The following is a 57449-nucleotide window of genomic DNA, read 5'->3' as shown; positions in this document are numbered from 1 at the left end:
ATTGCGCGTGCCATCGTCACCCGCCCCGCCCTGCTGGTCGCGGACGAGGCGGTGTCGGCGCTGGATGTGTCGGTGCAGGCGCAGATCCTGAACCTGCTGATGGACCTTCAGGACGATCTGGGGCTGGGCATCCTGTTCATCAGCCACGATCTGGCTGTCGTCGCGTCGATCTGCGACCAGATACTGGTCATGCAGCACGGCAAACCGCTGGAATCCGGCCCCGCCGCGCAGGTCTTGCGCAGTCCGGCCCATGCTTATACCCAAACATTGCTGAAGGCCGCAGGAGTTTCCACATGACACGTTTCGTTCACCTGACAGACATCCACGTATCCCACCCCGACGCGGGCGATCCGTCGGCCAATGTGGCCGGAAACGCTGCGATGCTGGAACAGGTGGTTGGGATCATCAACGCCATGGACCGCCAGCCCGATTTCGTCGTGGCCAGCGGCGATCTGACCAACATGGGCGATTCGGCCAGCTATGCGCTGATCCGCGACATCCTGACCCCGCTGGCCGCGCCGCTGGTGCTGGCGCTGGGAAACCATGACAAGCGCGAGGGGTTTCATCAGGTGTTTGAAAACGCCACCTCCGATGCGCCCTATTTCCACGATGCCGTGCACGCGGGCCTGCATGTGATCACGCTGGACACCATGGTGCCGGGCCACGTGGCGGGCACCATTTGCGACGCACAGTTCGACTATCTGGCACAGGCGCTGACCCGTCACGCAGAGCTGCCCAAGGTGATCGTCATGCACCACCCGCCGCGCATCGACGCCGACGGGTTGCCATGGGGCAGCATCGACATGGACAGCACCCACCGGCTGGCCGACATGCTGCGCGGGCATCATGTGGCGGCGATCCTGTCGGGGCACATCCACATCAATCAGGTCACCCAGTGGCACGGCATTCCCATCGTCGTCTCGATGGGGCTGAATTCCACCGTCGACCTGCTGGAAACCCGCGACCTTCGCATCGTCGAAGGCCGCACCATCGGCATGTGCGACTGGCGCGACAGCGGGCTGACCGTCAGCTTTGTCCCCCTGACACCCGAAGCGCGCGAACTGGGCGTGATCGACCGCGCGCGCCTGCTGGCGTTCTCATGACCGCAGGCAAACGGCACCTGCCCGTCGAGGGCGCGTTCAACATCCGCGACCTTGGCGGATACCAGACACGTGCAGGCACGCCGATCCCGTGGCGGCGGTTCCTGCGGTCGGACAGCCTGCACCGCATCGCACCGCAGGAAATCAGCCGCCTGCACGACGAGGGTCTGCGCGCGGTCATCGACCTGCGCACCAGCGCCGAGGTGGCCAGCGCCCCCAATCCCTTTGCTGCCTACGCAGATGTGCGGTATCTGAACCTGCCGCTGTTCGACGACCTGTCGCCGCAAGCGATGTCGGACGCCGCGCAAGAGGGCGACCATCCGCTGTTCACCTTTTACATGACGGCGCTGGAAACCCGTGGCGATGCGATCTGCGAAATCCTGACCGAAATGGCCCGGATCGACGACGGCGCGGTTCTGTTCAACTGCACCGCAGGCAAGGACCGCACCGGCATCATCGCGGCGCTGCTGCTGGGCATCGCCGGTGTGCGCCGCGAACAGATCATCGCCGACTATGCGCTGACCGCCGAGTTTATCCCCGATCTGGTGGCCGAGTTTCTGGACATCTCGCGCGCCAACGGCGGCGACACCGAACGCTATGCCCGCATGTTGGAAAGCCCCGCCGAAACGCTGGCCGCGACAATGGACGCGATCCGCGCGAAATACGGCACCTTCCGCAGCTATCTACAGTCGATTGGCCTGCCCGAAGACGTGCGCCTGACCCTGCGCGCGCGTCTGAACGGCACCCAAGGCTAGGTCAGCGTTTGTGCGACCCGATCAGCCTGTCCAGCATCTGCATCTCGTCATCGGTCAGGTCGGTCAACGGTGACCGCACCGGCCCTGCGTCAAACCCTTGCAGGCGCACACCGGCCTTGATGGCGGACACGGCGTAATCCTTGTTGCGGTTGCGAATGGACATGAACGGGTAGAAGAAATCGTTCAGGATGGCGGTACACCGGTCGCGGTTTCCGGCGCGCAGGGCGTCGTAGAATTCGATTGCCAGACCGGGGACAAAGTTGAACACCGCCGACGAATAGGTGGTGAAACCTGCGCCCAGATAGGCCTCGGCGAACAGTTCGGCGGTGGGCATTCCGCCCAGATACATCAGCCGGTCGCCCATTTTGGCGGTGACCTGACGCACCAGACCGATGTCGCCCGACCCGTCCTTGAACCCGATCAGGTTGGGGCAGTCGTCGCACAGCCGCGCCAGCGTGTCGGGGTGCAGGATCGAATTGTCGCGGTTGTAGACCATCACGCCAATCCCGACCGACTGGCAGACCCGTTTGACGTGGGCGTACAGCCCGTCCTGCGGCGCGTCGATCAGATAGTGGGGGATCAGCAGAATGCCATCGGCCCCGGCCTTTTCCGCCGCCTGCGCGATGTCCACCGCGATTTCCGTGCCATAGCCACAGCCTGCGACAATCGGGATCGACCCTGCCGATGCTTTGGCTGCGGTCACGATTTCGGGGATTTCCGACGGTTTCAGCGAGAAAAACTCGCCCGTGCCACCGGCGGCGAACAGCGTGGCGGCGGGGTATTGCGACAGCCAGCTTATGTGATCCTCGTAAACGGGGCGGTTGAACGCGCCGTCCGCGCCAAAGGGGGTCACGGGAAAGGACAAAAGCCCGGACCCAAGGGATGTTTTCAGATCAAGCGGGTTCATGGGATGCTCCGGTTGCAGGGGTTGGCCAAGGGGTAGCCAACTTATCAGACATCTGTCAACAACTTGTATGATCTATTTGGACGGACCGCGCAAAAGATTGCGATAGCGTTGCTGACTTCCCAGCAAATGATGGCGCATCGCGGCGCGTGCGTCATCGGCATTGGCCTGTGCTATGGCGTTGGCAATCGCGCGATGTTCGGCTGAAATCAGCGCGATATAGCTGTCCGTGCTGTGCTGTCCCCCCGCCCCTTCCAGACGCGACCGGGGGATCGACGCCTCGCCCATCATGTCCAGAAACTCGACAAAGCGGGGGTTGTTCGCCGCCAGCGCCACCGCGCGGTGAAAGCGGAAATCGGCCTGCGTCGTTGGCTGGCCCTCTTGCGCCAGCGCGCGCACCTCGGCCTCGGCCTGATAAATCTCGTCTTCCTGCGCGGGTGACCGGCGTGTGGCCGCCAGTGCCGCCGCCTCGATCTCGACCGCTGTGCGCAGCTCAAGCACCTCGATTATCGAGGAAATCTTGTCGACATCCACCACCTGAAACGGGCGCACCTCGGGTTCGGTGGGCGGCAGGACAAACACCCCTGCGCCCTGTCGCGGCTCGACCAGACCATCGGCGCGCAGCGTTGCAATCGCCTCGCGGATCACGGTGCGCGACACGGCGAATGTTTCGGTCAGGCGCGCTTCGGATGGCAGCTTGTCCCCGACGGCATAGCGCCCTGCGGTGATCTGTTCGCGCAGCGCGGCAACCACACCGGCCACAAGGTTGCCCCGTGCGCGTTGCGGGACGAGGGGCGATTTTGGCGGCGGCGGTTCGTCCATGGCACAGGTCCTTTTCTGTGATGACTAAAGCGGTATCGCGGCAAATTTGTCAAACCTTGTGCAAAGTCATCATATGTATTTACACTCCTCCCCGGCATCCGCCGACAAAACGCCATGACGAAAGAGGCCCCATGAAACGACTGTTGATCACCGGCGCTGCCGGAACCCTTGGCAAACTGGCCCGCGCGCGGCTGGGCCATATGGCCGATGTGCTGCGCCTGTCCGATATTGCCGACATGGACCCCGCGCAGAACAACGAAGAGGTCGTGCCCTGCGATCTGGGCGACGAAGCCGCCGTGCACGATCTGGTGCAGGGCTGCGACGGCATTCTGCATCTGGGCGGCATTTCCGTGGAACGGTCGTGGGATCAGATCCAGCGCGGCAACATCACCGGCGTCTATAACCTGTACGAGGCCGCCCGCGCGCACGGGCACCCGCGCATCCTGTTTGCCACGTCGAACCACACCATCGGTTATTATCGTCAGGATCAGGTGCTGACCGTCAGCGATCCGGTCAAGCCTGACGGGCTTTACGGTGTGTCCAAATGCTTTGGCGAGGCGATGGCGTCGATGTACCATTCGAAATTCGGACAGGAAACCGCGCTGGTGCGCATCGGGTCGTGTCTGGACAAACCCCGCGACCGGCGGATGATGTCCACCTGGCTGTCGCCCGATGATTTCGTGTCGCTGATCGAATGCGTGTTCCGCGCGCCGATGCTGGGCTGTCCGGTCATCTGGGGCGTGTCCGACAACAACGCGGGTTGGTGGAACACTGAAACCGCCAAGTTGGTCGGCTGGCGGCCCAAGGACAACTCGGAAATATTCCGCGCCGAGATCGAGGCCACCCCGCGCCCGCCCGCCGACGCCCCGCAAAGCGTCTATCAGGGCGGTGTGTTCACCGCCGAGCCGATCCACAAGGCGTGACGCGCCGCGCCCTGAACCGGCGCAGCGGCGCACCGGCGCGCTAGAGCAGCGCCGCCAGTTCTTCTTTCTTGACCTTGCCCGTGGCGGTCATGGGCAGCCCGTCAACCAGCCGGATTTCCGGCACTTTGAACGAAGCCATCTGTTCGCGACACCAGGCGCGCAGGCTGTCGGCGTCGATGCCGTGGGCCTGTTCGGGGTCCAGATGGACAAAGGCGACCGGCACCTCGCCCTTGGCCTCGTCCTTGCGGCCAATCACGCCCGACCCCAGAATTGCGGGGTGGCGTCCCAGCAGCATTTCGATCTCGGTGGGGAACACCGGCATGCCGTTCACCTTCAGCATTTCCTTGCGCCGCCCCAGGTAGTGCACAAAGCCGCGGGTGTTCACCAGTCCGATGTCGCCGGTGTGCAGCCAGCCATCGCGCAGGGCGTGCGCCGTCGCGTCCGGTTTGTTCCAATAGGACTTCAAAACGGAAGGCGAGCGCAGGCAAATCTCGCCGGTCTCGCCAATCGGTTTCAGCGCGCCGGTTTCGAAATCGCAAATGATGATGTCGGTTTCGGGCACAGGCAGGCCCACGAACACCGGCTGTTGTTGCAGGTCATAGTCATCGTCTTGCAGGCCCAGGGTAAAGGTGTCGCAGGTGTTGGTTTCGGTCATGCCATAGGCCAGTTCGACCATCGTGGCGCCGGTCAACGCGCGCCATTCGTTGCGGAACGCGGCGCCCAGTTTCTTGACAAAGGAACAGACCGAGGTGGTGCGCAGCGATGTCAGGTCATGGTCGCGGGCGCGCGGGTGGCGCATGACCTCGACCGCGTTGTCGACCAGCAGCGTGACGATGGTGGCGCGATGTTCGGCCACCGTCGCCATCCAGCCCACCGCGTCCCAGCGGTGCAGGATGCTGACCGCAGCGCCGGTGTAGACAGGGGCCAGCACGCCCAGATCCTCGCCCGCGATCCAGAACATCGGGAAAAAGTTGACCATAACGTCGTCCGGCCCCGCATCGGCCATCGCGCAGCCGCAGAATGACGCCGCCGTGTACAGCATATCGCCGTGGGTGTGCACGCAGCCCTTGGGCATGCCCGTGGTGCCGCCGGTGTAGTTCAGCGCCGCGACCGCATCCAGATCGGTGCAATCGGGTCCGGCGAAGGGCGTGGCCGTCTTCAGCGCGTCCAGCAGCCGTTCGATCCCGTCCGCCTGTGGCGCATCGCCCATGCCGGTGGGGCGCGGCACCGCGCCGCCGTCGCCCGCCATTTCGGCGGCCCCGGTGGCCCACATCATCCGCACCGGCGTGTCGCCCGCAACCGATGCCACCAGCGGCGCCAGATCGTCCTGAAACACCAGCGTTTGCGCGCCGCTGTCGTTCAGTTGATAGGTCAGCTCGATGCCCTTGAACATCGGGTTCACCGGCACCAGTATCGCGCCCAGTTTCATGATCCCCCAAAAGCAGATCAGGAACTGGGGACAGTTGCCCATCATCACCGCCACACGGTCGCCCGCGTTCACTCCGCGTGCCTGCAACAGCCCTGCGAAACGGTCGGACGCGCCGTCGATTTCGGCCCAGCTTAGCGTGCGGCCATAGTAATGCACCATCGCATCGTCGGGCCGTGCCTTGGCTTCGGCGCGCAGGTATTGGCTCATCGGGGTTTGGCCCAGACGGTGGTTGATGTCGCGCGATACGCCCTTGGGCCAGCTTTCGGCCTGCCGGTGGCGCAGGTCTGCGATATGCTCTTCGATCTGTTGGTTCCGGGTCATTCCGCCCTCCTCTCCGAAAATCTGTCAGGGGCGCGCATTACGTGCGCGCCGCCATGCGCATCCCCTTGGCGATCCAGCCGCGGGTGTCCGCCGGATCAATCACTGCGTCGATTTCATGGGTCGAGGCGACGTTGATCGCACTGCCGCGCGCATAGAGGTCCGCCACCAGCCGGTCATACAGCGCCGCCCGCGCGTCGGGGTCGGTTTCGGCCTCAAGCTCTTTGCGATAGCCAAGCTGAACCGCGCCTTCCAACCCCATCGGGCCGAATTCCCCCGTGGGCCACGCCAACGAGAATGCAGGTTCGCCCAGACTGCCCGCCGCCATTGCCTGTGCGCCGATGCCATAGCCCTTGCGCAGGCAGACAAAGAACAGCGGTGACGTCAGGTTGGCCCCCGCCGAGATCAGATCACACGCCGCCGCGACCGCGCCTTGCGTCTCGCTTTCGGGGCCGACCATGAAGCCCGGCGTGTCGCACAGCGACAGCACCGGCAGGTTGAACCGTCCGCACAGATTGATGAACCGCGCGCCCTTGGCCGAGGCCGCCGCGTCCAGCGCGCCGCCCAGATGCTGCGGGTTGTTGGCGATCACGCCCATGGGGCGGCCTTCGATCCGCAGAAACCCTGTCACCATGCCCTTGGCGTGGTCCGCACCCAGTTCCAGAAAGCTGCCGGTGTCGGCCAGCCCTGCGATCACCGGACGGATCAGATACGACCGCTTGCGGTTCTCGGGGATCATATGGCGCAACGCGCGCTGGTCGGGGGCGTCCCAGTCGCTTAGCGGTCCCTGGAAATACGACAGCACGTCGCGGGTGGCCTGAATGGCGGCGTCGTCATCCTGGGCCAGAATGTCCACCAGTCCCGTTTCGGCGTGCATCGGCGCGGGGCCGATGTCCTTGGGGTGATAGGCCCCGATGCCGCCCGCTTCGATCATCGCGGGACCGGCCAGCCCGATCCAGCTTTCGCGGGTGGCGATGCGAATGTCGCCCGCCCCGAACAGCGCCGCGTTGCCCGCAAAGCAAAAGCCGGAGCTGACCGTGATCCGTGGCCCCCAGCCGCGCAGCCGCGCGAAGGCGGCGAATGTGGTGGTCTTCAGCCCCGATTGCACGGTTTCGGCAAAATCGTCGTCATTGGGCCGCCCGCCGCCGCCTTCGGCAAAGAACACCGACGCCAGCCCGCGGTCCCGTGCCACTTCGATCATGCGGTCGGTTTTCAGGTGGCCAAAATAGCCTTGTGTGCCCGCCATCACCGTGGAATCGTAAGCCATCACCGCCACCTGTGCGCGGTCTTCGGCAAAGCGGTCGGCGTTCATCGACCCCACGCCGGTGACAATCCCGTCGGCGGGCGAAATGTCGATCAGCGCATCAAGCCCCAGCTTGCGCCGTTGGCCCGCCAGAACAAGCTGGCCGTATTCGTGAAAATCCCCGCCCGCGCACAGGGCCGCGACAACCTCGCGCGTGGTGCGCTGGTTGCGGCTGCGGCGGCGTTCGACCGCCTTGGGGCGGTTTTCGTCCAGCGTGCGCGCCAGACGGTCGTTCAAGGCCTGCAAATCGGGGCGGATGTGGTCGGGGTCGGCCACCGCATCGTCGGTGGCAACCGCGTCCAGCGTATCATCGGGGGTGACGGCCAGAACCGGCGTGCCCGCTGCAATCGTCTGCCCCGCCTGCGCATAGACGGCAGCCACCACGCCGCCGGTTTCGGCCAGCACCGTGTGCTGCATCTTCATCGCCTCGAACAGGGCGACGACCTGACCCCTGGCAATCTGGTCACCGACGGCGACCTGCACCTCTTGGACCATCGCCTGCATCGGCGCGCGCAGGGCGGTGGTGCCGTCGGGGATGTCAAAGGTATCGGCGGCCTCGGGGCCCTCTGCCTCGAAATACCGCGTGTGCCCTGCATCCGCAGGCATATCCAGCGCCTGCGTGTCCAGCGTGCGCACGTCCACGTCCCATGCGGTGATCTCGGGCCGTTTCAGCAGGGCGCGCAGAAAGCCGATGTTGGTGCCCACGCCGCCGATATGGAATTCGGACAGCGCCCGCTCGGCCCGGGCGAACAGCCGCCCCAGATCACCCGAGGTGTCGTGCACCACCAGCTTGGCCAGCAGGCTGTCAAAAGCGGGGTTGGTGCTGTAGCCCGCATAGGCACAGCTGTCGATCCGCACGCCGGGACCGGACGGGATCGCGTAGCTGTCCAGACGCCCGCCGGTGGGGGTGAACCCGCCCTGCCCGTCCGGCGTTTCGGCATTGATCCGCGCCTGCACCGCGAACCCTTTGGGCGGCGCGGGCGGATGGGTCAGACCAAGATCGGCAAGCGATTGCCCCGACGCCAGCCCAAGCTGAAGTGCCACCAGATCAAGGCCGGTGATCGCCTCGGTGATCGTATGTTCCACCTGGATGCGCGGGTTGGTTTCGATGAAATAAAACGCGCCGCCAGCCTCGACCAGAAATTCCACCGTGCCCAGCCCGCGATAGTCGCAGGCCCGTCCGATGGCGACCGCCGCGCGCAGCACCCCGTCGCGGGTGGCGTTGGGCAGGTGCGGCGCGGGGGCCAGTTCGATCACCTTCTGGTGCCGCCGCTGCACCGTGCAGTCGCGTTCCCACAAGTGGGTCACGTCCTGCCCGTCACCGACGATCTGCACCTCGATGTGGCGCACCGATTGCAGGAACCGTTCGGCATAAAGCTGGTCGTCGCCAAAGGCGGCCAATGTCTCGGCCCGCGCCTGTGCAAATGCCGCGTCGATGTCGCCCGCGTCCCGCACGATGCGCATCCCGCGCCCGCCGCCGCCGTTCACCGCCTTGATCATCAGCGGCGCACCGCCCTGCGCGTCAAAAAACGCGTGCAGCTCCGCCGCCGTCGCCAGCGGGTCCGACCCGTGCAACACCGGCACGCCTGCATCCTCGGCCAGCGCACGGGCCGACACCTTGTCCCCCTGCCGCCGCAGCGTCGCGCCATCGGGACCGACAAAGATCAGACCGGCCGCCGCACAGGCATCGGCAAAATCTGCCCGCTCGCTTAGCAATCCGTAGCCGGGGTGCACCGCGTCACAGCCGGTGTCGGTGGCAATGGCGATCAGGGCGGCGATGTCCAGATAACCGGCCACGCCCGCCTGTGGCAGCACGCGCACCTGATCGGCGTGTTTGATGTGCAACGAGGTCGCGTCGTCCGCCGTGTGCACCGCCACCGTTTCCACCCCAAGGGCTGCCGCCGTGCGTGCCACGCGAATGGCGATTTCGCCGCGATTGGCAATCAACAGCCTTTTGATCATGCGGTGGTGCCCCCTGTTTCCGGCCTTCGTGCCGTTCGGATATTATGTAAATCCTTGCCGCATCGGCCTTTCGGATGCCACTCTTACCAAACGTTCCTAAGACCGGTTTTTCGTGCCGCGCGTGCAAAGGTCACAAGGCGCAGGCCCGCGCTGTGGTGGGCGATGCGCTGCGTGGCACTGTCCCCGATCGCTCAGCCCTCGGGCAGCCAGACGGTGAATTCGGCCCCGCCCGCGTCGCGGTTGCGCACCGAAATCAGCCCTCCCGCCCGCTGGATCAGCGTCTGCGAAATCGACAGGCCCAGCCCGGTGCCTTCGCCCCGTTTGGTGGTAAAGAACGGATCGAACACCGACGCCAGTTGATCGGGCGGCACGCCCGGCCCGCTGTCCTGCACCACCAGCGCCGCGCCGCCGCGCGGGTCGGGGTGCAGCCGCAGGGTCAGATCCCCGCCGCCGCCCATCGCCTGCACCGCGTTGACCACCAGATTGACGATCACCTGCTGGACCTCGCCGGTGTCCACCCGCACCAGTGGCGCCGCATCGAAATGACAGGTGACGGTGATCTGGTGCTGGCTGATCAGATGATCGACCAGCACCAGACAGTCGCGCACCACGGGGGCCAGATCGACCTGTTCCTGATGGTCGGCAAAATCCGACGGGGCGGCGAATTTCAACAGCTTGCCCACGATCGCCTCGATCCGCGACACCTGTTTGTCGATCAGGTCCAGTTCGGTCTGCACCGGCGCCGCCCGGTCGCCCAGGGTCTGGCGGATCACATCGACATTGCCCAGGATCACCGCGACGGGATTGTTGATCTCATGGGCGACACCGGCGGTGATTTCCCCGATCGAGGCCAGCTTTTCGCTCATCACCAACTGCCTGAACGTCTGCTCCAGCTTGGCGTTCGCCTCGCTCAGCTCCGCGGTGCGCTGGTCGACACGTTTGTTCAGTTCCTCGTTCCACGCCCGCAGCCGCAAGTCGCGGTCCTGCACCTGCTCCAGCAGCCCGTCCAGATGTTGCGCCACCTCGCCAATCTCGCCACGGGCCCCCACAGGGCCGATCCGCGCCGACAGATCGCCCCGCCCGACGCGGTTGATCACCTGCGTCATCCGCTCCAGCGGCGCGAAAATGCCCCGTGCCATCCACAGAAACACCGGTGCCGACAGGATCAGCACGGCGGCAAAGGCCGCCATCATCCACAGGAACGCATCCCGCTTGGCCACGTTGAACGGTGCCTCAAGGAAGCCGACGTACAACATGCCCACGCGGTCGCCAAAGCTGTCGGTGATCGGCAGATAGCCCGAGATATACCAGTCGTTGACCACAAACGCGCGGTCCAGCCAGATGCGCCCTGCGCCCAGCACACCGGCGCGCACCTCGGCCGACACCCGCGTGCCCAGGGCGCGCACGTCCTCGAACAAACGCACGTTGGTCGAAATCCGCACGTCGTCCAGAAACAGCGTGGCGGTGCCCTGCCGCGCGCCCGCAGCACCGGCGTGGGCATAGACAAGGTCGTTGATCGTGTCGATGAAATCCAGATTGCGGTTCAGCAGGATGCCCCCCACCAGAACCCCGCGATGCCCGTTCAGGGTGATCGGGCTGGCGGCGTGAATGACCATGCCCCGGTCTTCGATGGCGCGGGTGGTGGGCACGGCAGCCGAGGTGGCAATCAGCGGTATGCGCGCGGTTTCGGCGATCTGCGGCGACAGCCCGGCCAGCGTGTCACTGGCCATGATGTCGATCTGCGCGCTGCCCTGCCCCGCTGCCGCCTGCGCGATCACCGGCCAGATGGCCCCCGCCTGCGCGACCTGCTCGGCGGGCAGGTAATACAGAAACGTCAGCCCCAGCCGGTCGCGGGTCTCGTTGAAATAGCGGGCGCGTTCGTCTTGTGGCCGGTCCAGCCATGCGTTGAACTCGACCGAGGCGGTCACCGCGTTCAGCTCGTCCCCCGTCTTGGCGCGCAGCCGCGACAGGTACTGGCTGGCGATTTTCAGATCACTTTCGACGTTGGCGATCAGCACCTTGTCATAGTCAGCCGTCCACCGCGTCATGCCCAGCAGCAACAGCAGCGGCATCAGCACGATCAGCGGCGCAAGGGCAAGGATCAAAAGACGCAGGCGAACGGATGTCATGGGCGGGCTTTCCTGAGGCTGCGCCAGCCTAGCCCGTCGCGGGCCCGGGGTGAAGCGGTGGTTACCCGCCCTCGCCCTTGCGCGCGGCGGCGCGGCGGGCGGCCAGCGTCGGGCTGCTGTCCAGATCGTCGCTTTCTACTTTCAGCGTGTCATGGCCTGCGGGGCGGCGGGTGCGTTTGCGGCGCTGGCCGTCGTCGGTCGTCTCGATGCTGCGGGGCAGGATCAGCCGGTCAACCACGCTGCGGCGCAGGCCCAGGGTCGAGGTCAGATCGAACATGCGCGCGGCCACGGCATCGGCAGCATCAGGGCGCACCAGCAGGTCAATGCGCACCACGGGGCGGGATTTCTTGCCCATGGCGGTCAGCAACAGCACATCCACCACGCCTGTGGTGCCGCGCAGGGTGTCAGTGGCCGCACCCAGTTCCTCGCCGGTCATATCGTCGATGTCGCAGGACAGTTGCACCAGCGGGTCGTGCATCATGCCGCTTGTCGCGGTGTCGAACATCGTGACCCGCAGGATATTCGGCAGACCTTTCATCACCCGCGTGCCCGCGCCCGATCCGACAGCGGTCAACCGCCCCGGCGGGCGGGTGCCGTGGGTGCCATCCGTGACATGGGCCAGAATGGCCGCTCCCGTGGGCGTCACCCGTTCGCCCGCGATGCCGTCGTCGTGCCAGTCGTAGCCTTGCAGGATCAGCGCCGTCGCAGGGGCCGGCACCGGCAGTTTGCCATGCGCCGTGTCCACCAGACCGCCGCCCAGCGGCAGGGGGGACAGGCTGTAGGTCGCCCCACTCAGCGCCGCGCAAATGCTGCCCGCCGCCGTCACGTCCATCAGCGCGTCCCAATCCGCGATTTCATGGAAATGCACGCGGTCGATGGGAATGTCGTGCACCTGCGCCTCGGCCTGCGCGATACGGTGCAGGATGGCACAGGCGGCGTCGGCCGTGCCGTCAGACAGCGGCGCGGTTTCCAGCAGGGCGCGCATCGCCTTGTAGGTGGTGTCGGCCCCGTGCCGCGCATTGGTGCCGCCCTTGGCCAGAACCAGCTTGAACTGGCGCGACATGATGCCGGATGCCACATGTTCGGTCAGCTCGGGATGCCCCACCTCGGCGGGCAGCACAGCGGCCACATCGGCCAGAACGCGGTCGGTCAGGTCGGGGCGCGCGTGCAGCATGGCGGCGATGAACATATCGCCCGCCGCACCACCGACAGGGTCCAGATGCAGATGCAGCCCCATCAGTGTGCGTCCGGCCAGGGGTTGACCAGCCGGCCATCCTCGAACTGCATTTCCTCCAGCTCTCCGATAATCTCGAACCCCGGACGGTCGCGCAGCTCGGGCAGCATCGCCTCGGAGGCATAGAGGTATTCAAGGTGCAGCGTGTTGGGGATACGCAAAAGGCGCGGCTTGGTGATGTCATCGGCACCGCTGGTTTTCACCACCGTTTGAATGGCCGACCGCGCACAGGGCATGACCATCGGCAGCTTGGCCTGCACCAGCACCTGCGAGGTCAGACAGTTGGCATAAACGGCTTCGCGGTCAAAGTTTTCCTCGATCTGCGCGGTGATCACATCGGCCCGCGCGGCCCCGTTGCCATTGCCGTTGCTGCGCGGCGACAGCCCCAGCGCCACCAGCCGTTCGATGTGCAGGTGCACCTGCATCTTGGGGCTGGAAAAACGGTGGGTGATGTTGGGGTCCATACCGGTGCCGGAAAACTCCTTGCCGATCTCGTCCACCACCAGCACGTCCAGCGTGCCCGATGCCGTGGGCTGGTCCAGCGGCCCGACCGGCAGGCGCGGCATGTTGGCCATCGCCTCTTGCAACAGGGGTGCCTCGGCCTCGAGCAGTCCGTCGCTGTCCAGCACCTCGACCCGCGCCAGTTCGTCATAGGCGTTTTCGATGGTGCCGATGCCGAACAGCACCTTGCACCGCTCAAGCTTCATCCGCGCCATCTTGGCGACAAAGATGCCGACGTTGTCGATGCCCCGCGCGTGGCAGTTTTCGGCCCCCGACTGTTTGCCCAGCCCGATCGACAGCATCTTGGCCAGACCGCTTTCGTTGGGCGCGCGGAACGACGTGTGCGGCTTGATCCGGTTGAACAGGATGATGCCGTCGGCGGCATTGGCATAACGGTCCATGCGCACCGACATGCCGTTGTCCAGCACGCCGATTTCGTCTGTCTCCATCGACGACCGGATCGGGCAGCCGATCACGTCCTCGGTCACGCCCAGCTTGGCCAGCAGGGCGGTCTGCCCTTCGGCGGTGGCGCCGCCGTGGCTGCCCATGGCGGGCACCACGAACGGATCAGCCCCGCGCGCGCGGACCTCGGCCACGATGGCGGTCAGCAGTTCGGGGAACACCGCAATGCCACGGCTGCCCGCGGTGATGGCGATGGACATGCCCGGTTTGACCTTGTCGCTGCACGCGGCTCGCGCCATCGCGTCGCGCACGGCGGCGGCGGGGTCGCCGGCGCGGGTGGCGGCAAAGGTCTGGCGGCACAGCGCGATGCGGGGCAGCACGGTGTCCTGCACCAGTTTCACATAATTCGGTGTCATATTGCGCTCTTCCCTGTCAGCCCGTCACGCCAATCGGCCACGGCGCGAATTCTTCTTCCCCGACGCCCAGTGCTTCGGATTTGCTGGCCTGCCCTGACGCCACGGCCAGGATATGGTCGAAAATCTCCTGCCCCAGCTCGGCAATCGTCTTGTCCCCATCAATCACCGTGCCACAGTTGATGTCCATATCGTCCTGCATCTGGGTGAACATCGGCGTGTTCGACGCCAGCTTGATCGTCGGCGACGGATACGACCCAAAGCAAGAGCCGCGCCCGGTGGTAAAGCAGATCAGATTGGCCCCGCCCGCGATCTGCCCCGTGGCAGACACCGGATCAAAGCCGGGGGTATCCATGAACACCAGCCCCTTTTGCGTGACCGGCTCGGCGTAACGATAGACTTCCATCAATCCGGTGCTGCCGCTTTTCTTGGCCCCGCCCAGCGATTTTTCCAACACGTTGGCCAACCCGCCCGCCTGATTGCCGGGGCTGACGACGCCGTTGATCTGCGTGTCGCGGCCACGGGTATAGTCCAGCCACCAGTCCATGCGCTCGACCAGCTTGCGGCCCACGGCCTCGGATCGGGCGCGGCGGGTCAACAGGTGTTCGACCCCGAAAATCTCGGGCGTTTCGGACAGGATCGCGGTGCCGCCGTTGCGCACCAGAATATCCGCCGCCGCCCCAAGGCCGGGATTGGCCGACAGCCCCGACAGCCCGTCCGAGCCGCCGCATTGCATCCCGATGGTGATGTGTTCGGCGCTGCATGGGCTGCGCTGCACCTGATTGGCAGCGTCCAGCATGTCGCGCACGGCGGCCTTGCCTTCGGTGATCGCGCGCGCGGTGCCGCCCACATGCTGCATGGTGATGGTTTTCAGCATCTTGCCCTCGGCCAGGCTTTGTTCTTCGAAGAACTGCGCCAGATTGTTCCGCTCGCAGCCCAGCGACAGCACCACGGCACCGGCCATGTTGGGGTGCCGGATATAGCCCGCCAGCGTGCGCCGCAGCAGGTCCATCGGCTCGCCCGTCATTTCCATGCCGCAGCCGGATTCGTGGATAAACGGGATCACCCCGTCGACATTGGCCCAGTCTTCCATGCGCTCTTCGTCGAAATAATTGCCGATCTTGCGCGCGACGGTGGCCGAACAGTTCACGGTGACGAACAGGCCGATATAGTTGCGCGTGCCGACCTGCCCGTTGGCGCGGCGGATGCCCATGAAGCGGGCGCGCTGGTCCTCGGGCAGGATGTCGGTGGGCACGTAATCGCGGGCAAAGGCATAATCCTTGTCCACCGCGTCAAACGTGATGTTGTGGCTGTGCAGCCAGTCGCCGGGTGCAATGTCATGGGCGGCATAGCCGATGACCGTCTCGAATTTCAGGATCGGCGCGCCGCTCTGGATCGGGCGGATGGCGATCTTGTGGCCCTGCGGCGTGTCGTGGTTGGCGGTCACCGCGTGGTCGGGCAGCGCCGTGCCTTTGGCAATCGGTCCGGTGGCAACCACCACATTGTCGCCATCCGACAGCAACAGTACCCTTGCGGTGGCGTTTCGGTCTAAGGTGGGGCTGTCCATCGGCTGTGCGCTTTCGGTTGGCTTGAAAAAAGACTTCGGGTTCGGGATACGAACTGATATATTAGGATTAACAGGAACAAAGTGCCCTCGCAATGAATGAATCCAACAGATCCCAAAGGTCCGCCGCGACCCTGCTGCCCAAGTCGATGCACGGGGCCGACACCGGCATGGCCCTGTTCGAGGGCGGGCCGACCGGGCGCGGCGTCTACGACAGCCTGCGCGACCAGATCGTCAAGCTGGACCTGCCGCCGGGCACGCCCTTGTTGCGGGCCGAGCTGGCCGAAACTTATGGCGTCAGCCTGACACCGCTGCGCGACGCCTTGCAGCAACTGGCCAAAGAGGGGCTGGTGCATATTTTCCCGCAGTCGCGCACGCTGGTCACGCCCATCAACGTCACCGCCATCCGCGAGGCGCAGTTCATGCGCATCGCGCTGGAAACCGAAGTGGTGCGCGAGCTGGCAGGTCAGATTGCGCCCGAGGATCTGGCGCGGCTGCGCAGCATTGTGGCGCTTCAGTCCGGGATCGCGCAGAATCCAGGCGATGTGCCGACCTTTCAGGAACTGGACGAAGCGTTTCACCAGACGCTGTTCGTGGCCGCGCGCCACGTACAGACCCAGCGGATTTTGCGCAGCCACGCGGGCCACCTGGAACGCCTGCGCCGCCTGCATCTGTCCGACACGGATGACGCGGGCCGGATGCACAACAACCAGCAGGTGGTCGAAGGGCACGCACAGGTTATCGACGGGATCGAGGCCGGAGACGCCCCCCGCGCCATGGACGCCCTGCGCCGCCACCTGCAACGCACGGTGGACCGGATTGCCGAGAAGCGCGCGGCCTTCCCTGATTACTTCGCGCCGGAGAAGGGGTAGCTCTGGACCTGTTTATGGGTTCAGTTGCTGGTGCCGTCTTGTTTTGCAGGGTCGCCCAAAGCGGTCCTTCGCGCGTCGCGCTAGAACCCGTTCAGCATGCCCCCGCGCGGGACAAGGCCGCAGGCCGCCGCGCATCGCCGGGCCGTCCGCCGGCACGGCGATTTGGCTGCTGTTGCGCGGGATGGATAGCTGGGAGGTGCTTGGCTGCCATAAAGTGCCAGTCACTGCGGTTGGATCGCCGCACCACGGCCCAACGATGCGCGGCTTGGCGAACGTTCACACCGGCGCGCACGTCCATCCGCATCTGCCTACAGCCCCGCCTGCCGGCATCCGGTCGCCCAGTGCGGACTGCGCAACCTCAGGGCCACATCTGCGCCGCATGAAGAACGCGCAGAACCGTTACCGCCGCCGTGTTTTCAGCATAGACGACGATATAATTGGGCCGGATCACCAGCTCTCGCGTGTCGTTCACCCTGCCGGGGCGGCCGGATCTGGGATGGGTCAGAAGCCCAAACACCTTGTCTTGAATGTCGTCCATCAGGGCACTTGCCGCATCGGGATTGTCATCCGAGATGTAGTCGACAATCGCCATCAGGTCCGCGACCGCCACTGCCTTCCACTCAAGGTCAGGCACCGCGTTTGCCGTCGATCAAGGCGCGCGCGTCTCGCATCACCTGATCGTGCGGCTTGGCCGGTCCTGCGTCGGCCAACGCGTCCTGTACCTTGGCGCGGAACCAGGCATCGTAGGCGTCAGGATGTGCCGTCAACCCTGCGGGCAAGCCGCCTTCTGCCGCCACGCGGGTCAGCAGAATGCGCACGGCGTCCGACAACGTCAGGCCGACACCGGACAGGGCATCTGTGGCCTTTGCCTTAAGCTGATCATCTACACGAACATGAATCATCGAGGTTTGAGCGGACATGATTGCGCCTCCTTGGAGGCTTCAGTATGTATCTCAATTGAGATACTTTCAAGTCCGCCGTGCAAGCCCTCTACACCCCCGCCAACCCGTTCGCCTTTACAAACCCGTCCAGCGCCGCCTGCTGGCGGTCGGTCAGCGGCCATGCCGACGGCGGGCGCGTTGGGCCGCAGTCCTGGCCGATGGCCATCAGCGCCGCCTTGACGCCGGTGACGTTGGTGCCGTTCTGCTCTTCGGCGCGGATGTCTTCGAACACGCGCATCTCGTCGATCAGGCGGTTCGCGGTGGGATAATCGCCCGCGTCCAGTGCCGCATGGATGTCCATCGACCGCTCGGGCCAGACGTTGATCAACCCCGAGGTGAACCCCCGCGCGCCCACGGCATACAGCGGCGGCGCCCAGACCTCGGCCAGACCGCCGACCCAGACGATATGATCGGGACAGGCCGCAATGGCCCGGGCCAGGTTCAGCGGGTGCGGCGTGGCCCATTTCACGCCCTTGACCCCCTCGACCTCGCACAGGCGGGCGATGCCCTCGGGGCCCATGGCGTCGTTGCGCAGGTACAGCATGACGGGCAGCCCGCCCGACGCGTCGCGCACTGCCTTGATGTAATCCACCGTCCCGCGCGGCGACACGAAGGGATCGGGCGGCTGGTGGATCATCAGCGCATCTGCGCCTGCATCGGCGCTGGCGCGGGCCAGCACACAGGCGTCGCGGATGCCGCGCCCGACACCGGCCAGCACCGGCGCGCGGCCTGCCACCATCTGCGTGACTTCGCGCACCATGGTGCAAGCCTCGTCCGTGGTCAGCGCGTAGAACTCGCCGGTGTTGCCGTTGACGACAGGGATATGCACCCCCGCCCCGATGGCACGGTCGATGATCGGCGCCAGCTTCTCGGGCGCGATCTCGCCGGCACCGTCATAGGGGGTGACCAGAATGCCCGAAATACCGGTAAGTGCTTTTGTCAGATCATGGGTCATGGGCCTGCCTTTAGTAAATGTCCGGCTCGGCCGCAGCCGCACCGAATTGCGTTGTCAGATAGTCGAAGTCACAGCCCTGATCGGCCTGCCCGACGTGGCGCTGGAACATATAGCCCCAGCCGCGTTCATAGCGGGGCGCGGGCGCGACCCAGGCGGCACGGCGCGCCGCGATCTCGGCGTCGTCCACCAGCATGTCCAGCGTCCGCGCCTCAAGGTCCATGCGCACCATGTCGCCGGTTTTCAGCAGCGCCAGCGGCCCGCCGATAAACGCCTCGGGGGCCACGTGCAGGATACACGCGCCGTAGGACGTGCCCGACATCCGCGCATCGGAAATCCGCAGCATGTCGCGGTGGCCTTGCTTCAGCAGCGCCTTGGGCATCGGCAACATGCCCCATTCGGGGAAACCGGGGCCACCCTGCGGCCCGGCATTGCGCAGCACCAGCACGTGATCGGGGGTCACATCCAGATTTTCATCGTCAATGGCCGCCTTCATCTCGGGATAGCTGTCGAACACCAGCGCGGGGCCTTCGTGGTGGTAGAATTTCGGATCGCAGGCGGCGGGTTTGATCACCGCACCATCGGGGCACAGGTTGCCGCGCAGCACGGCCAACGAGCCTTCTTTATACACCGGATTGGACAGCGGGCGGATCACGTCGTCATTATAGACCGGCGCGCCCGCGATGCCGTCGGCCAGCGGTTTACCGGTGCAGGTGATCGCGTCGCGGTCCAGCTTGTCGCCCAGCTGGTCCATCAGCGCGCGCAGACCGCCCGCGAAATAGAAATCCTCCATCAGGTAATCGGCCCCCGAGGGCCGGATGTTCGCGATCAGCGGCGTCGTGCGCCCCAGCGCGTCCAAATCGTCCAGCTCAAGCGACACACCGGCGCGGCGCGCCATGGCCAGCAGGTGCACCACCGCGTTGGTGGAACAGCCCGTCGCCATCGCCACGATCGCCGCATTGCGCACGGACGCGGGGGTGATGACCTTGTCAGGCGTCAGATCCTCCCAGACCATATCGACAATGCGCCGCCCGCAGGATGCGCTCATGCGTTTGTGGCCCGCGTCGGCGGCAGGGATCGACGACGCACCGGGCAAGGTCAGCCCCATCGCTTCGGCAATCGCGGTCATGGTCGATGCGGTGCCCATGGTCATGCAGTGCCCATAGGACCGCGCGATGCCGCCCTCGACGCCGACCCATTCCTCGGATGTGATGGTGCCCGCGCGCCGCTCGTCCCAGTATTTCCAGGCGTCCGAGCCAGACCCCAGCGACTTACCCGCATAGTTGCCGCGCAGCATCGGACCGGCGGGCAGGAAAATGAACGGCACTCCGGCGCTGATCGCGCCCATGGTCAGGCCGGGGGTGGATTTGTCACAGCCGCCCATCAGCACCACACCGTCCAGCGGGTGCGACCGGATCGTCTCTTCGGTCTCCATGGCGATCATGTTGCGGTACAGCATCGACGTCGGCTTGGTAAAGCTTTCGTCGATCGAGATGGTGGGAATTTCCAGCCCCAGACCCCCGGCCTGCGCGATGCCCTTTTTCACATCCTCGGCGCGGTCGCGGAAATGCAGGTGGCAGGGGTTCATCTCGGACCATGTGTTCAGGATGCCGATGACCGGGCGGCCTTCCCAGTCCTCGGGGCCAAGGCCCATCTGCATCATCCGCGACCGGTGGCCAAAGCTGCGCAGGTCATCGGGGCCAAACCAGCGCGTGCTGCGCAACTGATCGGCGGTTTTCTTGTGCTGGGTCATCCTGGCCCTCCCAAAGTGGTGGATTTTGTTCAAGTTCCGGCGTTTGGGCCTTAACTTTTCCCAACTAATATATTACCATATCAGGCAAGATGTCGAGCTTGTTTTGGAAAACGCCCCGCTGCCGGATCGCCACAACGGCACGGGCACGGGGGCGGTGCGTCGCCGCTGGTCCGGTCCGTTGGTTGAACCCGTTCAGGCGAAAACCTACAAGTTCGCACAAATGGTACAGGACCGCTGTACCGATACGCATATGAATCAGGAGCATTTCATGACCGCAGACACCAATGGTTTCACCCCCCACGGCAAACATCTGATCGCAGGCGAATGGGTCGCTGGCGAGACCACGTTTGAAAACGAACCGACCACGGGCCGCCGCGACACATTCTCGGTTGGGACACCCGCCCACGTGGACACCGCTGCCGCCGCCGCCGAGGATGCATTCTGGACCTACGGCTATTCCACCCGCGCCGAACGCGCCGCCTTTCTGAACGCCATCGCGGACGAGATCGAGGCCCGCGCCGACGCGATCACCGACATCGGCAGCCGCGAATCCGGCCTGCCCACCGCGCGCCTGCAAGGTGAACGTGGCCGCACCACCGGCCAGTTGCGCCTGTTCGCCGACCACATCACCAGCGGTGCCTACCTTGACCGGCGCGTTGATGCCGCCCTGCCCGACCGTCAGCCCGCACCGCGCCCCGAAATCCGGCTGATGCAGCGGCCCATTGGCCCCGTTGCCGTGTTCGGCGCGTCGAACTTTCCGCTGGCCTTCTCCACCGCCGGTGGCGACACCGCCGCAGCACTGGCTGCCGGTTGCCCCGTCGTGGTCAAGGGCCACTCGGCCCACCCCGGCACCGGCGAGATTATCGCCGAAGCCATCCATGCCGCGATCAAGTCCTGTGGCGTGCATCCCGGCGTGTTCTCGTTGATCCAGGGCGGCAAGCGCGACATGGGTCAGGCGCTGGTGCAACATCCGCTGATCAAGGCCGTGGGCTTTACCGGATCGCTGGCCGGTGGCCGCGCGCTGTTCGACCTGTGCGCCCAACGCCCCGAGCCGATCCCGTTCTTTGGCGAGCTGGGGTCGGTCAACCCGATGTTCGTGCTGCCCAACGCCGCCGCCGCACGCGGGGCCGACATCGGCACCGGCTGGGCCGGATCGCTGACCATGGGCGCGGGCCAGTTCTGCACCAACCCCGGCATCGCCGTGGTGGAAAAGGGTGCCGATGGCGATGCCTTCGTGGCCGCCGCCAAATCCGCGCTTGAGAAGGTTGACGGGCAGGTCATGCTGACCGACGGCATCGCGCAGGCCTACCGCGACGGGCAGGCCCGCTTTACCGGCCGCAACGCGGTGCAGCCGCTGCTGGAAACCAAAAGCGAGGGGCGCACGGCCAACCCCAACCTGTACGAGACCGACGCCGACACCTACCTGCAAGATCACGCGCTGGGGGAAGAGGTCTTTGGCCCGCTGGGTCTGGTGGTGCGCGTCAATTCCGCCGACGACATGCGCGATCTGGCCAAAGGGTTCGAGGGCCAGTTGACCGCAACGATCCACATGGACGACGCCGACGCCGATGCCGCCCGCGCCCTGCTGCCGGTTCTGGAACGCAAGGCCGGCCGCGTGCTGGTCAACGGCTTCCCCACCGGCGTCGAGGTCAGCGAGGCGATGGTGCATGGCGGGCCCTACCCTGCGTCCACCAACTTTGGCGCGACATCCGTGGGCACCATGTCCATCCGCCGCTTCCTGCGGCCGGTGTCCTATCAGAACGTGCCGACCTCGATCATGTCTGACGATCTGGCCGAAAGCTGAAGGTCATGGCCACCAAATCACCCGGCGGTCTGATCGGCCCCGTCGCCGTGCTGGACGTGCTGACAGCGGAGGTGCAGGAACAGGTGCGCGGCTATGCTGCGGGTCTGGACCTGCGGTTCACCCCCTCCGCTTCGGCGCAGGACTTTGCCGCCACGGTGCAGGGCGCGCCCTATATCGTGGCGCGCAGCCGGGGCTTGCCGGCCGAGGTGCTGCAACAGGCCGACGCGGTGCAACTGGTGCATCAATGGGGCACGGGCACCGACGGCATTGCGCTGGACGTGGCCCGTGCGCGCGGCATTCCGGTGGCGCGCAGTCCGGGGCTGAACGCGCCGACGGTGGCCGACCTGACCATCGGGCTGATGCTGGCCACCCTGCGCCGCATCCCGCAGATCGACGCCACCACGCGGGCGGGCAACTGGGGACCGGCGGCGCTGATTTCCGGCGCGCGGGATCTGAACGGGATGACCGTGGGGCTGGTCGGTTTCGGTGCCATCGGGCAAATGGTGGCGCGGCGTCTGTCGGGGTTCGACTGCACGGTGCTGTATCACCGCCGCTCTGGCCCCATCGCAGGCAGCACCGCCCGCCATGCGACGCTGGACGAGGTTTTCCGCACCAGTGATGTGGTCAGCCTGCACGCGCCGCTGACCGACAGCACCCGCCATCTGGTCGGGGCGGCGCAGTTGGCGCAGATGAAGCCGGGGGCGTTCCTGATCAACACCTCGCGCGGCGGGCTGGTGGACGAGGCGGCTTTGACTACGGCGCTGGAGAATCGCACGATTGCCGGGGCCGGTCTGGATGTGTTCGCCCAAGAGCCGGTGAACCCGGACAACCCGCTGCTGGGCTTGGACAACGTGGTCGCGCTGCCCCACATCGGCGGCCGCACCGACGACAATCTCGCGCGGATGGTGTCCCATTGGGCGGCGAACATCCGCGCCTTTGACGCGGGTCAGGGGATCGACGCGGCGTGTATCGTGCCGTAGGCGCGTCACGCACCAAAGCCCGGAGTCAAGGCTCGCAGAGCCGCCGGGCAGCGCCCGACCGCCCCATGGGCGGGCGCTTCTTCACCGTATTGCGTGTCGGCATCCCCACGCCGAAGCGGATAAATAAAGTGGCATGAACCAAGGTATCTGCGCCCACCCGCGGTCGGGCGCTGCCCTATGTGGCAAGGTCCCATTTACCACAAGACGAACCACCCCCTACCCCTCAAAAAACGGCGCAGGCGTCAGGATCTTGTTGACCTGGCTCACCAGATACCCCGCCTCGGCGCTGCGGCGCAGGTAATCCTGCCAGTCCGCATCCGCCATCAGCCGCGCCCGTTTCGCGGCGCGGTCGGCGGCGTCGTCATAGGTCCAGACGTGCACGAACGAATTCACGTCCCCCGTTTCCACCTGCGCAAACATCACCGGCGCGCCCAGAATCCGGCGCTGCGCGGGATAGCCATAGGTGCCGTACAGCGCCAGATGTTTCTTGATCGTGCCGGGGCGGCAGACATAGGTGCGGTGGTCGTAAATCATGGGCTTTCCTCAGGTGTTGCGGCTGTGGTCGGTGACACGCTGGCGCGCTTGCAGCAGGTGATAGGACATCGACACCGCCGCCGCCTCGCTGTCGCCGGATTTGATCGCCTCAAGGATCTGCCGGTGCTCGCGCAGCACCGTGTCGATGCGTTCCTGCGACCCTTCGCGCGTCAGCTTTTGCGCCACGTCGATCGACTGTTCGACCACCTCGCGGGTGCTGTCCAGCATCCCCGCAAACACCGGATTGCCCGAGGCCTCGGCGATGGCGCGGTGAAACAGGTAATCTGCCTCGACCGACGGCGTGCGGGCCTGCATCGACGCCTCCAGCTCGGCCAGCGTCGATTCAATCCGCGCGATGTCCTTGGCGCTGGCGCGCAGGGCGGCCATGCGGGCGGTGGCGTGTTCCACCACCATCCGCGCCTCCATCGCGCGCATCAGACCGGCGACCGATCCGGCAGTGGCAAATTCGATCAGCTTTTCCGGCGGGCGGCGGCGCACGAACGACCCCACCCCGCGCCGCGCCTCGACCAGCCCGTCCTCTTGCAGCTTGCGCAGCGCCTCGCGCACCACGGGGCGCGACACGCCAAAGGCGGTGGCGATGCGGTGTTCCGATGGCAGACGCTCGCCCTGTTTCAGGGTGTTTGAAACGATCTGTTCCAGAATCTGGCCGTACAACTGGTCGGCCAGTGTCTGCCGCTTGGTGATCATCAGCTTCGGATTGTCCATCGGCAGCCCCCCTTGCGTCATGTGGCCGGTGCAGCGCGGCGCATCATGTTGGCCGTGCGCAATGCCGCGGTGGCCGCGCCATAGCCGTTGTCGATGTTCACCACCGTCACGCCCGCGGCACAACTGGCCAGCATCGCGTCCAGCGCCACGCGCCCGCCGGTGGCGACACCATAGCCGACCGAGGTCGGCACGCCGATCACCACGCCGGGCACCAGCCCCGCCAGCACCGACGGCAAAGCCGCGTCCATGCCTGCAAAGACAATGACAATATCCATCGCGCGCAACTGGTCCTCGCGCGCCAGCAACCGCCACAGACCCGCGACCCCCACGTCGGAAATCGCGGTGGCGTCGAAGCCGGCAAAGGCCAACACCCGCTGCGCCTCGGCCATCGGTGCCGCGTCTGATGTGCCGGCACTGACCAGCGCAATGCGCGGTGTTGTGGCAAGCGCGGGCATCTGGCCAAGGATCGCAGTGCGGGACAGCGCGCAATAGTCCAGCACCCCGCGCAGATCATCGGGCAACCGGCCATGTTGCGCGGCATCCAGACGGGTCAGCAGCAGCCGCCGCCCCTCGCGCACAGCGTCCCCGATGATCGCCGCCACCTGCGCGTCGGTCTTGTGACCGCACAGAACCGCCTCGTCGATCCCGATGCGGGCGGCGCGGTCGCGGTCAAAGGTGACATGAGGATCACCGTCTTTCGCAATTTCAGACATGAACGAAGGTGCTTCCCTGTTTATACGCCTGCACGGTTACCGGCAGCGTACCACCAATCACCCCGCGCGCCAGATCATGCAGGGCCAAACGCCGGTCGGGGGTCAGCGCGTCATACACGCCCCCCTCCAGCGCAATCACCCAGCCGCTGTGCATCCGCCGGCAGCGCAGGGTGATGTTCCCCAACTCGGCGCGCAACAGGGTCTCCACGCGGTCGATGGTGGCCAGCTCCTCCGGCTCCACCCGCAGGCCGGTTTCGATCCGGCTGGCCAGACAGGGCGCCGCAGGCAGGTCCGACAGATCGCCCAGCCCCAGCACCCGCGCCAGCGCGCGCACATCCGCCTTGGCCATGCCGGCCGCGACAAAGGGGTGGATCACATTATGTTCCTCCGCCGCGATCAGGCCGGGGCGGTAGTCGGACAGATCGTCGGTGTTGGTCCCCGCCGCCACCACATCGCCCATGCGCGACAGGGTGCCGTACAGGTTCACCTTGCAGAAATAACAGCGGTTCACCGGATTGGCGCGATAGGACGGATCGTCAAATTCCCCCGATTGCACCAGCTTCAGGGTCAGCCCCCGCGCGGCGGCAAAATCATGCACGCGCGCGGTGGCCGCCGCCGGCACCGCAGGGGACACCGCGTGGCACAGGGTCACGCCATCCGCGCCCCGCGCAATTGCCGCCGCCGCCGACAGGGTCAGGCTGTCGATGCCCCCGCTCAGCGCCACGGTCAGCGATGCGGGCGCTGTCAGCGCATCATGCAAGGCTGCGGGCAACATCATGCATCCCCCGCCTTGATCTGCCGCAGGTTCCCCAACAGCCGCTGGCCCGACAGTTGCAAATGCACCCGCATCCGGTCGCGCGCCAGACCGCTGTCGCCTGCCGCAATCGCCGCTGCGATGTCGTGATGCTCGGCCACCGCGTCGCGGCTGTTGCCACCGCGTTCCACCGCCTTCAGCCGCCCGGCCAGCATGGTCTCGCGCAGGCTGGCCCCCAGATAGTTGAACAGCCCCAGATAATAATCGTTGCCCGTCGCATCGCTGACCGCACGGTGAAACCGCAGATCGGCCTCGACCCCCTGCGACACGCCCGAGGTGCCGGTTTCGGCGTGGTCGAACATATCGGCAGCGGCCTGAATTTCGGCACGGTGCGCGTCGGTGGCGCGTTCGGCGGCAAAGGCGGCGGCCTCGATCTCCAGCCCCATGCGCAGCTCAAGGATATGCGACAGCTTTCGCAGGCTTTCCACGTCCTGCTTGTCGATGGCAAAGCCCATCTGCGGCCGGTCGCTGGACACAAACGCCCCGCGCCCCTGCTGGCTGGACAGCATCCCCTCGGCCTTCAGCCGCGACACCGCCTCGCGGACCACGGTGCGGCTGACATCCAGATCCTGCGCCAGCGTGGTTTCAGACGGCAGCATCGACCCCACGGGCCAGGCCCCGCTGACCACGTTGTGCCGCAACACGTCGGTCACCTGATCGCCCAGCGTGGCCCCCCGTGCCAACGGTGCCGAGGCTTGAAATAGGTCGCTCATCTGTTCGCCCCTTTTGACCGAGTGATACATCTGTCTGACAAGTTGTCAATATTGATGACAACCACGCGAAATATGGCGTTTTCACTGGTTATTGCAGCATTCAACATGACAGCAGAAGCGATTTAGGCAGGTTTTTGTATTTTTATTTGACAAGTCACCCGAAGCGGCACAGTCTGCCCCCAGCGTCGGCACAGCCGTGTCGTCACAGGAGGAGCAAGCCCGCGCACCTGCGGGTTTCGTCTATATTCGAACTCGGGAGGGGTTTCATGTCCATGTTTTCCAAAGCGGTCCGTCGCACCACGGCGGCCACACTTATATTCGCCGCCGCAGGCGTCGCAGCACAGGCCGAAGAATTTGTCATGGCCACCGGCCAGCAGGGCGGATCGTGGTATCCGGTCGGCGGCGCCATCAAGGCGATTGTCGAGCGCGAGCACCCCGACATCACCATCACGGTGACCCCCGGCGCGGGTGTGTCGAACGTGGTCGGCGTGGATGCGGGCCGGTTTGCCATCGCATTCGCCAACTCGATCTCGACCGTGGACAGCCTGACCGGCAAGGAACCGTTCCGCAAGGCCACCACGAACGTGTGCAACCTGGGCATCCTGTATCCGCAGTATTTCCAGATCGTCGCGCTGGCCGATTCCAACATCAAGACTGTGGCCGACATGAAGGGCAAGGGCCTGACCACCCAGCAGCTGGGCAACACCGGCGAATTCCTGACCCGCGAACTGCTGTCGACCGCCGGTCTGACCTATGACGATCTGGGCAGTGTCGCGCACACGTCCTATTCCGACAGCGCCTCGCAGATGAAAGACGGTCATGCCGATTTCTTCACGCTGGGCTCGTCGCTGCCCACCGGTTCGGTGATGGACCTGGCGTCCTCGCGCAAGATCACGATGGTCGATGTGGACCCCGAGACGTTCAAACACTTCAAGGACCAGAACGCGGCCTTCCAACTGCGTGAAGTCAAGGCAGGCGTTTACCCCGGGTTCGACGAAGTCGTGCACGCCATCAGCTACGACACGCATATGGTCGCGCCCTGTGACTACAACGGCGACACCGTCAAGGCCGTGCTGAGCGCGATTGCCGACAACCCCGACAGCTTTGCCGCGATCAGCAAGACCATGGCGAACCTGACCGTCGAGCAAATGGCCACCGACATCGGCGTGCCCTTCCACCCCGCAGCCAAGGAATTCTACGCCGAACGTGGCGTGGCGGGCATGGAATAATCCAGCTCTGACATCCTGATCGGGCGGGGCCGCTGGCCTCGCCCGTTTTCGACTTTCACCCTTACCAACTGCGCGGGGACCTTCCATGAGTCTGGCGATTCTCACCGACAAGATGCCTCTTTTTGCCCGGATTTCGCGGCTGATGCTGATCGGCATGGCCATGTGGCATCTGTATGTTGCCTTTGCCGGTCCCCCGAACCCCTATATCATGCGCGGCGTGCACGTGGCGCTGGCGCTGGTGCTGATCTACTGGACCACCGACCGGCGCGGCGTGCGCACCGACACACCCGGCTGGATCGACGTGATCCTGGGCGCGGTTGCCTTCAGCGCGGCGCTGTATCCGTCGTTCAACCTGAATTACATCACCCAGCGGTTTCTCTACGTTGACCCGCTGCTGCCCATCGACATCGTGGTGGGGATCACGCTGGTGGTCCTGCTGCTGGAAGCGACACGGCGGATGCTGGGGCCGATGCTGCCGATCACCGCGATTGCGTTCATGGCCTATGGGCTGATGTTCACCTCGACCCTGCCGTCGGTCATTCTGGAACAGTTGTTCATGACGCCCGAGGGCATCTTCGGCATCCCGATCGCGGTGTCGGCGACCTATATGGTGCTGTTCATCCTGTTCGGATCGCTGGTCGAAAAGATGGGCGTGGGGCAGTTGTTCATGGACTTTGCCGTGGCGCTGACGGGCCGTCAGGCCGGCGGCCCGGCCAAGGTCGCCTGTGTCACCTCGGGCCTGTTCGGCTCGGTGTCCGGCTCGGCTGTAGCCAACGTGATGACCACGGGCACCTTCTCGATCCCGCTGATGAAACGCATGGGCTTCAAACCCGCCTTTGCCGGCGCGGTCGAAGCGGTCGCCTCGACCGGCGGGCAGATCATGCCGCCGGTGATGGGCGCTGCGGCCTTTGTCATGGCGGAATATCTGGGCGTCGGTTACCTGACCGTCGCCAAATACGCGCTGGCCCCCGCCGTCCTGTTCTATGTCGCCCTCTTCGCCGCCGTGCATTTCGAGGCGAAGCGCAAGGGCATCGGGTCGGTCCCCAAAGAGGACCAGATTCCGATCAAAGAGGTACTGCTGGAACGCGGCCACCTGTTCATTCCGCTGATCGTCATCGTTGGCGTTCTGATCATGGGCTATTCCGCCCCCTATGCGGCGCTGTGCGGCATCATCTCGGTCGTGCCGGTGGCCGCCATGCGCAAATCGACGCGCCACTACGTGACCATCGACAACATTCTGGACGCCCTGGAAAACGGCGCGCGCAACGTGCTGTCCATCGCGGCAGCCTGTGCCTGTGCGGGTATCGTTGTGGGTGTCATCGACATCACCGGCCTTGGCCTGACCTTCTCGAACTTTGTGATCGAGGCGGCGCAGGACCGTCTGGTGATCGCGCTGATCCTGTCGATGGTGGCGGGGATCATCCTGGGCATGGGGATGCCCACGACGCCCGCCTATATCGTGCAGGTGGCCCTGCTGGTGCCGGCACTGGTGAAACTGGGCGTACAGGTCGAAGCGGCGCACCTGTTCGTCTTCTACTTTGCCATCCTGTCGGCCATCACGCCGCCCGTGGCCATGGCGGTCTATGCCGCCAACACCCTGTCCCACGCCAAGATTGTCGAGGCCAGCTGGGCCGCCGTCAAACTGGGGGCCACAGGATTCATCGTGCCGTTCATGTTCGTCTATGAACCCGCGATCCTGATGCAGGGCGACTGGGTGCACATTGCCATCGTCATCACGCAGGCCACCATCGGTGTGATCCTGCTGGCGGCAGCGTTGCAGCGGTATTTCTTCGGGCGCATGGATCTGATCACCTCGGCGGTGCTGTTTGCCGCATCCTTGTGCCTGATCTATCCCGATTACCGGATCACGCTGGTGGGCCTTGCCATTGCAGGCGGCGTTCTGGCACTGCAAAAGGTGCGTCACCGCGATACGGTGACACCATCACCCGCCAACAACTGAACCGAACGGAGCGTTTTCCACATGACCCAGACCACCCAGACCAAAAGCCGGACCGGCGGACAGGTTCTTGTTGACCAGCTTTTGATTCACGGGGCCGACCGCGCCTATTGCGTGCCCGGCGAAAGCTATCTGGAAGTGCTGGACGCGCTGCATGACGTGCAGGACCGGTTCACGCTGATCAACGCCCGTCACGAGGCAGGCGCGGCCAACATGGCCGAAACCCATGGCAAGCTGACGGGCCAGCCCGGCATTTGCATGGTCACCCGTGGCCCCGGTGCCTGTCATGCCGCCATCGGGGTGCACATCGCCCAGCAGGACAGCACGCCGATGATCCTGCTGGTCGGCCAGATCGCCCGCGACACCACCGACCGCGAAGCGTTTCAAGAGGTTGATTACCGCGCCATGTTCGGCCCCATCGCCAAATGGGCCACCCAGATCGACGACGCCCGCCGCATTCCCGAATACATGGCCCGCGCCTTTCGCGTCGCCACCTCGGGCCGCCCCGGCCCCGTGGTGATTTCACTGCCCGAGGACATGCTGACCGACGTGGTCACAGTCGCCGACGCGCGCCCCTACACCGCCACCCATGCCCAGATGTCGGACAGCAGCCTCGATGCGCTCAAGGCGGAAATGTCCACCGCCGAACGCCCGCTGCTGCTGCTGGGCGGCTCAGGCTGGTCGGATGAAACGGCCGCCAACATCACCCGCTTTGCCGAAGCCAACAACATCCCCGTCACCACGTCCTTCCGCCGTCAGGACATCGTGAACAACCTGTCGCCGGTCTTTGCAGGCGACTTTGGCACCTCGACCGCACCCAGCCTGTACGCGCACCAGCGTGACGCCGACCTGCTGGTGGTCATCGGGGCCCGTCTGGGTGAAATGACGACCAAAACCTATACCACCATCACCTCGCCCAACCCCGCGACCCGTTTGGTGCATATCTACCCCGACGCGGACGAGATTGGCCGCGTCTATTCCCCCGATCTGGGTCTGGCCGCCGCCCCCGCATCTGTCGCCGCAGCCCTGGCGGATGTCGATCTGGGCCGCGCCGATGCATGGGGCGGCTGGTGCGAGAAACTTCACAACGATTACCTGACCGATTCCGAAGCCCCCAACGGCGGCGACTGGGAACTGGACATGGGCGTCGCCCTGACCCAGATCCGCGACAGCCTGCCCGACGACATGGTGGTGACGCTGGACGCGGGCAACCACACCGGCTGGGCGCAGCGGTTCCTGCGCTTTGGCCGTCCGGGGCGCATCATCGGGTCAACCTGTGGCGCGATGGGCTATTCCGTGCCCGCCGCCGTGGCCGCATCGCTGGAAAACCCCGACCGGCTGGCGCTGTCCTTTGTCGGTGACGGCGGTTTCATGATGAGCGGCAACGAACTGGCCACCGCCGCGCAATATGGCGGCTGTCCCATCGTTCTGGTGTTCAACAACGGCGTTTACGGCACCATCCGCATGCATCAGGAACGCGACCACCCCGAACGCGTGTCGGGCACGACGCTGATCAATCAGGACTTTGTCAAAATGGCCGAAGGTCTGGGCGCGCACGCCGAACGTGTGACCAAAACCGCCGACTTTGCCGATGCCTTCGCCCGCGCCCGCGCGGCGGGCCGTCCTGCGGTGATCGAACTGGTGACCAACCCCGAACAAATCTCGACCCGCACCACGATCACCAAACTGCGCGACGCCGCGAAACAAAAAGCAACCGCCGGATAAGGGTCTGCCAATGCCCCCCACTGCACACCCCTCTGCCGCCATCGTGGCAGAGGATCACAGCGCCCTGATCGCCAAACTGACCGACGCCATCGGTGCCGCCTATGTGCTGACCGATGCCGCCGACATGGCGGGCCGTCTGGTCGAGGATCGCGGCCTGTACACCGGCACCGCCATCGCCCTGCTGCGCCCCGGATCAACCGACGAGGTCGCCGCCTGCGTGCGCCTGTGCGCAGCGGCAGGCGTGGCGATTGTCCCGCAGGGCGGCAACACCGGACTGGTCGGTGGCGGCGTGGCGGATGGCGGCGTGATCCTGACCACCGAGCGGCTTAACCGCATCCGCAACGTCGATGCCACCAACGCCACGATGACCGTCGATGCGGGCTGTATCCTGGCCAACATCCAGCAGGCCGCCGACGCCGCCGATGCGCTGTTCCCGCTGTCGCTGGCCTCCGAAGGGTCCTGCCAGATCGGTGGCAACCTTGCGACCAATGCGGGCGGCACCGCCGTGCTGCGCTATGGCAACATGCGCGATCTGGTACTGGGGCTTGAGGTTGTCCTGCCCGATGGCCGCGTGCTGAACGACCTGAACGGGTTGCGCAAGAACAACACCGGCTACGACCTGCGCAACCTGTTCATCGGGGCCGAGGGCACGCTGGGCATCATCACCGCCGCCGTGCTGAAACTGTTTCCCAAACCGGTCACCCGCGCCACCGCCTTTGTGGCCTGCGACGGACCGGACGCGGCGCTGGCGCTGTACACACGGATGCGCGCGCAGAACGCCGACACGCTGTCCACCTTTGAATATATCGAACGCATGGCGCTGCAAATGGTGCTGGACCACGCCCACGGCTGCACCGACCCGATGGCCCAGGCACACCCCGCCTATTGCCTGATCGAACTGACCAGCGCCAATGCCGCCGACACGCTGGACGCCCGCATGGAAACCGCGCTGGAAGCGGCGTTCGAGGCGGGCGAAATCCACGACGCGGTGATAGGCGCATCCGAAGCGCAAAAAGACGCGCTGTGGGCGCTGCGCGAACACCTGTCGGAATCGCAAAAGCCCGAGGGCGCGTCGATCAAGCATGACGTGTCGGTCCCCGTCTCGCGCGTGGCCGATTTCATCACCACGGCCAAGGCCGCCTGTCTGGCCCACATGCCCGACCTGCGCCCCTGCCCCTTTGGCCACTTTGGCGACGGCAACCTGCATTTCAACCTGTCGCGCCCCGTGGACATGGACGACGCGACCTTTCTGGCCGAATACCCCACCTTCAACCGCATCGTGCATGACATCGTGCACCAGATGAACGGCTCTATTTCCGCCGAACATGGCATCGGTCAGGTCAAACGCGCCGAGCTGCGCCGCTACAAGGACCCCGTGGCGCTTGAGCTGATGCAACAGTTGAAATCGGCGATTGATCCGGCCAACATCATGAACCCGGGCAAGGTGCTGTAACCGCCCCAGACAAGGAACCTCCGATGATCGACCTGTACACATGGACCACCCCGAATGGCCGCAAGGTCTCGATCCTGCTTGAGGAACTGGGCGTGCCCTACACCGCCCATGCCATCAACATCGGCAAGGACGAACAGTTCGCCCCCGATTTCCTGAAGATCAGCCCCAACAACAAGATCCCCGCCATCGTCGATCAGGACACCGGCCTGTCGGTGATGGAATCGGGCGCGATCATGTATTATCTGGCCGACAAGCACGGGCAGTTCCTGCCATCGGGTGCCGCCGAGCGGGCCAAGGTGATGGAATGGCTGATGTGGCAGATGGGCGGCCTTGGCCCCATGGCCGGACAGGCGCACCATTTCCTGCATTTCAACCCGGGCAAGGCCGCCTACGCCGAAGAGCGTTACGCCGCCGAGGTCAAGCGGCTGTACGGCGTGCTGAACACCCAGCTTGAGGGCCGCGATTACATCTGTGACGATTATTCCATCGCCGACATGGCCTGCTGGCCGTGGGTGTCGCGGTACGAATGGCAGGGGGTTGATCTGGCCGATTTCCCCAACGTGCGCGCATGGTACCAACGCCTGCTGGCGCGCCCTGCGGTGCAAAAGGGCTATCACGTGCCCAAGGTGATGGGCGAGATTCCGGCGGGATAGGGTGGACGTCCACCAAAGCCCGGAATCAAGGTGCTTTAGCACCGCCGGGCAGCGCCCGACCGCCCCATGGGCGGGCGCTTCTTCACCGTATTGCGGTTCATCACCCACACGCCAAAGCGGTTAGATAAAGTGGTATGAACCACGGTATCGGCGCCCACCCGCGGTCGGGCGCTGCCCTTTGTGGCAAGGTCACTTTACCCCCCCAAACCCAAGACTGTTGCGCGCGCGGCCCCATCGCCTGTAGGCTGCGCGCACCCGCAACCGTCAAAGGTCCGCAATGTCCCGCGCGCCGTCCCATGCCGACAAGGTCCTGCAAGCGACACAGTCGTCGTCGGCAGCCGCGCGTTCGCAGATCGCGGCAAGCTGGCACCGCTCGGTGCAAAAGCACGGGCTGAACCCCGACGAACACCGCGCCCCCGAACGCATCGAACAAACGGAACTGAACCACCGGCGCGCGGCGCTGGACACGTTCATGATGCTGGCCGCCCCGCGCCTTGATGCACTTTACACCCTGGTCGGGCAGTCCGGCTTTGCCGTGTTGCTGACCGACAAGGACGGCGTGGTGCTGGACCAGCGCATTTCCGACGCCGACACCGCAGCTTTTGAAAACTGGGGCCTGTGCACCGGTGCCGACTGGAGCGAGGAACGCGAGGGCACCAACGGCATCGGCACCTGCCTGACCGAACGGCGGCGCGTCATCATCCATCAGGGCGACCATTTCCTGTCGCGCAACACCGCGATGAGCTGTATCGACGCGCCGATCTACGGGGCCGATGGCGCGATCATCGGGGCGCTGGACGTGTCCTCGGCCCGCGCCGACCAGACCGAAGCGTTCAACCGGCTGATCAGCGCACAGGTGGCCCAGACCGCCCGCGCCATCGAGGAAGCCAACTTTCGCAACACCTATACGCCCGCGCGGATCATCAGCGCAGGCGACGACGCCGACGGCGCCACGCTGCTGGCGGTGGACGACAGCGACCTTGTGGTCGGGGCCACCCGCGCCGCGCGCACGTTGTTTGGCATGGCAGGCACCGGCCCGCTGGTCGCCCGCCCCGCCGCCGATGTGCTGGGGCGCGAGGACGGCCCGACCGGGTTCGAGCGCGCCGAACGCGACGCGGTCAAACGCGCCCTGGCACGCGCCGGTGGCAACGTCTCGCAGGCCGCGCGCCAGCTTGGCGTGGGCCGCGCCACCCTGTACCGGCGGCTCAAACGGCTGGGGCTCGACGAAACCTGAACCCCCCTGTCTCATTGCTGAGACAGTTTTGCCCAACTTTCGATTTCCGCCTGATGACGGCAGCCGTGCATGTCGTCAGCTATAGAGCAATCCGGGAGGGAGACCCGGTAGTCTCAGGAGGAAACACAGATGAAAGATCTCGCACATACCGAAACCGGCACCTACACATCGCCGTTCAAAACCCGTTACGAAAACTTCATCGGCGGCACCTTTGTCGCCCCCGTCAACGGGCGCTATTTCGAAAACGTTACGCCGATCACCGGCGACAAGATCAACGATTGCGCCCGCTCGGACGCCGCCGACGTCGAACTGGCGCTGGACGCGGCCCACGCGGCCAAGGATGCGTGGGGCAAGACATCGGCCACCGAACGCGCCAACCTGCTGCTGAAAATCGCCGACGCGATCGACGCCAACCTTGACCTGCTGGCGCAGGCCGAAACATGGGACAACGGCAAGCCGATCCGCGAAACCATGGCCGCCGACATTCCGCTGTCCGCCGACCACTTCCGCTATTTTTCCAGCGTGCTGCGCGGGCAGGAAGGGTCCATGAGCGAGATCGACGCCGACACCGTCGCCTATCACTATCACGAACCGCTGGGCGTGGTCGGCCAGATCATCCCGTGGAACTTTTCCATCCTGATGGCCGCGTGGAAACTGGCCCCCGCGTTGGCCGCCGGCAACTGCGTGGTGATGAAACCCGCCGAACAGACCCCCGCCGCGATCATGGTGCTGGCCGAGATCATCGCCGACATCCTGCCCGCCGGTGTGCTGAACATCGTCAACGGCTACGGCGCCGAGGTCGGCGCGGCGCTGGCCACGTCCAAACGCATCGCCAAGATCGCCTTTACCGGATCGACCGCGACGGGCCGCACGATCATGAAAGCCGCCACCGAAAACCTGATCCCCGTGACGCTGGAACTGGGCGGCAAAAGCCCCAACCTGTTCTTTGCCGACATCATGCGCGAAGACGACGCGTTTCTGGACAAGGCGGTCGAAGGGTTCGTTCTGTTTGCCTTTAACCAGGGCGAGGTCTGCACCTGCCCGTCGCGTGCGCTGGTGCAAGAAGACATCTACGACGCCTTCATGGAACGCGTCATCGCACGGGTCAAAGCGATCAAACACGGCGACCCGCGCAACCCCGAAACCATGGTCGGCGCACAGGCCAGCAAGGCGCAGCAGGACAAGATCCTGTCCTATTTCACCATCGGCCGCGAAGAGGGCGCCGAGGTGCTGATCGGCGGCGCGGCGGCCGCGTTCACCGGCGAATTGGCGGGCGGCAACTACATCCAGCCGACCATCCTGAAGGGCCACAACAAGATGCGCGTGTTCCAGGAGGAAATCTTTGGCCCCGTGGTGTCCGTCACCACCTTCAAGGACGAGGCCGAAGCCCTGGCGATTGCCAATGACACCATGTACGGGCTGGGCGCCGGCGTGTGGTCGCGCGACATGAACACCTGCTACCGCGTCGGCCGCGCGATTCAGGCGGGCCGGGTCTGGGTGAACAACTACCACGCCTACCCCGCCCACGCGGCCTTTGGCGGCTACAAACAGTCGGGCATCGGGCGCGAAAACCACAAGATGATGCTGGACCACTATCAGCAGACCAAGAACCTGCTGGTCAGCTACAACCCCAACAAGCTGGGGTTCTTCTAAGACGCGTTCAGGCCCCTCGCGCGGACAGCGCGGGGGGGTGTCCTGTCCGTCATCGACCGCGACATCGCACAGCGCGCGGCGGCGATGATTGCGATCTGCAAGAACCGGCTTGCGGGGTTCACCTGACCACAAAGGGCAGCGCCCGACCGCGGGTGGGCGCCGTAACCGTGGTTCATGCCACTTTATGTCTAATCTTTGGCGTGTGGGTGAAGAGGTGCAATACGGTGAGGAAGCGCCCGCCCGTCGCACCAAAGGTGCGCCGATTGTCTTAGGCACGCCTCCGGCGTGACGGGCGGTCGGGCGCTGCCCGGCGGTGCTACGCACCTTGACTCCGGGCTTTGGTGGACAGAATAAAAGTCACTTATTACAATTGGTTACGGTTCGCGTGACCCCCCCCCTACAACTCAGGCACCACCAAATCACCCACATCCCCGTCACGGTGCAATTCCGCCCCCGTCACCGATTGCAGATCCTCCAGCGACACTGCCGCCAGCTTTTCGCGCAGCACGAACCGCCCGCCCGTCACGTCCACCACGCACAGCGACGTATACACCCGCGTCACACAACCCACGCCGGTCAGCGGCATGGTGCAGGTCTCGACCAGCTTCGGGTCGCCCTTTTTGGTGACGTGATCGGTGATCACCGCCACCCGCTTGGCCCCGTGGACCAGATCCATCGCACCGCCCACCGCAGGCACGCCACCGCGCCCGGTGGACCAGTTCGCCAGATCGCCGTTCTGCGCAATCTGGTAGGCGCCCAAAATCGCCACGTCCAGATGCCCGCCGCGCACCATCGCAAAGCTGTCGGCGTGGTGGAAAAACGCGGCACCGGGGTTCAGCGTGATCGCCTTTTTGCCCGCGTTGATCAGATCCCAGTCCTCGTCCCCCGCATCCGGCGCACGGCCAAAGCCCAGCACGCCGTTCTCGGTGTGAAACACCGCTTCGCGGCCCTCGGGCTGAAACTTGGCCACCATCTCGGGAAAGCCGATGCCAAGGTTGACATAAGCCCCGTCTTCAATGTCCTGCGCCGCCCGCCATGCGATTTGCGCGTTGCTCAGTTGGATGTCGTTCAGATCAACGCTCATGGGTACACCGCCTCTTGCCGGTTCAGGACTTCTTCCTGCTGGGGGTTGGGAACATGGACCACGCGGTTGACGAAAATCCCCGGTGTGACCACGTTTTCAGGGTCCAGATCGCCGGGGGCCACCACATGCGACACCTGCGCGATGGTCACCGCCGCCGCCGTCGCCATCACGGGGTTAAAGTTGCGCGCCGCCATGCGATACGTCAGGTTGCCCATCAGGTCGCCCTGCTGCGCCTTGATCAGCGCAAAGTCGGCCTTTAGCGCGCGTTCCTGCACATACATGCGCCCGTCGAATTCGGCCACCGGCTTGCCCGTCGCCAGATCGGTGCCATAGCTGGTGGGCGTGTAAAACGCCGGTATCCCCGCACCGGCCGCGCGCATGCGTTCGGCCAATGTGCCCTGCGGGACAATCTCCAGCTCGATGCCGCCCGCCAGATACAGATCGGTAAACACCTTTGCATCGGCCGAGCGCGGGAAAGAGCAGATTATCTTCGCCACCTGCCCCTGTTCGATCAGCGCCGCCAGCCCCACATGCCCGTTGCCCGCATTGTTGTTCACAACGGTCAGGTTTTTCGGGCCCGCGTCGATCAGCGCATGGATCAGCTCGATCGGCGCGCCCGACCCGCCAAAGCCGCCGATCATCACGCATGCCCCGTCCGGTATGTCAGCCACAGCCTGCGCTGCGGTGGTCACTGTCTTGTCCATCGTCATCCCCCGGTTTGATCCTCTGAATGTGATGTCAGGGATCAAGGGGCATCGGGCAAGGGTTTTCGTTCGTATATTGAAACTTGTTCACATCCCGATAAGATCGGTGCGCATGGCGAACAAAACAGACATCATCGGATCACTGGCCAAGGGGCTTCAGGTGCTGGAATGCTTTGGCAGCGACCGGCCCCGCCTGTCGATTGCCGAAGTGGCGGCGCTGACCGGACAGGACCGCGCGTCGGCGCGGCGGTGCCTGCTGACCCTGCACCACATCGGCTATGCGGCCTATGACGGGAAATATTTCAGCCTGACGCCACGGGTGTTGCGGCTGGGCATGGGGGCGCTGGCCGCGCTGCCCCTGCCGCAGATCGTGCAGCCGTGGCTGGACCAGTTGTCAGACCAGATCGGGCAGTCGTGTTCCGTGTCGATGCTGGACGACACCGAAATCGTCTACCTTGCCCGCGCGGCACAGCGGCGGGTGATGTCCATCGGACTGATGCCCGGATCGCGCCTGCCCGCCCATTGCACATCGATGGGCCGCGTGTTGCTGGCCGCCCTGCCCGAGCAACAGGCGCAGGCGGTGATCGACGCCTCGGACCTGACACCGCGCACGGTCCACGCCCTGCACGACCCCGCCGACATCATGGCCGAGATCGCCCGCGTGCGCGCACAGGGTTTTGCCGTGATCGACCAGGAGGTCGAGCTGGGCCTGCGGTCGCTGGCGGTGCCGATCATGGACGCCAAGGGCCGCGTGGTCGCGGCGCTGAACATCGGCATGGCCAGCCTGCACGCCACCCCGACCGCGCTGCGCGACACCTATCTGCCCGCGCTGCTGAAGGTGCAGGAAGGGCTGCAAAGGGTGCTGTGAAGGCCGCGGCTGGCGGGGCAAAGCCGCGCATCGACGGGCCGAGGTGCGGCGATCAGACCACAGTTACTGCCACTTAATGGCAGCCAAGCACATCCGACCTATCTGTTCCGCGCAACAGCAACCAAATCGCCGTGCCGTGGGGCGGCCCGTCGATGCGCGGCGGCCTGCGGCCTTGTTCCGCGCGGGGGAATGCGGAAAGGCCTCTGCGCGCTAAACCATCAGCTTTCGGGACGCACCCGCGCGCCGGTCTTGTCGGCGAACGCCTCCAGCCGCGCGCGCGCTGCCGGTTGCGTGTTCACCATCCCCGCCACCACGGATTCGGCATAGGCCCCGTCCATCGCCGACATATTGCGGATGTGGCTGATGGCCGAACAAATCGCAAAGTTGGTCAGCGGCAGGTTCGCCGCCGTCTTGTCCGCAAGCGCGATCGCCTTGTCCAGACTGGACCCCTCGACCAGATATTGCGCCAGCCCCAGATCCACCGCCTCTTGCCCCTGATAGACGCGGCCCGTCAGAACCATGTCGATCATCCGCGCCTTGCCGATCAGATCGCTGACCCGGATCGTCGCACCACCGCCGGTGAAAATGCCGCGCTGGCCTTCGGGCAGGGCGAAATAGGTGGTCGCGTCCGCAACCCGCACATGCGCCGCACTGGCCAGCTCAAGCCCGCCGCCGACAACCGCCCCCTGCAACGCCGCAATCACCGGCACGCCGCCGTATTCCATCTTGTTGAACGCCTCGTGCCAGCGCAGGCAGACGTGCATGAATTCGTCGGGGCTGCGGTCGGCCTTCCAATGTTCGATCAGGTCCAGACCGGCGCAAAAATGGTCCCCCGCCCCGGCCAGCACCACCGCCCGCACACCATTGCGATGGGCCGAGCTGAAGAACCGCACCAGCTCGTCAATGGTCGCCACGTCCAGCGCATTGCGCTTGTCGGCGCGGTCCAGCGTGACAATCACCACACCGTTGTCGCGCACCGCGATGTCCAGATTGCTATAGTCGTCGAATTGCGAAGCGTCGAGCAAGGCAAGGTCCTTTCGTGTTTCGTCGGGGGGCTGCCCCCTGATGCTGAGCCGTCAACGGGGGCGCAGTGTGGCGTGATGTCCGGGCGGCAGAGGTCGGCAATGCGGCCCCGTAATGCTGTCGGGCCACAAATATCCCAGATGACCCAACGGTTCAACGCACAGCGACCCGCGCGGCGCGGTCGTGACGCCGCGTGACACCCCGCCGAAGTGGCCCCTAATCCTCGTCGCAGATGTCCAGCAGGTATTGCCCGTAAGCGTTCTTGGCAAAGGCCGCCGCCCGCGCGCGCAGCGCGTCGCGGGTGATCAGACCCATGCGGTACGCCACCTCGTCCGGCGATCCCACCTGTTGCCCCTGCCGCATGGTCAGCGTGCGCACGAAATTGCTGGCGTCCAGCAGGCTGGCATGGGTGCCGGTGTCCAGCCAGGCATAGCCGCGCCCCATCGTCTCGACGGTCAGGCTGCCCTCGGCCAGATACAGCGACAACAGGTCTGCAATCTCCAGCTCCCCACGCGCCGACGGCTGCACCTGCTTGGCCAGCTCCGGCGCGCGCCCGTCCAGAAAATACAGCCCCGTGACCGCGTAATTCGACGGCGGCACCTGCGGCTTTTCCACGATCTGCTGCACACGCCCCTGCGCGTCAAACCCGACCACGCCGTACCGCTCGGGGTCGGACACGCGGTAACCGAACACCGTCCCCCCCTGCGCCTGCGCATCCGCCGCCTGCAACTGCTCGGGCAACCCATGACCGAAAAAGATGTTGTCGCCCAGCACCAGAACCGACGGCGCACCGGCCAGAAACCCCTCGGCCAGCAGATAGGCCTGCGCCAGCCCGTCCGGCGACGGCTGCACGATGTATTCGAACCGCAGCCCCCATTGGCTGCCATCCCCCAGCAGCCGCCTGAACTGGTCCTGATCCTCGGGCGTGGTGATGATCGCAATCTCGGTCACACCGGCCAAAATCAGCACGCTCAGCGGGTAGTAGATCATCGGCTTGTCATAGACCGGGATAAGCTGCTTCGACAGGCCCATGGTGATCGGATACAGCCGCGTGCCAGACCCGCCCGCCAGAATGATGCCCTTGCGTTTCATGTCGCTGCCTTTCCTGTGGCTGTGCCCAGCCGCATGCCCACACCGTCGCGCGCCAGCAGCGGTTGCCACCAGTCCGCATTGTCCAGATACCACCGCACCGTCCGCGCGATCCCCTGTTGCAGCGTGACCGACGGCCGCCAGCCCAGTTCGGTGCGGATGCGCGTGGGGTCGATGGCATAGCGGCGGTCGTGTCCGGGGCGGTCGGTGACAAATGTGATCAGGTCGGCGTGCGGCGCGGCATCGGGGCGGAGCCTGTCCAGCTCGGCACAGATCATGCGCACCAGATCAATATTCGTCGCCTCGTTCTCGCCACCGATGTTATAGGTCCGGCCCACCGCCCCCTGCCCCAGCACACACAGCAACGCGTCGGCGTGATCCTCGACAAACAGCCAGTCGCGCACGTTCAGCCCGTCGCCGTAAACCGGAATAGCCTCGCCCGCCAGCGCCCGCAGGATCACCACCGGGATCAGCTTTTCGGGGAAATGATAGGGGCCGTAATTGTTGGAACAGTTGGTCACCAGCACCGGCAGACCATAGGTTTCCCCCCAGGCCCGCACCAGATGATCCGACGACGCCTTGGACGCGGAATAGGGCGATCGTGGGTCATAAGGCGTATCTTCGGTGAACAGCCCCACCGCGCCCAGCGATCCGTATACTTCATCGGTCGAGATGTGGTGAAAGCGAAAGCCGGCAGGTTGCCCATGGGCAACCCAATACTGCCGTGCTGCCTCTAACATATTGAAGGTGCCGGTGATGTTCGTCTCGATAAAATCCGCCGGCCCGTCAATCGACCGGTCCACGTGGCTTTCCGCGGCCAGATGCATCACCGCATCGGGCTGGTGGGCGGCAAATATCCGGTCCAGCGCCGCGCGGTCGCGGATGTCGGCCTGCTCGAACCGGTACAGCGGGCTGTCGGCCACCGATGCCACATTCTCCAGACAGGCGGCATAGGTCAGCGCATCGACATTCACCACCGCGTGCCCCAGCCCCACGGCACGGCGCACCACGGCAGACCCGATGAACCCCGCACCGCCTGTGACCAATATCTTCACGCCGCCCCCTCCATGTGAAAGGGCGAGGTCCAGTCGCCAAAGGCAGGTGCCGCGCGGTCCTTGTCCGACAGCACCGGCGCGCCATCCAGCCCCCAGTCGATGCCCAGACTGTCCCACGCGACCGACCCGTCGGCGTCCGGCGCATAGTAATCGGTGCACTTGTACTGCACCTCGCAATCGGGCGTGCGGGTGACGAACCCGTGCAGGAACCCCTTGGGCACGAACAACTGTTCGCCACCCTCGGCGGTCAGGTCCACGCCAACCCACTGGCCATAGCGCGGCGACCCGCGCCGCACGTCCACCGCCACGTCCCAGATCGCGCCACGGGTGCAACGCACCAGCTTGTCCTGCGCGTGGGGCGGGGCCTGATAATGCAGGCCGCGCAGCGTGCCCACATCCGCCGACATCGAATGATTGTCCTGCACGAACTCCGCCGCAATCCCGCCCTGCGCCAGCGTGCGCTTGTTCCACGTCTCGGTGAACCAGCCGCGCGCGTCGCCAAAACGGCGCGGCGTCAGCAGGATCACCTCGGGCAGGCGGGTCGGCTGGAAATTCATCGTCTGGTGCACCTTTGGCCGGGAAACCTGACCCTTCAAGAGCCTGATTTCCCGCCCGAATGCAACTCGTCTGGCGGGATCAGCCCGCTATTTCCCCCATTTCAGCGCGATCAGGTCCATGTCACCGGCCAGTTGCAGCAGCCGCGTGCGGGTCCGCTCCGACAGCGGTTTCAGCGGATGGCGCACATGGTCGCTGCGAATGACCCCGCCCGCCGCGTAAACCGTCTTGCAGGCGCGCAGCCCGCACTGGCGGTTTTCGTGGTTGATCAACGGCAGACACACCTGCCACTGTTTCAGCGCCGCGTCGTGGTCGCCTGCCAGATAGCTGGTGACGATGGGCCGGATGTGTTCGGGAAACAGCCCCGAGGTCATGGTCCCCGTCGCCCCCGCATCCAGATCCGCCAGCAGCGTCACCGCCTCTTCGCCGTCAAACGGCCCCGCGATGTGGTCGCCTGCCGCCGCGATCAATGCGGCCAGCTTGTCGGCGGCAAAGGGGCATTCGATCTTGAAATAACTGACATTCTCCAGCTCGCGCGCCATCCGCGCCAGCAGCGGCACCGGCAGGGTCACACCGCTTAGCGGCGCGTCCTGCACCATGATCGGGATCGAAATGGCGCGGCTGACCGCGTCGAAATGTTCGAACACCCCCGCCTCGGCAGGGAACAGGCCCGACCCGTGATAGGGCGGCATCATCATCACCATCGACGCGCCCATGACCTGCGCCGCCTTGGCGCGGGCCACCACGATGTCGGTGGAAAAATGGCTGATCGTCACGATCACCGGCACACGGCCGGCCACGTGTTCCAGGCTGATCCGCATCAGCGTGGCGCGTTCGGCGTCGGACAGCAGGAACTGTTCGGAATAGTTGGCAAGGATGCAAATCGCATCCACGCCCATATCAATCAGGCAATCCAGCACGCGGCGCATGCCGTCTTCGTCAACCTGTCCGTCGTCCAGAAACGGGGTGGGGGCCACCGGCAAAATGCCTGTCAAAGTCTGTGTCAAAGCGTCGTCCTTTCGGGTGTTCAAATGTCTCGGGGCTTACCAGTCAAAGGCGTCAACCGCCTGTCTGCGGCCCAATGTGAAGGCGTCCGACACATGGATCATCGGGCGCAGGTCCACGTCGATCTCTCGCGCCGCGACAGCTTCGGCAAAGCGGGCGTAAAGCGCGCGGTATTCGTGATCGGGTCCGGCGCTGACCTGCGTGCCGTCCACCACCAGCCGCGCGCCGCCATCGCTCAGCGTGGCATTGCCTTGGGCCGTTTCGATGCGAATGTCCCACGTCTGCGGCCCGGTCTGGCGCCAGTCGAACGCGGCAGTCATATCCGCGCCGCCGGGGTCGTGGAACGTCAGGTCGGCAGCAATCGGCGTGTCACGGTTGGCGGGGAAATACAGCTCGGCTCCCGTCAGATGCACCGCACGCGGGTAAATCTCGGACAGCACCGACAGCGCGTTGATGCCGGGATCGAACACACCCAAGCCCCCCGCCTGCCAGATCCAGTCCTGCCCGGGATGCCAGCGGCGCACGTCCTCTTTCCAGATGACTTCGACGCGGGTTATGTCCTTGCCCTGCAACCAGTCCCGCGCCGCCTGAACGCTGGCGGCATGGCGCGAATGCCACGTGGCAAACAGCGCCACGCCCTGCGCGCGGGCCAATGCGATCAGGTCGTGCACCTCGCTTAACGTCGCCCCCGGCGGCTTCTCCAGCATCACATGCCGCCCCGCCAGCAGCGCCGCCCGCGCATCGGCGTAGCGTACCTGCGGCGGCGTACATAAGGACACACAGGAAATCTCGGGATGCGCCGCCAGCAGATCCTCCAGCCGGTCATACCGCGCCACGCCCTCGACCCCCGCATTGCGGCTGGCGGTGGCCTGCAAGGTGAACGCAGGCGTCGCCGCAATCGACGGAATATGCTGGTCGCGGGCGATCTTGCCCACGCCAACGATGGCCAAACCCTGCCCCGCCATCAGTGCGAATCCCGCGGCACGGCATTGCCCCGACAGCCGACAAGGAAATCGAAATCCGCCCCCGTATCGGCCCCCTGCACATGGTCATGGAACAGCCGCGCGTAGCCGCTGGCGGGCGGCACAACGGGGTTTTCCCACGCCGCCAGCCGCCGCGCGATCTCGGCGTCGGGCACGTCCAGATGCAGCCGCCGGTTGGGCATGTCCAGCTCGATCATGTCGCCGTTCTGCACGATGGCCAGCGGCCCGCCCGCTGCCGCCTCGGGGCTGGTGTGCAGGATCACGGTGCCATAGGCGGTGCCCGACATCCGCGCATCGGAAATCCGCACCATATCGGTGATGCCCTTTTTCAGCACCTTCGGCGGCAGGCCCATGTTCCCCACCTCGGACATGCCGGGATAGCCGCGCGGGCCGCACATTTTCAGCACCATCACACAGGTTTCATCAATGTCCAGATCGTCATCGTTGATCCGCGCCTTGTAGTCGTCGATGTCCTCGAACACCACGGCACGGCCCCGATGGGTCAGCAAATGCGGGCTGGCGGCGGACGGTTTCAGCACCGCGCCCTTGGGTGCCAGATTGCCGCGCAGCACGGCGATGCCGCCCTGTTTCGCCAGCGGCTCGCCTGCGGGGCGGATCACGTCCTCGTTGTGGTTCACCGCATCCTTGACCTGATCCCAGGCAGTGTCACCCGACACGGTCAGCGCATCGCGGTTCAGCAATCCCGCCTCGCCCAGCCGCTTGATCACCACGGGCAGACCGCCGGCATAAAAGAACTCTTCCATCAGGTATTTGCCCGACGGCATCAGGTTCACAATCGTCGGCACGTCGCGCCCGAAGGTGTCCCAATCGTCCAGCGTCAGATCAATGCCCACACGCCCCGCAATCGCCATCAGGTGAATGACCGCATTGGTCGACCCGCCAATCGCGCCATTGGTGCGGATCGCGTTCTGGAACGCCTCGGGCGTCAGCACGTCGGACGGTTTCAGATCGTCCTTGACCATCTGCACGATGCGCCGGCCGGTCACATGGCTCATGACACGGCGGCGGCTGTCCACGGCGGGGATGGCGGCATTGCCCGACAGCGCCATGCCCAAGGCCTCGACCATGCTGGCCATCGACGACGCGGTGCCCATGGTGTTGCACGATCCGGGGCTGCGGCTCATCGCCTGCTCGGCTTCCAGAAAATCCTCGCGCGACATCTTGCCCGCCTTGATGTCCTCGGACATCTGCCACAGCGCCGTGCCCGACCCGACCCGCTCGCCCCGGAACCAGCCGTTCATCATCGGCCCGCCCGACACCATGATCGCCGGCAGATCAACCGACGCCGCGCCCATCAGCAGCGCGGGCGTTGTCTTGTCACAGCCGCACAGCAGCACCACACCATCCAGCGGGTTGGCGCGCAGGGCCTCTTCCACGTCCATCGCCGCCAGATTGCGGTACATCATCGCCGTGGGCCGCAGCGCGCTTTCGCCGGTCGAGAACACCGGGAATTCCAGCGGCAGCCCCCCCGCCTCGTAAATCCCGTGCTTCACCCGCTCGGCCAGATCGCGCAGATGCGCGTTGCAGGGCGTCAGTTGCGACCAGGTGTTGCAGATCCCGATCACGGGCCGCCCGTCAAACAGATCGGCCGGCAGCCCCTGGTTCTTCATCCAGCTGCGGTGGTAAATATGGTCACGGCTGTCGCCCCCGAACCATTCCTGCGAGCGCAGTTTGCGGGGCCATGCGGCGGGTTGAAACGTCATTCTCGGATGCCCCTTAGCGTTGTTTCTGTTTGTTGTAGACGTCAAAGATCACGGCAGCGAGCAGCACCAGACCCTTGATCACCTGCTGGTAATCAATGCCGATGCCCATGATCGACATGCCGTTGTTCATCACGCCCATGATGAACGCCCCGATCACCGCACCGACAATCTTGCCGACACCGCCGGACATCGACGCACCGCCGATGAACACCGCCGCGATCACGTCCAGCTCGACGGCAAAGCCCGCCTTGGGCGTCGCCGTGTTCAGCCGCGCGGCAAAGATCAGACCGGCCAGCGCCGCCAGCACGCCCATGTTGACGAAGGTCAGGAAGGTCAGCCGCTCGGTCGGGATGCCCGACAGTTTCGCCGCCTTCACATTCCCCCCCAGCGCATAGACCCGCCGCCCGATGGTCGTCTGTTCGGTGATGAACGCGTAAACGATGGTCAGCAGCCCCATGGTCACCAGCACGTTGGGCAAGCCCCGGAACGTGGACAGCTTGTAAATCACGAACAACAGCGCCCCCGCCACAATCGCATTGCGCACCACGAAAAAGCTGACCGGCTCGTCCTCGATCCCGTAGGCCATGTTGCGCGCGCGTTTGCGCATCCCAAGGTAAACGATGGCACAGGCGGCAATCACGCCAACGGCCAGCGCCGTGGCATTGGGCCGCCCCACGCCGAACACATCGGGAATGAACCCCGTTGACAGCAACTGGAACGACCGCGGGAACGGCCCCACCGATTGCCCCTCAAGCAGCCACAGCGACAGCCCGCGAAACACCAACATCCCCGCCAGCGTCACGATGAAACTGGGGATGTTCCAATAGGCCACCCAGTACCCCTGCGCCGCCCCGATCAGCCCGCCAACCACCAGACAGACAGGTATGGTAATGGCCACCGGCACGTCCAGATTGACGATCATCACAGCCGCCAGCGCCCCGACAAAGCCCATGACAGAGCCCACCGACAGGTCGATGTGCCCGCCGACGATGACGATCAGCATCCCCAAGGCCATGATGATGATATAGCTGTTCTGCAAAAACAGGTTGGTGATGTTCACCGGTTTCAGCAGCGTGCCGTCGGTCACCACCTGAAAGAACAGCATGATCGCGATCAGGGCGAACAACAGCCCGTAGTCGCGCAAATGGCCCAGCAGATAGGCCCCCATATTCGGTTGTGTGGCGGTTTCGCCGGTGTTGGTATCGGTCATTCTGCCGCTCCCTTAATCTGTGACGATGAACGACATGATGCGTTCCTGACTGGCCTCGGAGGCGTCCAGCTCTCCGACAAACCGCCCCTCGTTCATGACGTAAATGCGGTCGCTCATGCCCAGCAGCTCGGGCATTTCGGAACTGATCATGACCACCCCTTTGCCCTGCGCCGACAGCTCGTTGATAATCCCGTAAATCTCGAACTTGGCACCCACGTCGATGCCACGTGTGGGTTCGTCCAGGATCAGAACCTCCGGCCCCGCGAACAGCCATTTCGACAGAACCACCTTTTGCTGGTTGCCGCCCGACAGGTTCATCACCTGCTGGAACACGCTGGGTGTGCGGATGTTCATCGCCTTGCGATAGCGTTCCGCCACCCGGGTTTCCTCGGCCTCGTTGATGACGCCGGAACGGGACACGTCCGCTAGGTTGGCCAGCGTGATGTTGCGCTGGATCGTGTCTTCCAGCACCAGCCCCAGCTCCTTGCGGTCCTCGGTGACATAGGCCAGCCCGCTGCGGATCGCCGCCGCCACGGTGGACGTGTCCACCACTTGCCCCTTCAGCTTGACCGTGCCGCTGATGTTCTGCCCGTAGCTGCGGCCGAACAGGCTCATCGCCAGCTCGGTGCGCCCGGCGCCCATCAGCCCGGCAATGCCCACGACCTCGCCCGCGCGCACGTGAAAGCTGATGTCCTTGATCATCTGCCGCGTGGCGTGTTCGGGGTGCCAGACGTTCCAGCCCTGAACCTCCATCAGCATGTCCCCCGCGCGCCGCACCCGTTCGGGATAGCGTTGCGACATGTCGCGCCCCACCATGTCGCGCACGATGCGGTCCTCGGTAATCTCTTCCGTCGCTGCATCCAGCGTCGACACCGTCGCGCCGTCGCGGATCACCGTGATGGTGTCAGCCACGCGGCGCACCTCGTTCAGCTTGTGGCTGATGATGATCGACGTGACCCCCTCGGCCTTCAGCTCCAGCAACAGGTCCAGCAACGCCTGACTGTCCGATTCCGACAGCGCGGCGGTGGGTTCGTCCAGGATCAGCAACCGCACATCCTTGGACAGCGCCTTGGCGATTTCGACCAATTGCTGCTTGCCCACACCCAGCCGGTCCACCGGCGTCGCGGGGGCCTCTTTCAGCCCGACCTTTTTCAACAGCGCCTCGGTGCGCCGGAAGGTTTCGGGCCAGTTCATCACGCCCTTGCTGGCACATTCGTTGCCGACAAACAGGTTTTCCGCAATCGACAGCAACGGCACCAGCGCCAGCTCCTGGTGGATGATGATGATCCCCAGCGCCTCGCTGTCCGCGATCCCGCCAAAGCGCGCGACCTGTCCGTCATAATGAATATCCCCGTCATAGGTGCCCTGCGGATAGACCCCCGACAGCACCTTCATCAGCGTGGACTTGCCCGCGCCGTTTTCCCCGACCAGCGCGTGAATCTCGCCCTCGGCCACCTTCAGGTTCACATTGTCCAGCGCCTTGACCCCCGGAAAGGTCTTGGTGATGTCGCGCATTTCCAGAAGAGTTGTCATTGCCCTGCCCCCATTCCTGCGACCTGCCCCTGCGGCCTTTCACGGCACGCGGGGCAGGCGATTTTGCAATCGCGATCCGGTCTTACAGATCGTCTTTGGAGTGGTAACCAGAATCGATCACGATCGTCTGGTAGTTGCTGGCATCCACCGACACAGGCTCCAGCAGATAGGACGGCACAACCTTGACGCCGTTGTCATAGGTCTCGGTGTCGTTGATCTCAGGCGCGCCGCCTTGCAGCAGCGCATCGACCATACCAACCGTCACGCGGGCCAGTTCGCGGGTGTCCTTGAACACGGTCGAATACTGTTCGCCCGCGATGATCGACTTGATCGACTGCAATTCCGCATCCTGACCGGACACGATGGGCATCGCCAGATCGCCCGACCCATATCCCACACCCTTGAGCGAGCTCAGGATACCAATCGAAAGCCCGTCATAGGGGCTGAGCACACCATGCACGACCTGATCGGTGTAATGCGCCGACAACAGGTTATCCATGCGCGCCTGTGCCACCGCACCGTCCCACCGCAGGGTGCCGACCGTGTCCATGCCCTGCTGACCGGACACGATGTTGATGGTGCCATCGTCGATCAGCGGTTGCAGCACCGACATGGCACCGTTGTAGAAGAAATAGGCGTTGTTGTCGTCGGGCGACCCGCCGAACAGCTCGACGTTCCAGGGGCTGACATCGGGGAACCGTTCCTTCAGCCCGTCCACGATGGAGCTGGCCTGTTGCACGCCGACCTTGAAGTTGTCGAAGGTCGCGTAATAATCGACATATTCGCTGTCGCGGATCAGCCGGTCATAGGCAATCGTCTTGATGTCGGCAAAATGCGCGTTCTCCAGCGCATTCGACAGGGTGGTGCCGTCAATCGCGGCAATCACCAGCACGTCAACACCCTTGGTGATCATGTTTTCGATCTGGGCCAACTGGTTGGGAATGTCGTCTTCGGCATATTGCAGGTCAACGGTATAGCCTGCCGCCTCGAACTGTTCGACCATCGAATTGCCGTCAGAAATCCAGCGGGCCGAGGATTTGGTCGGCATCGCAATGCCAATCGTGCCCTTGTCCTGAGCCAGTGCAGGCGCGGTCAACAGACCCACGCCAAGCGCAAGGGCGCTAAGCCCCGAAATAAGTTTGTTCATGTCTTCCTCCCAAAAGCTGACCGCGCCGCAGTTGGGTTGGCCAGGTCCCGCATGCGGGACAAAATGATGGACATTTTTCTGCGTCCGGTGTCACGGTATCACCGGCATGACATAGCGATCAAATTACATAAGTTGACATTGGCATAACGAAATTGGAATGTCTGAACGATGCAAGACCTGACATCCCGCCTGCAATGGCGTCACCTGCGGCTGATCCATGCCATTGACGAACACGGGCAGTTGTCCGTGGCCGCCGACCGCCTGTCCATCACCCAGCCCGCCGCCTCGCGGATGCTGGCCGAGGTCGAGGCGATGGTGGGCCAGCCGCTGTTCGCCCGCACGCCCAAGGGGATGGTGCCCACCGACATCGCCCATGTGCTGATCCGCCACGCGGGCGCCTTGCTGCGCGGGCTGGCCGACACCGTGGACGAGGTCACCGCCTTTGGCGCGGGCCGCACCGGCACGGTGCGCGTGGGGTCGGTGACGGGGGCGGCCATCGCCTATGTGGTGCCCGCGATCCAGCGGCTGAAACAGGACGTCGAGGGCGCCGAGGTCTATGTCGGCGTCGGCCCCAGCGACACGCTGATGCAGGGGATGCTGGACGGCGAATACGACTTTGTGCTGGCCCGCGTGCCCACCGATCTGGACCCGCGCGCCTTCGACATCATGGAATGGCGCAATGAAACCGCCGAATTCCTGGTGCGGTCCGGCCACCCCCTGACCCGCATCGCGCGCCCGTCGATCACCGATCTGGCCGGATACGGCTGGGTCGCGCAGGCCACCGGCACCCCCATGCGCCGCGCCGTGGAAGAGGCGTTTATCGCCCACACCGTCCCCCTGCCCGACGACGTGGTCACCACCACATCGCTGTTGGTGATGATCGCCTATCTGCAAACCTCGGACCTGATCTCGCCCGTCTCAAGCGAGGTCGGCGACCTGGTCCGCAGCTCGGCCGTGGGCGGGATTCAGGCGATTGCGGTCAGGGAACCGATGGTGATTTCGCCCTATCACCTGATTCAGCGCAAATCCGCAATGCTCAGCCCCCTGGCCCAACGCCTGCGCAATCTGGTGGTGGACGGGCTGTCGAAACCGCTGGCCTAGGGTCTTTTTCCGCCCGCCATGTCACATCCCGTCCGTTTCACACGTCTTACTCATATGCCGGGACACACCCGGCGCAACCGCATGAGGAGACACCATGTACGGCCTGATTATCGAACACCGCACCCTGCCCGGCAAACGCGACGCCCTGCGCAAGACCTGGGACGCGCTGATGCAACCCGCCATCGCCGCCAATCCCGACCACATCAGCTATGCCTATTCCTTCGGTCAGGACGCGGATGTGGTCATTGCCTTTCAAGCCTACAGTTCGCAAACTGCGGCGCAGGCGTTCCTGAACCATCCGTCCTATCTGGAATACCTCGCCCGATCCCGCCCTTACCTGGCGGGTGACCCGAAGATCACGCAGCTGGATGTGCAATGGCTGAAACCCGCCGCATAGGCTCTGACCCCATGACCGACCCCGCCCACAGCTTTGACAGCGCGCGGCCGGGGCTGGTCAAACTGGCCTACCGGATGCTGGGATCGGTCGCCGATGCCGAGGACGTGGTGCAAACCGCGTTCTTGCGCTGGCAGGCGGTTGACCCCGCGTCGGTCCAGTCCCCGCCCGCCTATCTGCGCCGCATCGTCACCCGCCTGTGTCTGGATGTGCACCGCACCACCGCCCGCCGCCGCGAGGTATACTTGGGCGAATGGCTGCCCGATCCGGTTATCACGGACCCGTCCGAGGACATCACCCTGATGCTGATGCTGGCGCTGGAGCGCCTATCACCGCTCGAACGCGCGGCCTTTTTGTTGCACGACGTGTTCGGGCTTCCCTTTGACGAGGTTTCGGGCATCATCGACCGCACCCCCGCCGCCGCCCGCCAGCTGGCCGCCCGCGCGCGGCAGAACGTGCAACAGGACAACGCCCGGTTCAGCGTCGACGCGACACGCGGCCAACAGATCGCCGCCGCCTTCTTTGCAGCCTCCCGCACGGGCGACATGGCCGCACTGCGCACGCTGCTTGCCGAAGACATCAGCCTGCACGCGGACGGCGGCGGCCAGCGCCCCACGGCCCTCCAGCCGGTCCTTGGCCGCGACGCGGTGGTACAGGCCCACGCGGGCTTTGCCGATCACTTCCGCGACAACGGCTCGACGCTGATTGCACTCACGCACATCAACGGGCTGCCCGGCTGCATCAGCCGCGAAAGCGACGGCCAGCTTCAGACCACGGCGCTGGACATCGAGAACGGGCTGATCCGGGCAATCTATGTCACCCGCAACCCCGACAAACTGCGCCACCTCAAGGCGTCGGATGCCATGCCAAAGCGACTCTAAGTTCCGGTTTCCCTGAATCGCGGCGGCAAGCCATGCCGACCCGAACCAGACCTTCGCTGCAACCCGTACCAAGGTCCGCTATGCGGACAAAGTGAGCCTTCGCTGCGGTCGCGCGAACGGCCGCCTTCAGCAGCGTTCCAAAATTGGTCCTTTTTGAACGGTCTGCTGTGGGGCGGCGAAGGTCGACTTCAAGCTCGATTATACCTTGCAAGAGCTCGTGAGTTGAATACGTTAATCTGTCTGAAAGAACCACAACTGGGGTAACAATGGCTTACGAAATCCATATCAGACGAACGAATGATCAGCCTATCAGTTTAGAGGAATGGGTGAAGACAGTAGATAATTCTGAAAACGTTCGGCTGGGGGATGCTGTTCCCATCGTTCTTACTAATCCCACTACGGGCGAACAGATATCCAACCCACAATTGCAAGGCGTTGCAGAGCTATACGACGTTGGAAGTCAAGTTTGGTTCCCAGCATTTAGGTGGTTTGAAGGGAGAATTACGACCCGAGCTTCCCGTGACTTTGATACTTTTCATAGTCACCAAAGATCAGTGATGCGTGCGTTAGCTTCTCAGCTTGGAGCCCAGATTGTAGGCGATGAAGGTGAGAGCTACGACTAGGCGAATGCCAGACCAAAATCCCCTTCCAAAAACCCTCCTTTTTGGAACAAGCCAAAACCACTCCGATTGACGCTACCAAAAACCCCGTTCAAAACCTAAGTGGTTGTTGGAGGTTTTTGGAAGGTCTCATTATAGCGGACATTCGTGCAATTCGCAGCATTTGTCAAAGTGGCCTCTTTCCAGACCTTCGCTGCAACCCGCGTGAAGGTCAGACAAGCGGACGGAGTTGCGATTGGCATCCGATCTCACAATGTGGCCAAGAGCGCTCTCGCTTCCACATCAACTTCCTCAGACACGTCTTCATCAGAGGGCCGGTCTGCTAACCGAGCGATATCGGGTATCAATTGAACCAGGTCCACTGGTGAAAGCCTGCCGCAAAGCCTGCTCAAGACCCAGTATTTCCATACAGAATCGTCGGACACGAGCACTCTTCGGATATGTGGTACAATCTCAGGGCCAGAGCCGGAGAGAAGCTCAACCGTCTGATCCGCCACCGGCCAGTTTATGTCCTGCAGCCATTCCAGCAACTCAGGCAAAATCGGATTGATGGCGGGAAATCCCGCTGCTCTCGCGCGGGCGATCGCAGCCAGGTCGAATTTGTCCTGGGGAACACAGCTTCGCAAATCCATTGGGTCGAAATATCAATGCAACGGTGTGACCGCAATGGGCTCATAACGTCCGGTCGCTGCGCTCGGCACAAGCTGCGCCACCTCACCCCCCCTACCCGTCCCCCACCAGCACAAACGGCGCCCAATAGCGGGGGTGCGCGTATTTCACCTCTGGATCGTCCCGCATCAGCCGCAGCATCGACCGACGCAAGGCATCGCTGCGCGCGGTGCCCGCCTGCATCTCGGCCACCATGCCCGTCGTCAGAACCGAGGTCGCGTAATCGTCCACCGGCCAGTGCGACACCAGGATCGACCGCGCCCCCGCATAGATGAACGACCGCGCCAGACCCGACAGCCCCTCGGCCCCCGGCGTGCCGTCACCCGACGCGGTGTTGCACGCCGACAGGATGATCAACTGCGCCGACAGCTTCAGCCCCGCCGCCTCGGTCGCGGTCAGCAGCGCGTCGTCCTGGGGCCCCGGCGCGTCGGGCGGGGTGAACACCAGCGCCGGTTCGGCCAGCCCCGACAGCTCGCCCGCCAGCAGCCCGTGGGTGGCAAAGGCGACGATGTCCACATCGCGCAAATCCGCCCCCCGCACCGCCGTTTCGGTGGCGGCACGGCCCAGAAACACATCGCCCGCCACGGCCCCCGTCAACTGCGCCAGCCGCCGCAATTCGCGCGCGGTGCCGGGCAGCGGGGCCAGCCCGGCCACCGCGCTGACCTGCTCGAACACACCGCGACTGACATAGGCACCGTCCGTCACCAGCCCCGTGGGCGCATCGCTGTCGGCATAGGCGAACACCGGATCGCCAAAGCCCACGAAGGGACGGCGCGGGCCACCCAGATCCGTCTTGTCCACCTTGCGCCGCAGCGCCCGCAGGCTTGAGACATTGGGCAAAACCGTCATCGCCGCCCGCCCGATCAGCCAGTCGGTGTCGCGCAGCGCCTGCGGGTCGGCGTCGTCACCGCTGGGAGGGCTGGCCACCAGCAGACCAAAGGGCAGCGCCGTCAGCGGCCCGTCGGGCACCACGATCAAATGATCCGCCCCGTCGATCTCCGCCGCCAGCGGGCCCAACAGCTTTTGATACAGCCCATGCGCCACCGCACGGTCGAACCCGTCCGCCGAGGCCCCGATGCTGGGCGCGTCGTCCAGCGCCGCCGCTGACCGGTTCTGCGTCGTCACGTCCAGCATCCGCCGCAGCAGGCTGATCTGCGCCACAAGCGCACCCTGTTCAAAGTTGGCCGCGTGCCAGTCCGCCGCCGTGGCCGAAATGGCCCAGACGAACACGTCGAAATCTGCGGCCAGCGTGACGATCATCACCTCGCCGGGGTGCAGGGTTTGCTGCACTTCGGTCACGGTCATCGGGCGCGGGTTGGTCAGTTCGCGGAACGCCGGAAACCCCGCCTCGATCTGCGCGTCCAGTGCGGCGATCTGCGCGCGGATGCGGGCCAGGCTGACGCGCACGCGCTCCACCTCGGCCTCGGCGGCGGCACCGCGCGCGCCGACGGCTGCGGCCAGCGCGCCCTGTTCGGCATCGGCCAGATCGGTCAGGTCACTGCGCTGGCGCAACAATCCCGCCAGCGCCGCATTGCCCGCCTGTTGCCGCAACGCCGCCTGTTGCAGCGCCGCCCCCGCCACGCTGGACGTGGCCCGCTGCATCGTCACGAACACATCGTCGCGGATGCTGTCGCGGGTGGGCGCACCCTGCGCCAGAACCCCCGTACACAGACCCCCCGAACACAAAAGAAAAAGGGCGCACAGGATCACCCCTGCGCGCCCCGATATGGTGCGGGCTGTCACGCCCTGCCTCAGTTGGTCAGGATGTAATAGCTGTTGCGCTTGCGGCCCTGGTTGGCCACCGCAACAAGGAAATATCCGTCCCAAGCCGGCGTGAACGAACAATAGATCTTGTCGGTATAGGTCTTGTCCAGACAGATGGTGTTGCCGTTTTCGTCGGTGACCAGCAGGTCAAGGTTGGCGTCGCCGTCACCCACGACCGCCAGTTCGGCAAAGCGGCCACCGTAGAAGGGCACCTTGAACAGGTCGATCTTGCCCGCAGGCAGACGCGACAGGGTGCGCGACGCGCCACCGATGCGGCCCCGCGATCCTTCGGCCTGGGCGTCTTCGATCAGACCGGTCACGGCAGGGTCACCGCCCGCGTATTCCAGCGCGGCGGTCAGCATCGCCTCGGCGTCCATCGGCGCGTCGGCACCGTCGGCTTCTTCGGTCACGCCGGCCATGTCTTCGTTGTCCGAGGTGGTTTTCTCGCGCTCGACATCCTTGGCGTCAACGCCCTGCATGATCTGCGCGGCAGCCAGCGCGGCAACGGCGTTCTTGCTTTCCTGCGCGTGGGCAAACAGATCCTGCGCCAGCGCGACCTTACCCACGGCGCTCACCTCGGCGGTGGGTTCGGTGGGCTGGACGTTCTCGCCGGACTTGTCCTGCGCCAGCGCGGTGATCGGGGCCAACGCCAGTGCGGCGGCGCTGACCATCGAGAGAAGTTTGGTACGTGTCATGTGTGGAATTCCTTTCGGTCAAAACGTGGTAAGGGTTGGGTAATTGATTGGATCATGCCCGCGTAACCGTACGTTTTCCAGACATTTTTTATGACAAACACCGTCAGGTATTCCTTACCTTTGGCCCCCGCTGCGCCATTATTCTTGCTGCGGTTGAACTTCGGCCAGCGACCGGCTGAGCACCCAGCCAAAGACCGCCTCGTCGACCGCGCGCAAACGGTCCTCGGCCGGCTGGCGGGCCACGTCGGCGCCGCCGCTGGCATAGCGGTCATAGCGGTCGAACCACAGGTCGTTCGACTGCGCCATATCCAGATAGGCCGCCTGCGGCTGCGCCTGATCGTGAAAGAAACTGGCGCGCTTGCGCAAAGCGTCGGCCATGGTCTGCCCGCTTTGATATTCAGGATAGGGCACCACGGCCACCGCCCGGTCATAGGCGGCAGCGGCCAGATCGGTCAGCCCCAGTTGCGCCAGAATGTCGGCGTGCTGGGTGTGCAGGCGCGCAGCGTTGGCGGGCGTCAGCCGTGCCATCATGTCGGCCTGTCCCAGCGCCTCTTCGATCACCGCGCGCGCCTCGTCCAGCCGCCCCTGATAGCTGCGCACAAAGGCCTGGGCAAAGCAGACTTCGGACCAATACAGCGGCCCCCAGGTGTCCGGGTCGCGGCTGGCATAGGCCTGAGCGATGATGCTTTGGGCCAGCTCGGGGTTGCCGTTGCCCCAGACCAGCCAGCCATAGGACACCGACAGGAACGCCGCCGTGCCTTCCTGATGCCAGGGCGACCGGCGATAGCTTTCCAGTGCGGCGCGCGTCAGCTCGGCCGCCTCGACCCGGTCGCCCCGCCGCGCCAGCGCCGAGGCATAGGCGAACCGCGCCGCCACGCTC

52 protein-coding genes (1 of these 52 running past the window's edge) are annotated in these 57449 nt (G+C 64.9%); 19 read left to right on the top strand and 33 right to left on the bottom strand.

The features are described 5' to 3' along the window. The 3 genes in view from AAC077_RS17095 to AAC077_RS17085 are tightly spaced (each overlapping or abutting the next) and all read left to right on the top strand, a layout consistent with a single transcriptional unit that may run on beyond the window. Window positions 1–297, top strand: partial view of an ATP-binding cassette domain-containing protein gene (locus AAC077_RS17095; RefSeq protein WP_339772072.1) — the end only. It extends 489 nt beyond the left edge of the window; only the last 297 of its 786 coding nucleotides appear in the window; the start codon falls outside the window, past its left edge; its stop codon occupies window positions 295–297. Continuing rightward, complete coding sequence (locus tag AAC077_RS17090; protein ID WP_339772069.1) at window positions 294–1103, top strand: metallophosphoesterase; 810 nt, start codon at window positions 294–296, stop codon at window positions 1101–1103. Before AAC077_RS17095 ends, AAC077_RS17090 begins: the two co-directional genes overlap by 4 nt. Then, window positions 1100–1855 carry a tyrosine-protein phosphatase gene (locus AAC077_RS17085; RefSeq protein WP_339772067.1) on the top strand — a complete coding sequence of 252 codons (756 nt, stop codon included), beginning with the start codon at window positions 1100–1102 and terminating at the stop codon, window positions 1853–1855. Before AAC077_RS17090 ends, AAC077_RS17085 begins: the two co-directional genes overlap by 4 nt. A gap of 1 nt (window position 1856) precedes the next feature. Here the strand turns inward: AAC077_RS17085 and kdgD are convergent, their stop codons facing one another. Both kdgD and AAC077_RS17075 read right to left on the bottom strand, forming a co-directional pair. After that, window positions 1857–2762: a 5-dehydro-4-deoxyglucarate dehydratase gene (kdgD, locus tag AAC077_RS17080; RefSeq protein WP_339772065.1), complete on the bottom strand. Its 906-nt coding sequence runs from the start codon at window positions 2760–2762 to the stop codon at window positions 1857–1859. Between the two features lie 72 nt (window positions 2763–2834). Further along, window positions 2835–3581: a FadR/GntR family transcriptional regulator gene (locus AAC077_RS17075; protein ID WP_339772062.1), complete on the bottom strand. Its 747-nt coding sequence runs from the start codon at window positions 3579–3581 to the stop codon at window positions 2835–2837. Window positions 3582–3712: 131 nt separating this feature from the next. On the opposite strand from AAC077_RS17075, the gene AAC077_RS17070 reads away from it, so the two are divergent. Then, window positions 3713–4504 carry an NAD(P)-dependent oxidoreductase gene (locus tag AAC077_RS17070; protein ID WP_339772061.1) on the top strand — a complete coding sequence of 264 codons (792 nt, stop codon included), beginning with the start codon at window positions 3713–3715 and terminating at the stop codon, window positions 4502–4504. A 40-nt stretch (window positions 4505–4544) separates the two neighbouring features. On the opposite strand, the gene AAC077_RS17065 is transcribed toward AAC077_RS17070, so the two are convergent. From AAC077_RS17065 to AAC077_RS17040, 6 genes are all read right to left on the bottom strand, one after another. Continuing rightward, on the bottom strand, window positions 4545–6254 hold the full coding sequence (locus AAC077_RS17065) for an AMP-binding protein (RefSeq protein WP_339772057.1): 1710 nt from the start codon (window positions 6252–6254) through the stop codon (window positions 4545–4547). Window positions 6255–6291: 37 nt separating this feature from the next. Continuing rightward, window positions 6292–9516, bottom strand: a complete 3225-nt coding sequence (locus AAC077_RS17060; RefSeq protein WP_339772054.1) for a carboxyl transferase domain-containing protein — start codon at window positions 9514–9516, stop codon at window positions 6292–6294. A 191-nt stretch (window positions 9517–9707) separates the two neighbouring features. Beyond that, on the bottom strand, window positions 9708–11645 hold the full coding sequence (locus AAC077_RS17055; RefSeq protein WP_339772051.1) for a cache domain-containing protein: 1938 nt from the start codon (window positions 11643–11645) through the stop codon (window positions 9708–9710). Window positions 11646–11706: 61 nt separating this feature from the next. Then, entirely contained in the window at window positions 11707–12882 is a 1176-nt protein-coding gene (locus AAC077_RS17050) for a LarC family nickel insertion protein (RefSeq protein ID WP_339772048.1), read from the bottom strand. Then, the gene (locus AAC077_RS17045) at window positions 12882–14198 is read right to left on the bottom strand and encodes a lactate racemase domain-containing protein (protein ID WP_339772044.1); all 1317 of its coding nucleotides are present in this window, start codon (window positions 14196–14198) and stop codon (window positions 12882–12884) included. The genes AAC077_RS17050 and AAC077_RS17045 overlap by 1 nt, the downstream gene beginning before the upstream one ends. A 16-nt stretch (window positions 14199–14214) precedes the next feature. Further along, the gene (locus AAC077_RS17040) at window positions 14215–15762 is read right to left on the bottom strand and encodes an altronate dehydratase family protein (protein ID WP_339772041.1); all 1548 of its coding nucleotides are present in this window, start codon (window positions 15760–15762) and stop codon (window positions 14215–14217) included. A 92-nt stretch (window positions 15763–15854) separates the two neighbouring features. Here AAC077_RS17040 and AAC077_RS17035 point away from each other — a divergent pair, with 92 nt between their 5' ends. Beyond that, window positions 15855–16631 carry a GntR family transcriptional regulator gene (locus tag AAC077_RS17035; RefSeq protein WP_339772038.1) on the top strand — a complete coding sequence of 259 codons (777 nt, stop codon included), beginning with the start codon at window positions 15855–15857 and terminating at the stop codon, window positions 16629–16631. Window positions 16632–16989: 358 nt separating this feature from the next. Here the strand turns inward: AAC077_RS17035 and AAC077_RS17030 are convergent, their stop codons facing one another. The 4 genes from AAC077_RS17030 to araD (AAC077_RS17015) form a co-directional block, all read right to left on the bottom strand. Next, window positions 16990–17265 (bottom strand): type II toxin-antitoxin system RelE/ParE family toxin, encoded by a 276-nt coding sequence (locus tag AAC077_RS17030; RefSeq protein WP_339772035.1) that lies wholly within the window; start codon window positions 17263–17265, stop codon window positions 16990–16992. Then, a complete protein-coding gene (locus AAC077_RS17025; protein ID WP_339772032.1) occupies window positions 17258–17551 on the bottom strand; it encodes a type II toxin-antitoxin system RelB/DinJ family antitoxin in 294 nt (97 codons plus the stop codon). The genes AAC077_RS17030 and AAC077_RS17025 overlap by 8 nt, the downstream gene beginning before the upstream one ends. A 70-nt stretch (window positions 17552–17621) precedes the next feature. Further along, window positions 17622–18527, bottom strand: a complete 906-nt coding sequence (locus AAC077_RS17020; protein WP_339772030.1) for a dihydrodipicolinate synthase family protein — start codon at window positions 18525–18527, stop codon at window positions 17622–17624. A 10-nt stretch (window positions 18528–18537) separates the two neighbouring features. Further along, complete coding sequence (araD, locus tag AAC077_RS17015; RefSeq protein WP_339772027.1) at window positions 18538–20277, bottom strand: L-arabinonate dehydratase; 1740 nt, start codon at window positions 20275–20277, stop codon at window positions 18538–18540. Between the two features lie 268 nt (window positions 20278–20545). On the opposite strand from araD (AAC077_RS17015), the gene AAC077_RS17010 reads away from it, so the two are divergent. Both AAC077_RS17010 and AAC077_RS17005 read left to right on the top strand, forming a co-directional pair. Next, window positions 20546–22081 (top strand): aldehyde dehydrogenase (NADP(+)), encoded by a 1536-nt coding sequence (locus AAC077_RS17010; RefSeq protein WP_339772169.1) that lies wholly within the window; start codon window positions 20546–20548, stop codon window positions 22079–22081. Between the two features lie 5 nt (window positions 22082–22086). Continuing rightward, the gene (locus AAC077_RS17005; RefSeq protein ID WP_339772024.1) at window positions 22087–23061 is read left to right on the top strand and encodes a 2-hydroxyacid dehydrogenase; all 975 of its coding nucleotides are present in this window, start codon (window positions 22087–22089) and stop codon (window positions 23059–23061) included. Window positions 23062–23277: 216 nt separating this feature from the next. Here AAC077_RS17005 and AAC077_RS17000 read toward each other — a convergent pair whose 3' ends face one another. The 5 genes from AAC077_RS17000 to AAC077_RS16980 are packed head-to-tail and all read right to left on the bottom strand — an operon-like array spanning window position 23278 to window position 26561. Beyond that, window positions 23278–23595 (bottom strand): NIPSNAP family protein, encoded by a 318-nt coding sequence (locus AAC077_RS17000; protein ID WP_339772022.1) that lies wholly within the window; start codon window positions 23593–23595, stop codon window positions 23278–23280. A 9-nt stretch (window positions 23596–23604) separates the two neighbouring features. Then, the gene (locus tag AAC077_RS16995; protein WP_339772019.1) at window positions 23605–24321 is read right to left on the bottom strand and encodes a FadR/GntR family transcriptional regulator; all 717 of its coding nucleotides are present in this window, start codon (window positions 24319–24321) and stop codon (window positions 23605–23607) included. A gap of 17 nt (window positions 24322–24338) precedes the next feature. Next, entirely contained in the window at window positions 24339–25034 is a 696-nt protein-coding gene (larB, locus tag AAC077_RS16990) for a nickel pincer cofactor biosynthesis protein LarB (RefSeq protein ID WP_339772016.1), read from the bottom strand. Continuing rightward, window positions 25027–25812: an adenine nucleotide alpha hydrolase gene (locus AAC077_RS16985; protein WP_339772013.1), complete on the bottom strand. Its 786-nt coding sequence runs from the start codon at window positions 25810–25812 to the stop codon at window positions 25027–25029. Before AAC077_RS16985 ends, larB begins: the two co-directional genes overlap by 8 nt. After that, the gene (locus AAC077_RS16980; RefSeq protein ID WP_339772010.1) at window positions 25809–26561 is read right to left on the bottom strand and encodes an FCD domain-containing protein; all 753 of its coding nucleotides are present in this window, start codon (window positions 26559–26561) and stop codon (window positions 25809–25811) included. The genes AAC077_RS16985 and AAC077_RS16980 overlap by 4 nt, the downstream gene beginning before the upstream one ends. Before the next feature lie 266 nt (window positions 26562–26827). Between AAC077_RS16980 and AAC077_RS16975 the strand changes: the two genes are divergently transcribed. The 7 genes from AAC077_RS16975 (at window position 26828) to AAC077_RS16945 (ending at window position 36465) form a co-directional block, all read left to right on the top strand. After that, window positions 26828–27790, top strand: coding sequence for a TAXI family TRAP transporter solute-binding subunit (locus AAC077_RS16975; RefSeq protein WP_339772008.1), 963 nt, complete (start codon window positions 26828–26830; stop codon window positions 27788–27790). A gap of 85 nt (window positions 27791–27875) precedes the next feature. Beyond that, entirely contained in the window at window positions 27876–29750 is a 1875-nt protein-coding gene (locus tag AAC077_RS16970; protein ID WP_339772005.1) for a TRAP transporter permease, read from the top strand. Between the two features lie 21 nt (window positions 29751–29771). Next, window positions 29772–31472 (top strand): thiamine pyrophosphate-dependent enzyme, encoded by a 1701-nt coding sequence (locus tag AAC077_RS16965; protein ID WP_339772002.1) that lies wholly within the window; start codon window positions 29772–29774, stop codon window positions 31470–31472. Window positions 31473–31482: 10 nt separating this feature from the next. Further along, window positions 31483–32925, top strand: a complete 1443-nt coding sequence (locus AAC077_RS16960; RefSeq protein WP_339771999.1) for an FAD-binding oxidoreductase — start codon at window positions 31483–31485, stop codon at window positions 32923–32925. A gap of 23 nt (window positions 32926–32948) precedes the next feature. Continuing rightward, window positions 32949–33578 carry a glutathione S-transferase N-terminal domain-containing protein gene (locus tag AAC077_RS16955; RefSeq protein ID WP_339771996.1) on the top strand — a complete coding sequence of 210 codons (630 nt, stop codon included), beginning with the start codon at window positions 32949–32951 and terminating at the stop codon, window positions 33576–33578. 277 nt (window positions 33579–33855) lie between these two features. Next, complete coding sequence (locus AAC077_RS16950) at window positions 33856–34812, top strand: helix-turn-helix domain-containing protein (protein WP_339771994.1); 957 nt, start codon at window positions 33856–33858, stop codon at window positions 34810–34812. Between the two features lie 129 nt (window positions 34813–34941). Next, window positions 34942–36465 carry an aldehyde dehydrogenase family protein gene (locus AAC077_RS16945; RefSeq protein WP_339771992.1) on the top strand — a complete coding sequence of 508 codons (1524 nt, stop codon included), beginning with the start codon at window positions 34942–34944 and terminating at the stop codon, window positions 36463–36465. Between the two features lie 397 nt (window positions 36466–36862). Here the strand turns inward: AAC077_RS16945 and AAC077_RS16940 are convergent, their stop codons facing one another. Further along, a complete protein-coding gene (locus tag AAC077_RS16940) occupies window positions 36863–37549 on the bottom strand; it encodes a 3-oxoacid CoA-transferase subunit B (protein ID WP_339771990.1) in 687 nt (228 codons plus the stop codon). Then, window positions 37546–38253 (bottom strand): 3-oxoacid CoA-transferase subunit A, encoded by a 708-nt coding sequence (locus tag AAC077_RS16935; RefSeq protein ID WP_339771987.1) that lies wholly within the window; start codon window positions 38251–38253, stop codon window positions 37546–37548. The genes AAC077_RS16940 and AAC077_RS16935 overlap by 4 nt, the downstream gene beginning before the upstream one ends. A gap of 112 nt (window positions 38254–38365) precedes the next feature. Between AAC077_RS16935 and AAC077_RS16930 the strand changes: the two genes are divergently transcribed. Further along, entirely contained in the window at window positions 38366–39121 is a 756-nt protein-coding gene (locus AAC077_RS16930) for an IclR family transcriptional regulator C-terminal domain-containing protein (protein WP_339771984.1), read from the top strand. A 218-nt stretch (window positions 39122–39339) separates the two neighbouring features. On the opposite strand, the gene dmdD is transcribed toward AAC077_RS16930, so the two are convergent. From dmdD to chvE, 10 genes are all read right to left on the bottom strand, one after another. After that, window positions 39340–40146 carry a methylthioacryloyl-CoA hydratase gene (dmdD, locus tag AAC077_RS16925; protein ID WP_339771981.1) on the bottom strand — a complete coding sequence of 269 codons (807 nt, stop codon included), beginning with the start codon at window positions 40144–40146 and terminating at the stop codon, window positions 39340–39342. Between the two features lie 214 nt (window positions 40147–40360). After that, complete coding sequence (gene rfbA, locus AAC077_RS16920) at window positions 40361–41236, bottom strand: glucose-1-phosphate thymidylyltransferase RfbA (RefSeq protein ID WP_339771978.1); 876 nt, start codon at window positions 41234–41236, stop codon at window positions 40361–40363. Next, window positions 41233–42288: a dTDP-glucose 4,6-dehydratase gene (rfbB, locus tag AAC077_RS16915; RefSeq protein WP_339771976.1), complete on the bottom strand. Its 1056-nt coding sequence runs from the start codon at window positions 42286–42288 to the stop codon at window positions 41233–41235. Before rfbB ends, rfbA begins: the two co-directional genes overlap by 4 nt. Beyond that, on the bottom strand, window positions 42285–42845 hold the full coding sequence (gene rfbC / locus AAC077_RS16910) for a dTDP-4-dehydrorhamnose 3,5-epimerase (RefSeq protein WP_339771973.1): 561 nt from the start codon (window positions 42843–42845) through the stop codon (window positions 42285–42287). Before rfbC ends, rfbB begins: the two co-directional genes overlap by 4 nt. Window positions 42846–42932: 87 nt before the next feature. After that, complete coding sequence (locus tag AAC077_RS16905; RefSeq protein WP_339771970.1) at window positions 42933–43850, bottom strand: dihydrodipicolinate synthase family protein; 918 nt, start codon at window positions 43848–43850, stop codon at window positions 42933–42935. Window positions 43851–43886: 36 nt separating this feature from the next. Beyond that, window positions 43887–44813: a Gfo/Idh/MocA family oxidoreductase gene (locus tag AAC077_RS16900; RefSeq protein WP_339771967.1), complete on the bottom strand. Its 927-nt coding sequence runs from the start codon at window positions 44811–44813 to the stop codon at window positions 43887–43889. Continuing rightward, window positions 44813–46555 (bottom strand): L-arabinonate dehydratase, encoded by a 1743-nt coding sequence (gene araD / locus AAC077_RS16895; protein WP_339771964.1) that lies wholly within the window; start codon window positions 46553–46555, stop codon window positions 44813–44815. The genes AAC077_RS16900 and araD (AAC077_RS16895) overlap by 1 nt, the downstream gene beginning before the upstream one ends. 13 nt (window positions 46556–46568) lie before the next feature. After that, entirely contained in the window at window positions 46569–47765 is a 1197-nt protein-coding gene (gene mmsB, locus AAC077_RS16890) for a multiple monosaccharide ABC transporter permease (RefSeq protein ID WP_339771960.1), read from the bottom strand. Window positions 47766–47777: 12 nt separating this feature from the next. Continuing rightward, window positions 47778–49298 carry a multiple monosaccharide ABC transporter ATP-binding protein gene (gene mmsA / locus AAC077_RS16885; protein WP_339771958.1) on the bottom strand — a complete coding sequence of 507 codons (1521 nt, stop codon included), beginning with the start codon at window positions 49296–49298 and terminating at the stop codon, window positions 47778–47780. 82 nt (window positions 49299–49380) lie between these two features. After that, the gene (gene chvE, locus AAC077_RS16880; RefSeq protein WP_339771956.1) at window positions 49381–50445 is read right to left on the bottom strand and encodes a multiple monosaccharide ABC transporter substrate-binding protein; all 1065 of its coding nucleotides are present in this window, start codon (window positions 50443–50445) and stop codon (window positions 49381–49383) included. A 168-nt stretch (window positions 50446–50613) separates the two neighbouring features. On the opposite strand from chvE, the gene AAC077_RS16875 reads away from it, so the two are divergent. The 4 genes from AAC077_RS16875 to AAC077_RS16860 all read left to right on the top strand — a co-directional run bounded on the left by AAC077_RS16875 (window position 50614) and on the right by AAC077_RS16860 (window position 53444). Further along, entirely contained in the window at window positions 50614–51546 is a 933-nt protein-coding gene (locus tag AAC077_RS16875; protein ID WP_339771954.1) for a LysR family transcriptional regulator, read from the top strand. Between the two features lie 94 nt (window positions 51547–51640). Beyond that, window positions 51641–51943 (top strand): antibiotic biosynthesis monooxygenase, encoded by a 303-nt coding sequence (locus AAC077_RS16870; protein WP_339771951.1) that lies wholly within the window; start codon window positions 51641–51643, stop codon window positions 51941–51943. Between the two features lie 11 nt (window positions 51944–51954). After that, window positions 51955–52821 (top strand): RNA polymerase sigma factor SigJ, encoded by an 867-nt coding sequence (gene sigJ / locus AAC077_RS16865; protein WP_339771948.1) that lies wholly within the window; start codon window positions 51955–51957, stop codon window positions 52819–52821. Between the two features lie 266 nt (window positions 52822–53087). After that, window positions 53088–53444, top strand: coding sequence for a hypothetical protein (locus AAC077_RS16860; protein WP_339771946.1), 357 nt, complete (start codon window positions 53088–53090; stop codon window positions 53442–53444). Window positions 53445–53689: 245 nt separating this feature from the next. Here the strand turns inward: AAC077_RS16860 and AAC077_RS16855 are convergent, their stop codons facing one another. The 4 genes from AAC077_RS16855 to AAC077_RS16840 form a co-directional block, all read right to left on the bottom strand. After that, the gene (locus tag AAC077_RS16855; RefSeq protein WP_339771944.1) at window positions 53690–54073 is read right to left on the bottom strand and encodes a DUF5071 domain-containing protein; all 384 of its coding nucleotides are present in this window, start codon (window positions 54071–54073) and stop codon (window positions 53690–53692) included. A gap of 91 nt (window positions 54074–54164) precedes the next feature. After that, the gene (locus AAC077_RS16850; RefSeq protein ID WP_339771942.1) at window positions 54165–55853 is read right to left on the bottom strand and encodes a CHAT domain-containing protein; all 1689 of its coding nucleotides are present in this window, start codon (window positions 55851–55853) and stop codon (window positions 54165–54167) included. Between the two features lie 8 nt (window positions 55854–55861). Further along, window positions 55862–56569, bottom strand: a complete 708-nt coding sequence (locus AAC077_RS16845) for a hypothetical protein (RefSeq protein ID WP_339771939.1) — start codon at window positions 56567–56569, stop codon at window positions 55862–55864. A 138-nt stretch (window positions 56570–56707) separates the two neighbouring features. After that, window positions 56708–57449: hypothetical protein (locus AAC077_RS16840; RefSeq protein WP_339771937.1), on the bottom strand; the 742-nt coding region annotated here is incomplete at its 5' end.

The sequence above is a fragment of the uncultured Pseudosulfitobacter sp. genome (genome assembly GCF_963976325.1).
Classification (GTDB): Bacteria; Pseudomonadota; Alphaproteobacteria; order Rhodobacterales; family Rhodobacteraceae; genus Pseudosulfitobacter.
Note: the sequence above shows the minus strand (reverse complement) of the source record. Positions and strands in the feature narration are given on the sequence as shown.

Excerpts from the sequence above, each read along its gene's own strand:
- mmsA (WP_339771958.1), bottom strand. The coding sequence starts at position 49,298 with ATGACAACTCTTCTGGAAATGCGCGACATCACCAAGACCTTTCCGGGG.
- AAC077_RS16855 (WP_339771944.1), bottom strand. The coding sequence starts at position 54,073 with ATGGATTTGCGAAGCTGTGTTCCCCAGGACAAATTCGACCTGGCTGCG.
- AAC077_RS17005 (WP_339772024.1), top strand. The coding sequence starts at position 22,087 with ATGGCCACCAAATCACCCGGCGGTCTGATCGGCCCCGTCGCCGTGCTG.
- AAC077_RS16935 (WP_339771987.1), bottom strand. The coding sequence starts at position 38,253 with ATGGACAAGACAGTGACCACCGCAGCGCAGGCTGTGGCTGACATACCG.
- AAC077_RS16980 (WP_339772010.1), bottom strand. The coding sequence starts at position 26,561 with ATGAGCGACCTATTTCAAGCCTCGGCACCGTTGGCACGGGGGGCCACG.
- AAC077_RS16975 (WP_339772008.1), top strand. The coding sequence starts at position 26,828 with ATGTCCATGTTTTCCAAAGCGGTCCGTCGCACCACGGCGGCCACACTT.
- rfbC (WP_339771973.1), bottom strand. The coding sequence starts at position 42,845 with ATGAATTTCCAGCCGACCCGCCTGCCCGAGGTGATCCTGCTGACGCCG.
- AAC077_RS17040 (WP_339772041.1), bottom strand. The coding sequence starts at position 15,762 with ATGGACAGCCCCACCTTAGACCGAAACGCCACCGCAAGGGTACTGTTG.
- AAC077_RS16930 (WP_339771984.1), top strand. The coding sequence starts at position 38,366 with ATGGCGAACAAAACAGACATCATCGGATCACTGGCCAAGGGGCTTCAG.
- AAC077_RS16965 (WP_339772002.1), top strand. The coding sequence starts at position 29,772 with ATGACCCAGACCACCCAGACCAAAAGCCGGACCGGCGGACAGGTTCTT.
- AAC077_RS16960 (WP_339771999.1), top strand. The coding sequence starts at position 31,483 with ATGCCCCCCACTGCACACCCCTCTGCCGCCATCGTGGCAGAGGATCAC.
- AAC077_RS17020 (WP_339772030.1), bottom strand. The coding sequence starts at position 18,527 with ATGACCCATGATCTGACAAAAGCACTTACCGGTATTTCGGGCATTCTG.
- AAC077_RS16945 (WP_339771992.1), top strand. The coding sequence starts at position 34,942 with ATGAAAGATCTCGCACATACCGAAACCGGCACCTACACATCGCCGTTC.
- AAC077_RS16845 (WP_339771939.1), bottom strand. The coding sequence starts at position 56,569 with ATGACACGTACCAAACTTCTCTCGATGGTCAGCGCCGCCGCACTGGCG.
- AAC077_RS17060 (WP_339772054.1), bottom strand. The coding sequence starts at position 9,516 with ATGATCAAAAGGCTGTTGATTGCCAATCGCGGCGAAATCGCCATTCGC.
- AAC077_RS17000 (WP_339772022.1), bottom strand. The coding sequence starts at position 23,595 with ATGATTTACGACCACCGCACCTATGTCTGCCGCCCCGGCACGATCAAG.
- AAC077_RS16870 (WP_339771951.1), top strand. The coding sequence starts at position 51,641 with ATGTACGGCCTGATTATCGAACACCGCACCCTGCCCGGCAAACGCGAC.
- AAC077_RS17045 (WP_339772044.1), bottom strand. The coding sequence starts at position 14,198 with ATGACACCGAATTATGTGAAACTGGTGCAGGACACCGTGCTGCCCCGC.
- AAC077_RS17055 (WP_339772051.1), bottom strand. The coding sequence starts at position 11,645 with ATGACATCCGTTCGCCTGCGTCTTTTGATCCTTGCCCTTGCGCCGCTG.
- AAC077_RS17085 (WP_339772067.1), top strand. The coding sequence starts at position 1,100 with ATGACCGCAGGCAAACGGCACCTGCCCGTCGAGGGCGCGTTCAACATC.
- rfbA (WP_339771978.1), bottom strand. The coding sequence starts at position 41,236 with ATGAAACGCAAGGGCATCATTCTGGCGGGCGGGTCTGGCACGCGGCTG.
- AAC077_RS17010 (WP_339772169.1), top strand. The coding sequence starts at position 20,546 with ATGACCGCAGACACCAATGGTTTCACCCCCCACGGCAAACATCTGATC.
- AAC077_RS17035 (WP_339772038.1), top strand. The coding sequence starts at position 15,855 with ATGAATGAATCCAACAGATCCCAAAGGTCCGCCGCGACCCTGCTGCCC.
- AAC077_RS16875 (WP_339771954.1), top strand. The coding sequence starts at position 50,614 with ATGCAAGACCTGACATCCCGCCTGCAATGGCGTCACCTGCGGCTGATC.
- AAC077_RS17070 (WP_339772061.1), top strand. The coding sequence starts at position 3,713 with ATGAAACGACTGTTGATCACCGGCGCTGCCGGAACCCTTGGCAAACTG.
- AAC077_RS17090 (WP_339772069.1), top strand. The coding sequence starts at position 294 with ATGACACGTTTCGTTCACCTGACAGACATCCACGTATCCCACCCCGAC.
- AAC077_RS16955 (WP_339771996.1), top strand. The coding sequence starts at position 32,949 with ATGATCGACCTGTACACATGGACCACCCCGAATGGCCGCAAGGTCTCG.
- AAC077_RS17050 (WP_339772048.1), bottom strand. The coding sequence starts at position 12,882 with ATGGGGCTGCATCTGCATCTGGACCCTGTCGGTGGTGCGGCGGGCGAT.
- chvE (WP_339771956.1), bottom strand. The coding sequence starts at position 50,445 with ATGAACAAACTTATTTCGGGGCTTAGCGCCCTTGCGCTTGGCGTGGGT.
- AAC077_RS16900 (WP_339771967.1), bottom strand. The coding sequence starts at position 44,813 with ATGGCGGGGCAGGGTTTGGCCATCGTTGGCGTGGGCAAGATCGCCCGC.
- AAC077_RS17065 (WP_339772057.1), bottom strand. The coding sequence starts at position 6,254 with ATGACCCGGAACCAACAGATCGAAGAGCATATCGCAGACCTGCGCCAC.
- araD (WP_339772027.1), bottom strand. The coding sequence starts at position 20,277 with ATGACCCAGCACAAGAAAACCGCCGATCAGTTGCGCAGCACGCGCTGG.
- AAC077_RS16860 (WP_339771946.1), top strand. The coding sequence starts at position 53,088 with ATGGCTTACGAAATCCATATCAGACGAACGAATGATCAGCCTATCAGT.
- AAC077_RS16995 (WP_339772019.1), bottom strand. The coding sequence starts at position 24,321 with ATGGACAATCCGAAGCTGATGATCACCAAGCGGCAGACACTGGCCGAC.
- larB (WP_339772016.1), bottom strand. The coding sequence starts at position 25,034 with ATGTCTGAAATTGCGAAAGACGGTGATCCTCATGTCACCTTTGACCGC.
- mmsB (WP_339771960.1), bottom strand. The coding sequence starts at position 47,765 with ATGACCGATACCAACACCGGCGAAACCGCCACACAACCGAATATGGGG.
- araD (WP_339771964.1), bottom strand. The coding sequence starts at position 46,555 with ATGACGTTTCAACCCGCCGCATGGCCCCGCAAACTGCGCTCGCAGGAA.
- sigJ (WP_339771948.1), top strand. The coding sequence starts at position 51,955 with ATGACCGACCCCGCCCACAGCTTTGACAGCGCGCGGCCGGGGCTGGTC.
- AAC077_RS16940 (WP_339771990.1), bottom strand. The coding sequence starts at position 37,549 with ATGAGCGTTGATCTGAACGACATCCAACTGAGCAACGCGCAAATCGCA.
- AAC077_RS17025 (WP_339772032.1), bottom strand. The coding sequence starts at position 17,551 with ATGTCCGCTCAAACCTCGATGATTCATGTTCGTGTAGATGATCAGCTT.
- kdgD (WP_339772065.1), bottom strand. The coding sequence starts at position 2,762 with ATGAACCCGCTTGATCTGAAAACATCCCTTGGGTCCGGGCTTTTGTCC.
- AAC077_RS16970 (WP_339772005.1), top strand. The coding sequence starts at position 27,876 with ATGAGTCTGGCGATTCTCACCGACAAGATGCCTCTTTTTGCCCGGATT.
- AAC077_RS16985 (WP_339772013.1), bottom strand. The coding sequence starts at position 25,812 with ATGATGTTGCCCGCAGCCTTGCATGATGCGCTGACAGCGCCCGCATCG.
- AAC077_RS17075 (WP_339772062.1), bottom strand. The coding sequence starts at position 3,581 with ATGGACGAACCGCCGCCGCCAAAATCGCCCCTCGTCCCGCAACGCGCA.
- AAC077_RS16950 (WP_339771994.1), top strand. The coding sequence starts at position 33,856 with ATGTCCCGCGCGCCGTCCCATGCCGACAAGGTCCTGCAAGCGACACAG.